This is a genomic window from Lysinibacillus sp. NPDC093692 (assembly GCF_050280125.1).
Taxonomy (GTDB): domain Bacteria; phylum Bacillota; class Bacilli; order Bacillales_A; family Planococcaceae; genus Lysinibacillus.
In genome coordinates, this window is sequence record NZ_JBNNUW010000028.1 from 1 (window position 1) to 57671 (window position 57671).

42 protein-coding genes and 1 pseudogene (1 of these 43 running past the window's edge) are annotated in these 57671 nt (G+C 37.9%); 17 read left to right on the forward strand and 26 right to left on the reverse strand.

The window, feature by feature from the left end; all coding sequences use genetic code 11:
* Nucleotides 1-538 precede the first annotated feature (538 nt).
* The 6 genes from ACQKN4_RS21995 to ACQKN4_RS22020 form a co-directional block, all read right to left on the reverse strand.
* On the reverse strand, nt 539-2728 hold the full coding sequence (locus tag ACQKN4_RS21995; RefSeq protein ID WP_427484806.1) for a DNA topoisomerase III: 2190 nt from the start codon (nt 2726-2728) through the stop codon (nt 539-541).
* A 389-nt stretch (nt 2729-3117) separates the two neighbouring features.
* Entirely contained in the window at nt 3118-4191 is a 1074-nt protein-coding gene (locus tag ACQKN4_RS22000; protein ID WP_427484808.1) for a glycosyltransferase, read from the reverse strand.
* Nucleotides 4192-4636: 445 nt separating this feature from the next.
* Nucleotides 4637-5395 carry a hypothetical protein gene (locus tag ACQKN4_RS22005; RefSeq protein ID WP_427484809.1) on the reverse strand — a complete coding sequence of 253 codons (759 nt, stop codon included), beginning with the start codon at nt 5393-5395 and terminating at the stop codon, nt 4637-4639.
* Nucleotide 5396: 1 nt separating this feature from the next.
* Entirely contained in the window at nt 5397-9179 is a 3783-nt protein-coding gene (locus ACQKN4_RS22010; protein ID WP_427484810.1) for an AAA domain-containing protein, read from the reverse strand.
* A 119-nt stretch (nt 9180-9298) separates the two neighbouring features.
* Nucleotides 9299-9853 (reverse strand): NADPH-dependent FMN reductase, encoded by a 555-nt coding sequence (locus tag ACQKN4_RS22015; protein ID WP_049667893.1) that lies wholly within the window; start codon nt 9851-9853, stop codon nt 9299-9301.
* Nucleotides 9854-10433: 580 nt separating this feature from the next.
* The gene (locus tag ACQKN4_RS22020; protein ID WP_427484811.1) at nt 10434-11279 is read right to left on the reverse strand and encodes an NAD(P)H-binding protein; all 846 of its coding nucleotides are present in this window, start codon (nt 11277-11279) and stop codon (nt 10434-10436) included.
* A 269-nt stretch (nt 11280-11548) separates the two neighbouring features.
* On the opposite strand from ACQKN4_RS22020, the gene ACQKN4_RS22025 reads away from it, so the two are divergent.
* From ACQKN4_RS22025 to ACQKN4_RS22035, 3 genes are all read left to right on the forward strand, one after another.
* Nucleotides 11549-12595, forward strand: coding sequence for a PseG/SpsG family protein (locus tag ACQKN4_RS22025; protein ID WP_079563722.1), 1047 nt, complete (start codon nt 11549-11551; stop codon nt 12593-12595).
* Between the two features lie 383 nt (nt 12596-12978).
* The gene (locus ACQKN4_RS22030) at nt 12979-13164 is read left to right on the forward strand and encodes an SE1832 family protein (RefSeq protein ID WP_079563723.1); all 186 of its coding nucleotides are present in this window, start codon (nt 12979-12981) and stop codon (nt 13162-13164) included.
* Between the two features lie 40 nt (nt 13165-13204).
* Nucleotides 13205-14770: an ABC-F family ATP-binding cassette domain-containing protein gene (locus ACQKN4_RS22035; RefSeq protein WP_079563724.1), complete on the forward strand. Its 1566-nt coding sequence runs from the start codon at nt 13205-13207 to the stop codon at nt 14768-14770.
* 95 nt (nt 14771-14865) lie between these two features.
* On the opposite strand, the gene ACQKN4_RS22040 is transcribed toward ACQKN4_RS22035, so the two are convergent.
* Both ACQKN4_RS22040 and ACQKN4_RS22045 read right to left on the reverse strand, forming a co-directional pair.
* Nucleotides 14866-15624, reverse strand: coding sequence for a hypothetical protein (locus ACQKN4_RS22040; RefSeq protein WP_427484812.1), 759 nt, complete (start codon nt 15622-15624; stop codon nt 14866-14868).
* Complete coding sequence (locus ACQKN4_RS22045) at nt 15617-16126, reverse strand: sigma-70 family RNA polymerase sigma factor (RefSeq protein WP_427484813.1); 510 nt, start codon at nt 16124-16126, stop codon at nt 15617-15619. The genes ACQKN4_RS22040 and ACQKN4_RS22045 overlap by 8 nt, the downstream gene beginning before the upstream one ends.
* A 527-nt stretch (nt 16127-16653) precedes the next feature.
* Here ACQKN4_RS22045 and spx point away from each other — a divergent pair.
* A complete protein-coding gene (gene spx, locus ACQKN4_RS22050; protein ID WP_079563727.1) occupies nt 16654-17058 on the forward strand; it encodes a transcriptional regulator Spx in 405 nt (134 codons plus the stop codon).
* 23 nt (nt 17059-17081) lie between these two features.
* Nucleotides 17082-17525 (forward strand): MarR family winged helix-turn-helix transcriptional regulator, encoded by a 444-nt coding sequence (locus ACQKN4_RS22055; protein ID WP_079563728.1) that lies wholly within the window; start codon nt 17082-17084, stop codon nt 17523-17525.
* Nucleotides 17526-17723: 198 nt separating this feature from the next.
* Here ACQKN4_RS22055 and ACQKN4_RS22060 read toward each other — a convergent pair whose 3' ends face one another.
* Together ACQKN4_RS22060 and ACQKN4_RS22065 are read right to left on the reverse strand one after the other, a co-directional pair.
* Complete coding sequence (locus ACQKN4_RS22060) at nt 17724-19130, reverse strand: amidohydrolase (RefSeq protein WP_427484814.1); 1407 nt, start codon at nt 19128-19130, stop codon at nt 17724-17726.
* Nucleotides 19127-20359, reverse strand: coding sequence for an MFS transporter (locus ACQKN4_RS22065; RefSeq protein ID WP_079563729.1), 1233 nt, complete (start codon nt 20357-20359; stop codon nt 19127-19129). The genes ACQKN4_RS22060 and ACQKN4_RS22065 overlap by 4 nt, the downstream gene beginning before the upstream one ends.
* A 130-nt stretch (nt 20360-20489) precedes the next feature.
* On the opposite strand from ACQKN4_RS22065, the gene ACQKN4_RS22070 reads away from it, so the two are divergent.
* Entirely contained in the window at nt 20490-22433 is a 1944-nt protein-coding gene (locus ACQKN4_RS22070; RefSeq protein WP_427484815.1) for a helix-turn-helix domain-containing protein, read from the forward strand.
* Nucleotides 22434-22571: 138 nt separating this feature from the next.
* On the opposite strand, the gene ACQKN4_RS22075 is transcribed toward ACQKN4_RS22070, so the two are convergent.
* Both ACQKN4_RS22075 and ACQKN4_RS22080 read right to left on the reverse strand, forming a co-directional pair.
* Nucleotides 22572-23120, reverse strand: coding sequence for an RNA polymerase sigma factor (locus ACQKN4_RS22075; RefSeq protein ID WP_079563731.1), 549 nt, complete (start codon nt 23118-23120; stop codon nt 22572-22574).
* Nucleotides 23121-23515: 395 nt separating this feature from the next.
* Nucleotides 23516-23686, reverse strand: coding sequence for a response regulator transcription factor (locus tag ACQKN4_RS22080; RefSeq protein WP_346427009.1), 171 nt, complete (start codon nt 23684-23686; stop codon nt 23516-23518).
* 313 nt (nt 23687-23999) lie between these two features.
* On the opposite strand from ACQKN4_RS22080, the gene ACQKN4_RS22085 reads away from it, so the two are divergent.
* From ACQKN4_RS22085 to ACQKN4_RS22110, 6 genes and pseudogenes are all read left to right on the forward strand, one after another.
* Nucleotides 24000-24302 carry a hypothetical protein gene (locus ACQKN4_RS22085; RefSeq protein WP_079563732.1) on the forward strand — a complete coding sequence of 101 codons (303 nt, stop codon included), beginning with the start codon at nt 24000-24002 and terminating at the stop codon, nt 24300-24302.
* A gap of 146 nt (nt 24303-24448) precedes the next feature.
* Nucleotides 24449-25153: a hypothetical protein gene (locus ACQKN4_RS22090; RefSeq protein ID WP_079563733.1), complete on the forward strand. Its 705-nt coding sequence runs from the start codon at nt 24449-24451 to the stop codon at nt 25151-25153.
* Nucleotides 25154-25222: 69 nt separating this feature from the next.
* A pseudogene (locus ACQKN4_RS22095) lies at nt 25223-25463 on the forward strand (SDR family oxidoreductase); the annotation flags it as partial.
* A 218-nt stretch (nt 25464-25681) separates the two neighbouring features.
* Nucleotides 25682-26551, forward strand: a complete 870-nt coding sequence (locus ACQKN4_RS22100) for a DMT family transporter (protein WP_079563734.1) — start codon at nt 25682-25684, stop codon at nt 26549-26551.
* 233 nt (nt 26552-26784) lie between these two features.
* Entirely contained in the window at nt 26785-27582 is a 798-nt protein-coding gene (locus ACQKN4_RS22105) for a MerR family transcriptional regulator (protein WP_427484816.1), read from the forward strand.
* Between the two features lie 20 nt (nt 27583-27602).
* Nucleotides 27603-28247, forward strand: coding sequence for a methyltransferase family protein (locus ACQKN4_RS22110; protein ID WP_427484817.1), 645 nt, complete (start codon nt 27603-27605; stop codon nt 28245-28247).
* Nucleotides 28248-28358: 111 nt separating this feature from the next.
* Here ACQKN4_RS22110 and ACQKN4_RS22115 read toward each other — a convergent pair whose 3' ends face one another.
* Both ACQKN4_RS22115 and ACQKN4_RS22120 read right to left on the reverse strand, forming a co-directional pair.
* Nucleotides 28359-28595, reverse strand: coding sequence for a hypothetical protein (locus tag ACQKN4_RS22115; protein WP_079563757.1), 237 nt, complete (start codon nt 28593-28595; stop codon nt 28359-28361).
* Between the two features lie 158 nt (nt 28596-28753).
* On the reverse strand, nt 28754-28897 hold the full coding sequence (locus ACQKN4_RS22120) for a hypothetical protein (RefSeq protein WP_170939066.1): 144 nt from the start codon (nt 28895-28897) through the stop codon (nt 28754-28756).
* Between the two features lie 466 nt (nt 28898-29363).
* Between ACQKN4_RS22120 and ACQKN4_RS22125 the strand changes: the two genes are divergently transcribed.
* Nucleotides 29364-30746, forward strand: a complete 1383-nt coding sequence (locus ACQKN4_RS22125) for a dipeptidase (protein ID WP_427484820.1) — start codon at nt 29364-29366, stop codon at nt 30744-30746.
* Nucleotides 30747-30792: 46 nt separating this feature from the next.
* On the opposite strand, the gene ACQKN4_RS22130 is transcribed toward ACQKN4_RS22125, so the two are convergent.
* On the reverse strand, nt 30793-31365 hold the full coding sequence (locus ACQKN4_RS22130; protein ID WP_427484822.1) for a nitroreductase family protein: 573 nt from the start codon (nt 31363-31365) through the stop codon (nt 30793-30795).
* Nucleotides 31366-31460: 95 nt separating this feature from the next.
* Complete coding sequence (locus tag ACQKN4_RS22135; protein WP_427484823.1) at nt 31461-31955, reverse strand: amidase domain-containing protein; 495 nt, start codon at nt 31953-31955, stop codon at nt 31461-31463.
* A gap of 171 nt (nt 31956-32126) precedes the next feature.
* Here ACQKN4_RS22135 and ACQKN4_RS22140 point away from each other — a divergent pair, with 171 nt between their 5' ends.
* Nucleotides 32127-33149 (forward strand): DUF2804 domain-containing protein, encoded by a 1023-nt coding sequence (locus tag ACQKN4_RS22140; RefSeq protein ID WP_079563740.1) that lies wholly within the window; start codon nt 32127-32129, stop codon nt 33147-33149.
* A 1064-nt stretch (nt 33150-34213) separates the two neighbouring features.
* On the opposite strand, the gene ACQKN4_RS22145 is transcribed toward ACQKN4_RS22140, so the two are convergent.
* Nucleotides 34214-34933: a glycerophosphodiester phosphodiesterase gene (locus ACQKN4_RS22145; RefSeq protein ID WP_427484824.1), complete on the reverse strand. Its 720-nt coding sequence runs from the start codon at nt 34931-34933 to the stop codon at nt 34214-34216.
* A gap of 249 nt (nt 34934-35182) precedes the next feature.
* Between ACQKN4_RS22145 and helD the strand changes: the two genes are divergently transcribed.
* Complete coding sequence (gene helD, locus ACQKN4_RS22150) at nt 35183-37420, forward strand: RNA polymerase recycling motor HelD (RefSeq protein WP_079563742.1); 2238 nt, start codon at nt 35183-35185, stop codon at nt 37418-37420.
* An 885-nt stretch (nt 37421-38305) separates the two neighbouring features.
* Here the strand turns inward: helD and ACQKN4_RS22155 are convergent.
* Nucleotides 38306-39283 carry a leucine-rich repeat domain-containing protein gene (locus ACQKN4_RS22155; RefSeq protein ID WP_427484825.1) on the reverse strand — a complete coding sequence of 326 codons (978 nt, stop codon included), beginning with the start codon at nt 39281-39283 and terminating at the stop codon, nt 38306-38308.
* Nucleotides 39284-39819: 536 nt separating this feature from the next.
* On the reverse strand, nt 39820-41289 hold the full coding sequence (locus tag ACQKN4_RS22160; RefSeq protein ID WP_079563744.1) for an MDR family MFS transporter: 1470 nt from the start codon (nt 41287-41289) through the stop codon (nt 39820-39822).
* A gap of 145 nt (nt 41290-41434) precedes the next feature.
* On the opposite strand from ACQKN4_RS22160, the gene ACQKN4_RS22165 reads away from it, so the two are divergent.
* The gene (locus ACQKN4_RS22165; protein ID WP_079563745.1) at nt 41435-42010 is read left to right on the forward strand and encodes a TetR/AcrR family transcriptional regulator; all 576 of its coding nucleotides are present in this window, start codon (nt 41435-41437) and stop codon (nt 42008-42010) included.
* A gap of 400 nt (nt 42011-42410) precedes the next feature.
* Here the strand turns inward: ACQKN4_RS22165 and ACQKN4_RS22170 are convergent, their stop codons facing one another.
* The 7 genes from ACQKN4_RS22170 to ACQKN4_RS22200 form a co-directional block, all read right to left on the reverse strand.
* On the reverse strand, nt 42411-45356 hold the full coding sequence (locus ACQKN4_RS22170; RefSeq protein ID WP_427484826.1) for a hypothetical protein: 2946 nt from the start codon (nt 45354-45356) through the stop codon (nt 42411-42413).
* Between the two features lie 400 nt (nt 45357-45756).
* Nucleotides 45757-46773: a DUF916 and DUF3324 domain-containing protein gene (locus ACQKN4_RS22175; RefSeq protein ID WP_427484827.1), complete on the reverse strand. Its 1017-nt coding sequence runs from the start codon at nt 46771-46773 to the stop codon at nt 45757-45759.
* A gap of 251 nt (nt 46774-47024) precedes the next feature.
* Complete coding sequence (locus ACQKN4_RS22180; RefSeq protein ID WP_427484828.1) at nt 47025-47831, reverse strand: WxL domain-containing protein; 807 nt, start codon at nt 47829-47831, stop codon at nt 47025-47027.
* A gap of 25 nt (nt 47832-47856) precedes the next feature.
* Nucleotides 47857-48663 (reverse strand): WxL domain-containing protein, encoded by an 807-nt coding sequence (locus ACQKN4_RS22185; protein WP_079563750.1) that lies wholly within the window; start codon nt 48661-48663, stop codon nt 47857-47859.
* 1487 nt (nt 48664-50150) lie between these two features.
* Nucleotides 50151-51020, reverse strand: coding sequence for a GNAT family N-acetyltransferase (locus ACQKN4_RS22190; RefSeq protein ID WP_240518377.1), 870 nt, complete (start codon nt 51018-51020; stop codon nt 50151-50153).
* A 467-nt stretch (nt 51021-51487) separates the two neighbouring features.
* A complete protein-coding gene (locus ACQKN4_RS22195) occupies nt 51488-53320 on the reverse strand; it encodes an ABC transporter ATP-binding protein (protein ID WP_427484829.1) in 1833 nt (610 codons plus the stop codon).
* A complete protein-coding gene (locus tag ACQKN4_RS22200) occupies nt 53320-55041 on the reverse strand; it encodes an ABC transporter ATP-binding protein (protein ID WP_079563753.1) in 1722 nt (573 codons plus the stop codon). Before ACQKN4_RS22200 ends, ACQKN4_RS22195 begins: the two co-directional genes overlap by 1 nt.
* Nucleotides 55042-55900: 859 nt before the next feature.
* On the opposite strand from ACQKN4_RS22200, the gene ACQKN4_RS22205 reads away from it, so the two are divergent.
* Nucleotides 55901-57671 carry the 5' portion of an EAL domain-containing protein gene (locus tag ACQKN4_RS22205; protein WP_079563754.1) on the forward strand. It continues 251 nt past the right edge of the window, so the window shows 1771 of its 2022 coding nt (coding positions 1-1771); its start codon is at nt 55901-55903; its stop codon lies beyond the right edge, outside the window.

Here is a 57671-nt window from a genome sequence, read left to right on the forward strand (position 1 = left end):
CTGAGCCAGGATCAAACTCTCCATAAAAGAAATTTGATTAGCTCAAATTGTTTTGCTGGCATCATGTTTGATGTCCAAAATTTTGTTTCGTTCACCAACTCAAGGTTAGCTATTAAAAACTTTATTGATTACGTTTTGCTTGTTCAGTTTTCAAGGTTCATTGTGTCGCTGTTTTCTCAGCAGCAACTTTTATATAATATCATGTCGCAAACTCGCTGTCAACAACTAATTTATTTAATGTAGATGTTGTTTTCAGTAGTTATCTTAACGACTTGTATAATATTACTCTCTTAATCTAAAAAGGTCAACACTTTTTCTCAAAAAAATTAAAAGTTTTTATTTCATTAAGAAACTTCCTATTTAATAGCACTTCAAAAAATTTAACAAGAAAAGCTAGAACTCAACCATTTTCCTTTCTTTTTATTGGTCCAAGTATATAAAGCCCAGAAAATTTTACTGTCCGTAAAACTTTCCGGGCTGCCTATTATTTAACTAAAGCTTTGTCTCAACCACTTAAATAACAATCTATCTTATACTGCTAATCAAACTTCATCCCTTTTAATAAATCTGCGAACGCATTATTAATCGGTTCAGCTTCTTTTTCTTGCTGCTTCATGTATTTTTGCACGCTACGTTTATCTACTTTGCCGCCACCTTCTTTTTTACGACGGGCTTCAAATGCAGATAATTTTTCACGATAACCACATTTACATACGAAGATTTGACCATCACCTTCACCACGAAGCTCTAGTTTTTTCTTACATTGCGGGCATCGTGCGTTTGTAACACGTGATACGTTTTTACGATGACCACATTCACGATCTTGGCAGACAAGCATTTTACCTTTTTTACCGTTGACTTCAAGCATTGGCTTGCCACAATCCGGACAGGACTTTGTTGAAATATTGTCATGCTTGTACTTTTTATCGCTCCCTTTAATTTCAGCAACTATTTCTTGCGTGTGCTTTTTCATTTCATTGATGAACACGTCTTTTTTCAACTTCCCTTTTGAAATGAGCTCAAGCTTTTGCTCCCACTCGGCTGTTGTCGCAGGAGAACGTAATTCTTCAGGCACTAAGTCAAGTAACTGACGACCTTTGGATGTAATGTAAATTTCTTTGCCGCCACGCTTTTCGATTAAGAATGAATTAAATAGCTTTTCAATAATGTCTGCACGTGTTGCGACTGTGCCTAATCCACCAGTCGATTTCAATGTATCCACAAGCTTCTTATCGTTCGTTTCCATATACTTCGTAGGATTTTCCATAGCCGACAGTAATGTTGCCTCTGTAAAACGTGCTGGTGGCTTTGTTTGACCAGATGTTTGGGCAATTAGCTTTGTCTTTAACACTTGGCCTTGTTCTAAACGAGGAAGTAATTGCTCTTTAACATCATCCGTCGATTCCTCATCATCAAAACGATTTTGATATACTTCTTTCCAGCCAACTTTTATAACTGTTTTCCCTTTGGCAATAAATTTCTCATGACCAATTTGAGCTTGTACAGTTAATTGCTCATATTCTTGTGCTGGGAATAATACAGCTAAAAATCGTTTTACTACTAAATCATAAATTTTACGCTCTTTATCATTGAACGCAGAAAAGTTCACATAGCCCTCAGTTGGAATAATGGCATGGTGATCAGATACTTTACTATCATCTACAAATGATTTATTCGCTTTAATCGGCTTTGTTAAGATTTTATTCGCGAATGTACGATATTCACCGATACCACATGCTTTTAGACGCTCAGGTAATGTGCCGACAATATCAGATGATAAGTAGCGAGAATCTGTACGAGGGTATGTCAACACTTTATGAGATTCATATAGCTTTTGCATAATATTTAATGTTTCTTTTGCAGAAAAACCAAATAATTTATTGGCATCTCGCTGTAATTCTGTTAGATCATAAAGACCTGGGGCAAATGATTTTTTAGGCTTGCGATCAACCGAAGCTATTTTTGCATCTTGATTGCCTAGTCCTTTAACAATAGCGTCAACTTTCTCTTTATTGAAGCTACGTGAATTACCATTTGCATCTTGCCATGTAAGCTTTAATGAATCTGTTTGCGCTTCAATACCGTAATACGTTTGTGGTTTGAAGTTTTTAATTTCATCTTCGCGTGCAGCAATAATTGCAACTGTTGGCGTTTGAACACGGCCACAATTTAGCTGCGCATTAAATCTTGTCGTTAAAGCACGTGTCGCGTTTAAACCGATATACCAATCCGCTTCAGAACGGGCAACTGCAGCAGCATATAAATTATCGTAGTTTTTACCCGGTTTTAAATTGGCAAATCCTTCTTTAATCGCTTTATCTGTGACAGATGAAATCCATAAACGTTTAATTGGCTTTTTCACATTTGCTTTGTCAATAATCCATCGAGCAACTAATTCACCTTCACGCCCAGCATCAGTAGCGACAATGATTTCATTTACATCATTACGAGTTAACTGTGATTTGACCGCATTATATTGCTTACCCGTTTGCTTCATAACGACTAGCTTCATTCGTTCTGGCAACATCGGAAGATCTTCTAAATTCCACGTTTTATATTTATTATCGTAGGCTTCTGGATCGGCTAATGTTACTAAATGCCCTAATGCCCAAGTAACTATATATTTGTCACCTTCTAAAAATCCATTCCCTTTTTTATTACATTTCAAGACATTTGCTATATCACGTGCAACTGAAGGTTTTTCAGCAATAACTACACTTTTAACCATATATTCGTACTCCTTTACTAACTATGTAATGTCTAATATACCATAAGTTCGGGGCAGCAATTGCTTTAGAGCCATCTACTCTTAATGTCAATCATAGTCGCTGGTGTTTGAACATTCGCTGAAAAAGTTAAAAAAGCAAATCCACGCTAATTGTGAGTTTGCTTTTTCTATGCTTCAAAAAAATGTTTACGACGAACTGCATACTCACACTCTCAAAACATATGTTGAGTTAACAGAATGTTCACAAAATCGAAAGGGGATGAATGAATGGATGCTCGAACTTTCAGACCTCGGAATGTGATTTTTATGACGATCGTTGTTTTTGTATCAATGTTAATTGGTTACGGTATATATATTAATTTTATTGATGTTCCCTTCCCATGACGCTCTTACTTCTTTAACTGTGTTAACAAGTATGTTCTATTATCTAGTATGCGCTGATCTTTTGGCTTATATTTACGTGCTACCTCATTATGCTGATGTGCATTTTCAAAGAGACGCAAGCGATTGTATAACAAGCTTAACTGGAAATGCGGAAGCCATGTGGAATAAGCATGCTTTTGAATGCCCATCGTTTGTTCTTTAGGCTGTTGTAATGCTTGTGAATACCAGTAAATAGCCTCTTTATTTTTCATTTGTTCCATAAAAAAATGACCGATTCGACAGCATGTTTCTGGTCTTGGTCGATCATATAATAATGATTGTAATACAGCTTGTGTTGCTTGTTTTGTATCATTTAGCTGTTGATAGCAATCCGCTAAATTTAAGCAAGCTTCGATATGTTCGTCAGCAGTACCTTTTGCAGAATCAAGGAAACTATTATAGTGATTGATCGCTTCTAAAAATCGTTGATGCAATTTTAGTTCATTTGCGTAATGAAATGTTTCTCTAGCTGAAAATGGGTGCCCGTCTTTCTTTAAACGCTCATAAATAGTAATATTGCGATGAATATCACTTTTTCTTGGTAAATGCGTAACGGCTATATCGCTATGATAGAGCTGGCCTGTTACATCTAAATACTCATGGACGGCACCCTGCCACTGAAAATTACGTGCACGTTTTACGAGACGCAATCTTTTTTCACTTGATTCTACACAACCATCTGCATCGAGCGTTACATAATAATCCATGGAAACAGCATCGACGTTAGGATGATAGAGCGATTGCTTAAGTTGTAGAAATTTTCGCTGATGCTCTGTTGTGATTACGTCATCTGCATCGAGCCATAAAATAAAATCTTTCGTAGCTTGCTGAAAGGAAAAGTTACGGGCTTTAGCAAAGTCATCACACCAGGTAAAGTCGAAAATTCGAGAGGTATAGCTTCGGACGATATCTTTTGTACGATCAGTTGAGCCTGTATCAATAATATTGATTTCATCCACTAGATGTTGAACGGAATCTAAGCATCTTTCAATAATACATTCTTCGTTTTTGACAATCATACATAAACTAATCGTAAACATCGTTCCCCTCCTTTTTTGTAATAATATATGCGAGCTTAAAAATTTATAGAGGTCTTTTACCATTTTATCGCCTTACTTTTTGAATTTATCGCCCAACTTATCCGTTTTATCGCCATTCACCTAAAAAGAGTATGACTTCTCGGCAAAACGAGGGGTTGATTTCCGTTCCGACTAGGCGCTTTGTAGCTTTCGCACAGAAAACATCCGCTTCGCTCCAGGGTCTCGGGCCAACACGAGGTTGGTCACTAAGGGGTTATCACAGGACGTGATGTTTTTAGCCTTCGTTCCTCTATATCGCTGATCCCCGAGGAGTCGCCCAGTCGTAACGAAGATCAACCACTTCACATAGCGTGGATCTTTTAGACAATATCACAAAGATATCCTTGACCATTTTTCCATCACTATGAAAAGCAAAAAACGAACGCTTTACACGTTCGTTTTTGTTTTATAAGTACTTCTTACGCCACTCTAGTTGTTCTTTTTCTGTGAGCTGTTGTTCTAGGTGTGGATCCCATTGATTTAACAACGCATTCCATACACGAACGAACATTATATCTTGTTCTTTATCGTGAAGGACAAATTCGAGGCATGGGCTATCATTAATTTGTTTAGCGTCGGTTTGCACAATTTTTGAAACTATTTTTTGTGAAGCTCCAACGTCAGCTTCTTCGCCATCCTCTTGCTGTAACGCTTCTATTAACATAGCTTCGTCGAATTGTTCCTGCTTCTCGGCCTCTTCATCCACATAACGATAGAGCTCTGGTAGATCATCATATTCTTCGATATTGCCCTCATCGACAGCAAGAAATGCAAGATGGCATGGGCTATAGTAAAGGTTAGCCATTTCTTCATCTAGCTCCTCCTCGAAGATGCCACGTTCCAGTTGCTGCTGTCCTTTAGATGTTAATCGATAGAAGCCTTCCTCTTGCTCAATCAGACTTACTCGAGACATTAATGATACTAAATCCTCAATAAATAATGGATCGACGAGCAATAACTCACTTAAATCTTGCGCACTTGCAAAATCTGCTTCCTGTATGCTGATTAACAGCATAGTCATCAAGACATCCATAGTGGAACGACGAACGGGCTCATAGGTTACTTCTACTGTTCGAATCGGGATGCACCATTCATCGGTTTTGACGATTTTAATATTTCGATTTTGCTGAAGTTCACGCATTAAGCGCTGCTGCAGTTTTGACAATCTACATCACCTGTCCTTCATGATTACGCATGCCGTTATAGGATTTCACTGTATCTAACAGATTGCTGTACATCTCTCGTGTATCTTGATGCTTCGCACGTTTAGTAAACATTTCAGCACTTCCGACAAGTAGTAATAGCTCACGGGCACGAGATAAGGCAACGTTTAAGCGTCGGTAATCTTTTGCAAAGCCAACGTCTCCCCCTTTAGGTGTATTACGCACCATACTTACTAATATGACGTCCATCTCCATACCTTGGAACTTATCGACTGTCCCGGTTCTAAAATGAAGGTGTGGTAGCTGTAATTCCTGTTGCAGAAGGCGATTAATTTTCTTTACTTGCTCCCCGTAGAAGCTAATAACTCCAACGCTTTTTTGTGCATCTTGAGGCATGCGTCCGGCTGCTTTAGCTTCGATAACAGCCTTATTCAAATCAGTTAAAATGCGTCGAATAGTTTGTAATTCACCTTCATTATAACGACTCGTTCCGCCCTTTACCTGCTCCTCTAAATAAGGTTTTTCGGTCGGAATATCGACCCATAGCAAATGATCATCTCGGCTAACAAATTGTCCCTCTAAGCAATGGTCTCGCGCTGCATCTGAATCTGGTAAACCACATTGCAAGCCATTTTCCTCTTTCGCGTAAAACGGTGTAATACTATGCATAATTTTCTCATGCATTCGGTACTGCAATGCCAGCATTTGCTTATGCGTTTGCGGTAAGTTATTAAATAAACGTTCAAACAGCGATTCACGCAGCAAATTTTTTAATTCTTGCGCGCCGTCAAAGTTTGGATTTTCATCGAGCATCGCCTTTAATGTTTCTTCCAACGTATCATCTCCAAGTAATGGAGGTAGCTGATGATGATCGCCCACTAATATAATTTTCTTACCTTTCAGCATTGGCAATAATAGCTCTGGTGGCGTGGCCTTTGATACTTCATCAATAATGACAACATCAAATGTCGGATAGTTCTCCATAAATTCCTTGCTTGCTGAAGCCACACATGTTGTACCGATCACATTCGCGTGACGCACATATAATTTTCGAATTTCATCTAAATCATATTCAGTAGCGTTTTGCAGCTTGTCACGCCATTGCTCTTGTAATTTTTTTCGAAGAGGAAGCTGCTTCTCCTTGCGCTGTAATTCCTCTATCGCTACTTCGGAGGATGCAATTGCTTCCTCTACCTCCTCAGAAGTGCGCTCCGGTGTTGACTGTAGGAGTTTCGTGCAAGCTGTGAGCTGCTTCTCTTTCTTTAACCCAGCTATATTAATTTCTTTTATATTTTCCTCTACTTGTGTGAGTTGCTGTTCAATCTCTTGTAAGCTAGTCTGCGCTGTTTGAAGTGCCGCTTTCTTTGGTAGGAGCTGTGTATTAGCCTGCTCGACTGCCTCCAGCTGTTGACGTGTTGTTTGAAGAGAAGATTTCTCTTGCGATACAAGTATTTTCAAATGCTCTACAGACTCTTTTGGTTCAGTATCCATTTGAAATGTCTCAGCTAGTTGCTGAAGTCGTTCTGTATGCTGTAAATACGGCTGCAATTGTCGCTGTATGCTTTGAACGTCAAAGCTTGTAATCGCACATTCTTGATGTATTAAGCCACCAATACCTTTACGTAAGGACTCAAATTCCTGATTTTTATGGTCTTGTTGTTGTTTCAGCGCTACACCTTTTTGCCAAACAAAATCTCGACGCATATATAAACCGAGCAAGAAACTCTCAAGTTGCTCGGTAGATGGTGTTTGATCATTTTGAAAGGCTGTATTAAGCTGGGCAAAAACACCTGTTAGATTTTGCAACGAAAACGATTGAACAGGCTGCAATTTGCTTTTAGCAAGGGCACGTTCTTTTTCTTCATCAGATACTAACGCCTCAAGCTTTGCGATCGCCTTTTGTAGACGTGAATTGATAGTTGCCCATGCGTCTAAATCTTTAGCATCCTCTAAATGCTGTAAACGACTTATTTGCTGTGACAGCACATAAGACGGGCGAATTTGATAGTGCTGTAAAAATCGTTCGATTCGCTCATAAGATGTTAAATTACTGATGTATTTTTCGGCTTCCTTCATTAATCGAAGGCGATTATTTTCCTCTTCATATTTCAATTGGATATCTTTGAACTGCACTGCTAGATGCTGCTTTTGCTCTTGTAGCTCCTTAAATTGAGCAGCTGCTTCCAATTGCTCCATCTTTTGAGTAGTTTCTTCTATAGTAAGCTTCAGTTGCTCGATAGACGGACTTTCTGCAAGAGTCTGCTCAAGCGTTTTTACAGCAGGTTCGATTTGCGCCAGCTGTTTTCCGTAATGCTCTTTATGTGCCTCGTTCTCCTGCTGCTCGGTTTTTGCAGCCTTTAACTCTTTTTTTAACGCTTGTATTTCTTGCTGTAAAATGGGCTCGTCAATTGCGGCCTGTTCTTTTGCAGCTATTTCCTTTGTAATCTCCTCAAGCCATGCCTCAAGCTTTTCTAGCTCTTCTTCAGCCTTGGTAATACTAGATTTTAGTTCCTGTTCACGTTCTGTAAAGGCTATGATTTCCTCTTCTATTGCTGCGAGAGTTTGCTCACGCCACTGAAGCGCAACATTTTCCTCAATAAATTTTTTACCTTCTTCTTCAATGCTTTCCGTTCTACCATAGCGTAAAATTCGAATTTCTTGATTGGAAAGAAGTCGTCCTAAGGCATTATCTACAGCTAAATTTGATTGTGAAGCTACAAGTGTTTTTAAACCAGCCTTCACATTTTGCTGACAAATTTCAGAAATAACGGTTGTTTTCCCTGTGCCAGGAGGTCCTTGAATGACAAACAAATCTTCTACAGACAACGCGCCTAAAACAGCTCGTCGCTGATATTCGTTTAAATTATTGTGAAAATCAACATCTTCTCGTAGCTTGGATGTTCGAACTGTGGGACGCTTTTCAAATAGTATAGTCTCTAAATTAGGGTTAACGGCCTCGCCTTTTTCTAGCTTTGTAAAACCATTGCGTAATCGTCTAATTTGACTCAATGTCGCAAAATTACTAAAGCTCGCTTGCTTCGTACGAAGGTTAAGCTGACCTTTACGTGCTAAATCTTGCACAAAAGGCTTTAAGTCAATTTCTATTGTCTGCTTCCCTGCATTAGACTTTAATACTTGTCCAATTTCACCGCGTACTCCTTGAATGTTCACACTTAACCCTTCAAGTTTCTTCCATTCCTTCGATTTTATATAAGGGCAGACTATAGTAAGCCTAGAAAAATCTTCATTAAAATAGCTTTGTTTAAATTCTGTATGAATGTCATCAACTGTCGCATCACGTTCTTGAATTTTTAAAAAGCCTTCCCAGCTCGAGATACGCTTTTTCACATATTCTGTGCGCTCCTCGGCTATAGGTAGTTGTCTTATTTTTGTATGAAGATCAAGCGGAATCCCTGCTCCATTATTAGGTCTTGTGACAAATTGTAATGCCGCTGGTAAGCGACGATTTGTATTGATGGGGCCTCGCATATGTACAAAGCGTAGATTTGTAGCTAGCAACCCTTCAGCCTTTAGCACACAATCCATAATGGCTGTTTTCTCAGCAAGGACGTCCGTTAACTTTTCATTTTGCTCTGCATTAAAATAAATCGATAAAAACGTCTCACCAATTGTTTTAGCTTTACGCTTTTCGATATAGACGGTAAATCCTTTTTGCAAGGCAAAAAAGGCATGCTCATTTGCTGAGCATTCCTCTACCGCTTCCTTCGCCTTATTCGTCAATATGAGATTACAGCGTTGTTTTTCTAGTACAGCGATGTCCTGCATGAGCAGCCCTCCCTTCCGATTCACTAAAATTATATTTTATCACATCGCAAGAGGATACTTGAAAAGAAAAATCCCCTGCACAGTGATTTCCTTCCACCGCACAAGGGATAAAGATCTTATTAATGTTGATCAATCGGTTCTTTCGGCAATGTTTTGCTCATTTCACAATATTGCACAAAAACACGAGCCAATTCACGTAAACGATTATGAACATCTTCGTCTACAATATTATTATCCGCATCAAAATGAGATGTGTGTGTGTATACATAGTTCGGAGTCACAAGTGCACGGAAGTAGTCTAAAATTGGCTTTAGCTGATTTTCCACTACTAAATGGTGTTGATATGTGCCACCATTAGCCACGATAGATACTGGCTTATAGCGCATTGTTTTTGGATGCAAGAAATCAAATGCATTTTTCAAAACGCCCGGAATCGATGCTTGGAAAATCGGTGTAGCGATAATATATGCATCCGCTTCCTCAAACTTTTGAATCATTTCCTTCATATCATCATTTAACGGTGAACCATCTACAATTTGATGCTTATATTGACTAAAATGCATAATTTCTAATTCGAAACTAGCATCTAATTCTTTAATATATTGCTCCACTTGCTCTAAAATAGCACCAGTTTTACGACCAAACATCGTGCCATCAACGAGTAAAATTTTCATTTTCTTTTTGCCTCCACATTCATCTTCTACAATAATATTGTAACAAATGAAAAGAGGCACGAAAAGATTTGTAGTAGTTAAAACCTTAAATTCAGTCTTTAGGCGGAATGTGGTCTACACAAGAAATATCGCTTCGGAATAAAGACAATGGTATGGCGATTACTTGTTATTAAAATAATATTTGGCTCATAACGTGGGGTTGATTTCCGCTCCGACCGGGCGCTTCGTAGCTGCCACTTTGCTTTCGCTGCAGAAAACATTTGTTGTTGCTGTCGCTTCGTTTTTGAACAGAGCAAAGCTTCCTTAGGGCGTCCGATGAGCCGCTTCGCTTCGCTACTGGCGGGTATTCGCTCTGCTTCCGCGGGTATTCGCCTTGCTCCCGCGGGTATTCGCCTTGCTCCCGCGGGTATTCGCTTTGCTTCCGCGGATATTCACCTCGCTTCCGCGGGTATTCACCTTGCTTCCGCGGGTATTCGCTTTGCTCCCGCGGATATTCACTGCTCCCGCGGGTATTCACCTTGCTTCCGCGGGTATTCACTGCTTCCGCGGGTATTCATCTCGCTCCCGCAGGTATTCACCTTTATTTATCCCTACGATGTTGGAAATTTACCTCTTTATCTACAACTGTTTCCTCTATTTTATATTTATCTCGATTAATCACGACTTCTTGATTTAGTTTATCTCCTCCATCGCTGATACTCGATAATTTGCGTTTCTCCCAATTAAATAAATTTTCTCTTGAAACGTCCTCATTCTGCGTTTCGGGAAAATCTAATTGAGCCAATTCCTGTGATGGATAAATGGTAACCGGCTGTTTATCGCCGTACAGTGCAATAACGATCATTGCCTTCGCAACTTGGGAAGCTTCTATAGCTCTTGAACGCTTCAATGGTCCCACTAATAGTGGTTTTGCTAACTTTAAAACCTTCTCTCCCGCCTTTTCACCTAAGCGAAACTCTTCTCTCTCTCCAACCAATAAAGATGGGCGGATAATAGAAAGTCTTTGTAAGCCTAGCTCCATAAGATCGTGTTCAAGCTTTCCTTTTACTCGATTATAGTAAAATGGAGATTTTTCATTTGCCCCCATTGCTGTAATAACTAGCATATGTGGGATTCCTCGTTTTTTGGCTAACGAGGCAATCGTTAGTGGATATTCAAAATCAACTTTCTCAAATTGCTCACGAGATCCTGCCTTTTTTTTTGTTGTTCCTAAACAACAATAAAGCTCATGTGCAAATTCGAGATCTTTTTCCTCTAAAGTATCTAAATTACGAATTTTCACTTCTAGCTTTGGATGCGTAAATGCCGGCGCTCTTCGTGCAATTACCATAACTGAAACATATTCATCATTTTCACATAATTGTTCTACAAGAGAGGTACCTGTTAATCCAGTAGCCCCTACAACAATTGCTGCGCGCATTCCCATTAGTTGTACCCCCTTCTAAGCTCAGTTGCTCCAGAAACCATATTGCCGGAACAAAGCTTCTATTTTTGCTAAAAAACTAAAACAATCCTATATGTATTTTCCCGCAAACTCTACTTTCTTTATCGGTCAAAAAAGGAGCTCTTACTCATTTAATTTGTAGAAGTTTGAAAAACTATTTAGAGCTATAATTTATCTAATCCTAATTTTTTACACATACTTGCCCATCATTCACCATAATTTAAATAGACGGATGAAAGGATGGGATACATTTGCAAAACGAAACTCAACCAATGGAACTAAAAAAGACGATTGTCTTCATTATTGAAAGCTGTATTGATAAAGGGCTGTATCCTTTTGAACGGGTTGCAACGCTGACAAAGCTACTTGCAAATGAACAAGTTTTCATATTTGTAAAGACCCCTTCAAATGATGGGATTCAGATTTTAATGAATGACAATCTCTCGCCTATCTTATTTGAACATTTTGATGAGCTACCCAAGCAAATGAAAGGTATTCAGCCTGATTTAATTGTAAGAGATGGCCGTAACTCTGAAAGCTGGCAAGTACAAAATTTACGACCGTTCTGCAAATCAATCATCCATTTTGATGATTTAGGTGAGGGTGGTCAAGCCTGTGACTGTGTATTGCTAGCACTCTATCAAGAAGTTAAAGATTATTTACCCTCTCATTATATTGGTGGAAGCTTCAATTTTGTATTACCAGAAGCTTATCAAAATTTTGAGGATCGACCAGACAATAAAATACCCGAAAATCCACCTCATATCGTTGTTGCTTTTGAGGATGGGGACGAGCATAACTTAACCTACCGTACTCTTCGACACTTAACGCAGCTACAAATCCCACTACAAATTACAGTGATGATAGATGATAGCTATCGACATGCAACAGATGATTTGCAAATGATGGTACTTAGTCGTCGTAACACTGCCATTCTTCGTGATAAAAACGCACTCCTAAAACTATTACCAAAAGCAGATGTTATTATTTGTAATGCTAACTATACACCTTATAAGATCGCCTCTTATGGAGTACCTTGTATTACACTTGCACAAACTGAGGCTGAATTATTACATGCCTTCCCTCGCGAACATAATGGCTTTATTCACCTTGGACTTGGTCGCAAAATGAAACAATCACAAATTCAAAACGCTGTCATGGAATTTTTATTACATGAGGCTCGAAGTGAACGGGCTGTTAAAAAACAACGACAGCTCAATCTTGCAAGTAACAATGAAGCACTACAGTCCTTACTTTTAGATTTCGCTTACGATCGACATAATATCGCTTCTACTTAGTGATTCTTTGAAGGTGGATATGATACAATATAGAAGAATTTTTCACTTTCGTTTTTCTTTCATTACAAGAAGTGGATTCAAGCATCATAAGTACCCGATTGATAGTAACTAATAAGCGGTGGGGGATAAAAAAACCTCCATCGCTTTAACTTCTTTCAGCGGGTGTTTGGACACCCAAGAAGTTAAAGCCTCCGGCGGATGTCACGGAATCGAAAAGGAGTTCTTAGGGGATGTTAGCCTAAAACCATCGCATCCATGCGATAACGGCTAACTGACCTGCATCGTGCAGGCCTAAGCATAAAGCCGATTCCGGACGCAATTATGCCGAGGCATAATTGATACGCATTCTCTATACAAAATATACACAAAAAGGAGCAATCATCATGCCATCAAAAAGTGATATTGAATATCAAATTAGAGAGCTAAAAATGGATTATATGAATTTACAAGGTGACATTGAGAAGCTTGAATCTACAGGTCATAATGATCAAGTGGCAAAAGCAGAGCAACGCCTTGCAAATATGGAAGCAACACTTGCAGAGTTAAATAAACAATTAGCAGCACTTTAATATCTAGCGGTCATGAGCCGCTACCCTCGGAGGAACATATATGGCTATATTAACAGTTGAAAATTTAGGTCATTCATTCGGTGACCGCACGCTTTTTAAAGATGTCTCTTTTCGTCTAGTTGAAGGAGATCATATTGGTCTAGTAGGTGCAAACGGTGTTGGTAAGTCAACATTAATGGGCATCATTACGGGTCAAGCAATCCACGATACTGGTAAAGTTGAATGGCTTCCAGGAACACATTACGGCTATTTAGATCAGCACACTGTATTGACAGCTGGCCGCACTATGCGTGATGCATTACGTGACGCTTTCCTTCCTTTATACAAAAAAGAAGAAGAGCTTAATGAAATTACAGGGAAAATGGCTGAAGCAACACCTGAAGAATTGGAAGAATTACTAGAGCAAATGGCTGAGGTGCAAGATGCTCTGGATGCAGGTGATTTCTATTCTCTTGATATGAAGATTGATGAGGTTGCGCGTGGTCTTGGTCTTGACGCAATCGGCTTGGACCGTGATGTCGCTGCTCTTTCCGGTGGTCAACGTACAAAAGTTTTACTAGCTAAGCTGTTACTTGAAAAACCAAAAGTATTATTACTAGATGAGCCGACGAACTATCTTGATGAAGAGCATATTACATGGTTGAAAAACTATTTAAAGAACTATCCACACGCTTTCTTATTAATTTCGCATGATACAGAGTTTATGAATGAAACGGTGGATGTTATCTTCCAACTAGAATTTTCAAAATTAACTCGCTATACTGCGACTTATGAAAAGTTTTTAGAGCTTGCTGAAATCAATAAACGTCAGCATATCGATGCTTATGAAAAACAACAGGAATTCATTAAAAAACAAGAAGATTTTATTGCGAAAAACAAAGCTCGCTACTCAACTACTGGTCGTGCAAAATCTCGCTCCAAGCAGCTTGACCGCTTGGAGCGCATAGACCGTCCTGAAACAGCTGTAAAGCCTGAATTTGGTTTTAAAGAGGCACGTTCTTCTGGTCGTTATGTAGTAGAGGCTGAAAACTTAGTCATTGGATACGACAAGGACAAGCCGTTACTTCCTCCACTTACATTCGCTATTGAACGTGGGGAAAAAATCGCTCTAGTCGGTATGAATGGTGTCGGTAAATCAACATTATTAAAAACGATGTTAGGCAAAATAAATCCGCTCGATGGAAAAGTGTTTCGCGGTGACTATCTTTACCCATCTTACTTCGAACAAGAAGTAAAAGCTGAAAAAATTACACCTATTGATGATGTGTGGAATGCCTTCCCTTCTATGGAGCAGGCACAAGTACGTGCAGCATTAGCACGCGCAGGACTAAAAACGGATCATATTACTCGCCCACTTAATTCTTTATCTGGTGGTGAACAAGCAAAGGTACGTTTATGTAAGCTTATGATGGATGAAGCAAACTGGCTATTATTTGACGAACCGACAAACCACTTGGATGTCGATGCAAAAGACGAACTAAAGCGTGCCATGAAAGAGTTTAAAGGCACAATCGTATTAGTAAGCCATGAACCTGATTTCTATGAAGGTTTAGCGACAAAAGTTTGGAATGTCCAAGACTGGTTTACTTCAGGACAACAAAACTAAAAATATTATTAATGAGGGCCGCTTCCGGTATGATTTTTTTGATCATTGGGAGCTGCCTTCTTTTTTTGCTTGAAACTCATACTGGGCTTAGTGGATTATTTCACGTTGAATTTTAATAGAATATCTTTCTTCAGCCTTTCTTTGAACGCTTTCTCTTCTGTGTTTGTTGGAATGTCCTGTGCATCGCCGCCATCTAGGTTGAACTTACCGTTGTTCATATTGATAATGCTATAGCCGCCCATGCCGTTGTTCTTCAGGAACATGATATAGCGTCTGCCTTGCTTCATCTCACGATATCCACCTACCGTAACTTTTGTTTGTTGTTTGTCAGCTTCCGTGATAATACTAATCGGTTCAATCACTTCCATTTGTGAGCCAATGTTTATTCCTTCAGGTTGCTTAATTATACGCTCGATGTGTAATTTTGTTAGTGTATAGAAGTCTTGGAGCGTGCCGTCTTCGTACTTCGTCGATTGATGATCACGGTTAGTAAAATCATCTATAGGAGATGCGACGAGAATAATATCTGCACCTTGGCTGAGCTTATCCGCCGTTTCATACCCAATATAATTAGCTTGAATATCAACCGTATGCATACTGTCCGTTGCTGATTCGGTGACATCAACCGTATGTCGATCAGAATCAGGTGTTGTACTATTTTGAACAAAATCATGATTAACCAAAGATAATATTCCAATAGATACAAGTAAACCAGCAGCTACAACGATACCTTTTACATTTTTTCTTTTTCTTTGCCTTTCGTTTTTCGCTTTTAAAACGCCCATTGCACTCCTCTTTTGAAGTTCTTTTGGGATATCAATTTTTTCAACCTCTTGTTTTATTTTATTACTCATTACCTCTATCTCCTTCAAAGTATTTATTTCTAAGTTTCTTTATAGCTCTATATAAAACCGATTTTGCGGTTCCTAACGGCATATCTAACAACTCGGCAATTTCTTTAAAGGTATGATTTTGATAAAACCTTAAAAGTACGACACTTTTTTCTTCCACCTCCAAACCATCTATCAAGTCTTGTAATGATAAAGTAAGAGGAAGATCTTCTTCTTCGGCTTCAATATACTCCTCGTATTCTGGTCTTATTAAAACAACCTTACTATTTTTTTTAATTAAATTGATTGCACAGTTCATCGTAATTTTCATCAGCCAGGTTTTAAAATATTCTGGGTTGTTCAATGTATCTATCTTTTTAAATGATTGATATGCTACTTCTTGAACTACGTCTAAAGCATCTTCTTTGTTTTTGACATATACATAAGCCACTCGATAAATTTCTACCTCATATTGCTGAAAAAGCGTTAAAAAGGCTTCGTCATTCCCTTTTTGAGCTTTTTTCACTAATCGTATAATTGTAGTTTCCCCTCTCTCCTTTTTGTCCTACCTTTATAGACAATCGAAAGTTCAAATTGGCTTAAGCTTTTTTGATTTTTTTACAAAATAGCCTGAATCGCTTTTCGAGCTGTTACTACTTGAGCAATCCGCCCCTACCCAAAGAACAAAAAAATTTATTAATCTATGCATAAAAACCTGCATCCAATCATAATAATAATGAGTGGATAAACAATATATCTATTATCTATAAGTCTGACTATTTCTCTCTCTATTAAACTGCTCTCTTCATTCTATGAGCATCTATTATTAAGGCTTAGCAAAACTTACATCATTGTAAGCTTAATTTGCGAAACTTTTCGCTCTTTTGCGCGTATATTTTAGTGTAATAAAAAAAATGTTAGTTCTAGTTAAATTTTTAAAAATAAATATTGATTTATATATAGCTTACTAGTAAGATATATGTACAACCTATTTAACTTACTAATAAGATATATATTAAATATAATCCTAAAAAAGAAAGCGGGGAATGAAGAATGACAGTTACAATTTATACACAAGCGAGCTGTTCTTCATCCAGAAAAGCATTAAAATGGTTAAAAGATCACAACATCGAATATAAAGAAAAACGTATTACATCACATCCACTAACACTTGCTGAATTTAAAGAGATTTTAAGCATGACAGAAGATGGAACAGATGAAATTATTGCAACTAACTCAAATGATTTTAAAAATTTAAATATTGATATTGATCAGCTCTCTATCCAAGAGTTGTTTGCCATCATCCAAGCTCATCCAAGAATGTTACGAAGCCCTATCTTAATTGATGAAAAACGTATTCAAGTTGGGTACAATGAGATGGACATTCGCCGTTTTATTCCACGCAAAGTACGTGCCTATGAGTTAAACGCGATGACAAGATTAGCACAAGAAAGTTAAAACAGTTTTGGAGTTGACCTTATATGGATCAAGAAAAACAAATAGCCATTACCTCGTTGTTTGAAGTAGTATCTTCCATTGAGCGTAAGTGGGCAAACGAGTGGAATAATCATAATGTACTCGGCTTTTCAAAATCCCATATTTTAATTTTAGACTACTTATCGCAGGAGGGACCAAAGCGCCCTTCTGCCATTGCTGATCGGTTAAAAGTGACAACAGGTGGTGTCACTGTTTTAACAACTAAGCTTATTAATGCTGGATTTATTGAAAAAACACAGCATGCAACAGATCGACGAGCTTCTCAATTGAAAATTACAGCTGATGGCGAAGATATTTTAGAAGAATCCCGTCAGCAAGTTAACGAACTTATACACAATATGTTTGGTATGCTGTCAGCTGAGGAAGTCCAAACATTACGTAATATTTTTTCGAAATTACTCAACGCTGAACCTAATCGATATGAGTAAACACTTCATTTTCACACCGTAAAAAGTTAGACAAGCATCTAACTTTTTACGGTGTTTTTCTGTTAGCTCAATTTTTTGGTAACCTCCCCTTCCCCTCTGTTTGTACATCATTAAAAAGGATGAAGATTTCTCCTCACCCTAAAGTTTATATTCATTTATACCTCGGCATAATTGCGTCCAAAATCCGCATTCATCTCACTAAACTGGATTTGGCGCTTTTACTTCTTCTGGAATACCACATTCATACTGTTTCCCAGCTTTTAAATTTTCAAATTCCTCCTTCGCCTTTTTAAGTACATCAGGATTTAGTAAGGAATCAAGTGCAGCTCCTGCCATTGCTTTTGCCGCATAATGCATTCCTTTCATGCCGAGTGAAGATCCAAAAGCAGCGGTTGCTTGCCAAGTATGCACTTGGATCCCATACGGAGCACAAGTTGTAAATACCTGACCAAGGGGCGCTATCCACGAAACATCCCCTAAATCGCTAGAACCTTGCATGGATTGGCGAAAAGTTTGTGGCAAATGAAATACTTGCTCCACCAATACCTCCTTACTTATTTCATTTGATACAAATGATTGCTGGGCGGTACCTGCAAGAACAGAAGGATCCAATGAAGCCTGTAGCGCCTTTGCAAAAATAAGCTCAGCCTCTGTAAAGGATAATGGCGGTAGCTCGTTCCACTGCGCCAACATTTGCTCATTTAATGTGAGATTCGGTAATGTATCGTAACACCCTGCCTTCAGCTCCCAATGCACTTCTGTTTCTGTCATCATCGCTGCCCCTTTTGCCACCTTAATGAGTCTGCGTTCTAAATCTTTGACAGCATCACGATTTGCTCCGCGTAGGTAATAATAGACACTCGCTTTATCTGGAACAATATTCGGTGCTAAGCCACCATTTGTAATTTGATAATGAATCCGAGATCCGTCTGGCACATGTTCGCGTAAATAATTGGCTCCGACATTCGTGATTTCAACAGCATCAAGCGCACTTCTCCCTAAATGTGGCGCACCAGCAGCATGTGCTGTTCGACCTGAAAAATAAAATTCAATAGCAGTGAGTGCTTGCATAGAGAAGTTCGCTGTCACGTTAAACGTCCATGGATGCCACGTATAAACAACATCTAAATCATCAAAAACACCAGCACGTGCCATATACGATTTTCCAGATAACAATTCCTCTGCCGGACAACCATAATAGCGGATCTTTCCTTGTATATTGTGAAGCGTCATCACTTCTTTTAAGGCAACTACAGCTTCTACCCCAGCCGTTCCTAATAAATTGTGACCGCAGCCATGCCCAGGTGCCCCCTCCTCCACTGGAGAATATACCGAACTGACTTGCTGCGATAACCCTGGAAGTGCATCAAACTCTCCTAAAAATCCGATGATTGGACTCCCTGAACCCCACTGTGCATAAAAGGCAGTTTGTACATCGCCAATCGGCGTAACAATTTCAAACCCTTCTTTTTTTAGAACATCTTGTTGCAGTGAAGACGCAAATGTCTCTTCATAGCCTAACTGAGGATTTTCCCAAATTTGCTTTGCCATATGACTAAACGTTTCTTCATTTTCTTGCATCCACTCAAATAGTTGTTGTTTCACAGTTCGTATCCCTCCACAGATTTTATAGTTGTTTGTTGCTGATGGTTAACTGGTAAAGTAATAGCGATTATAGCCGCAATGACACACATGATGGCTAAAAATATAAACGATGTTTTAAAGGAACCACCCGATGCATTAATTAAATACCCCATAATTGTTGGCGAAATAATACCTGCTGCTTGTCCACCAAAATTGACGATGCCAAAAGCTGTCCCAACATTTTGCTGATTGACAACACGATGTGGCGTTGTAAATATGAAAGAGGCCATAAAAGCTACAAATATAAAGGCGATTGACTGATACGTAATAGCTATTGCTGCAGAGCCGGCTGTAGCCATGAGATATAAACAAACAGCCAGCACGGCTGCTCCGAAAATCACGCCATATTTCGAACGCCCTCCTAGCTTTGAGATGATACGCCCACTTACAATCATACCAACCATTCCAAAAATCGCTGGTATGGCCGCGATGAAGCCGACATTTTTTAAATCAAGACCATGCACTTTCATTAAATAGGTTGGCATCCAAGTATTTAAGCCCCAGTTTGCAATATTAATAAAGAAGAAAATAAGAAGTACACGCATTAAATAAGTATTTCTTAATACTTTGCCAAAAGAGCCCTTCTCTTCTTTTTCCACTTTCTCCTCTGCCGTAAAAGTTTGTGCATTTTTAGTACTCCATAAAAGAGCGATCACAAAAATAAGTCCTAGACCAGAAATTAAGAAAAATACATTGCGCCAATCCATTACTAATAATAGAGGCGCACAAATAATAGGAGCGACAGCACCACCGATCATATTGGATGACATCATCGTCGTTTGAGCATTTGTACGTTGTTCTTTATGAAAATAAATAGAAATTGCTTTTGTACTTGCTGCAGGATATCCGCCTTCCCCAATACCAAATAAAAATCGAATGAAGAGTAGTGAAGTGAGTGACCAAGCTAATCCCGTAAATGCAGTAAAAACGGACCAAAAAATAACAGCGCCAATTAATAATTTAATCGTTCCGTATTTATCCGTTAACCACCCACCAGGAATTTGCATAGCAGCATAGCCAAAGAAGAAGGCACTTAAAACAAATCCTAGTTCCGTAGCTGTTAAAGATAGGTCATTTCCAATATTGATTAAAGCTAGGCTAATAGCAGTTCTGTCAATGTATGAAACCATCCATCCAAAGAATAAAACGCCTAAAATTAAATGACTGCGGTTTTTTAGTTCGACATTCATACCTCCACCTCCCTAATAATTATCTAAATATTAAGAAAAATAAAGGACGAAATCATTAGAATATCTTACAATGTTTATAAAGTTCCATTAGAATAAATTCCGAAATTATAGGAAAGGAGTCGAAATAACAATGTTTCTAGAGGAGCATACAGAACTTATATTGAGCGACGACAATTGTAGCTTTTACATTTATGGTGCAACAAAGGAATGGTCTTTATTTTATGGGCGACCTTGTGAAATACAACCTGATTTAAAAGGAGTATATTGGGATAAAAAACAGCAACGCTTCAGTGCAAGGTTATACATACCGGAGCCAAATGAGTGTATTGTCCAAGGTATCATCTTTGGAGACTTTACAGATTATGATGAGAAATTTTTAGTTTGGCAGCTAGAAAAGACCTTTTATCAGAAAACCCTTATACGGCAACATGAGCAAAAATTAGCCATTTTACAGCTCATGGGCGCTATGAACTCAACGTTGAAAATAAAGACGCTGTTACAAACGATCATAGATTTTGCCATTTTAGCTATTCCAGTCATTGACCGAGGATTTTTAATGTTATTCAATCCTGAAATGAAGTGTTTATATACAGTAGCTAGTGCGGGTGTAACAGCGCGTATTTTTGATTATGCACCTCAATTGGGCGAGGGAATGGCAGGCTATACATTTCAAACAGGTGTATCGGGCATTTACAACTACCAAGAAACATTAGAGATTATGGGCAATGTCACAAAGCTGAATCTAGACGCATTAACGGAAGCAGCACATTTAGGAAGAATCGAGAATAATACATCGATGGCTGTTCCGATAACCTTTCATGAAAGAAAATTAGGTATTATGATTGTCCATCAATATACGAATAAACGTGCTTTTCAACAAAGTGATTTAAGACTCCTAGAAAGCTTCGCATCACAGGCTGCCGTTGCTATAAGAAATGCGGAAGCTTATGAAGAAATAGAACGGTTAAATGCTTACTTTATAAAGCAACATGACATTCATCAAATCTTTCTTAAACTTTCCTTGCAAAATGTGCAAGAAATGAAAATCATCCAAACGACGAAGGAATTATTACAATTAGATGTTCAATATATAAATTTAGCAGATCGTAAAACATTTTTACATCTAGCAGAAATGGACAAGCTCTCTGCCATTAAAAAGGACCAGTTAATTGATATCGGCTATGTCTTCCCTATTGGAAATGAAACAGAAACATTCGGGTATTTAATTATTCGGCAATTGGAGGAATTAACGAGTCAGCAACGTATGATTATAGAAAATGCGGCGATGAGCTTAACGTTAAAATCGTTACAAATACAGGCAGCTGGACAAACGATTTTTAAAGAACGTTTTGAGCTTTTCCAACAACTTATCTCTGAACGCGCCCCACTCGTTGATTCTCGTTTTGATGAATTAGGACTTGATATTAAGAAACCAACATTCGTCGTAAAATTTAAGCTAAAACAATTTTCCCATAAAAATAGTATGCAATTTATTCAACATGTGCAGCAGTATTTCAAAGATCAACATTTTATATTTACAAAACGTGAAACGGTCGTTTGGATACTACAAGGAGATACAGCTTTTCGCAAAAAAATAAAACAACAATTAACACAGGCCATCATTAGTTGGGTCCAGTTTTATCATCAACAGGTGGCAATAGGCATTGGCGATGTACATGATCATTTACTAAAGGTCGCTCAAAGTGCAGAAGAAAGTAAACAAGCACTCCGACAAGCTCTGCGCCACACACAAAAAGAAGAGGCAGTAACCATTTTTGGTTATGAAGATCTAGGTATTAATCGACTGTTCAGCAAGCAAAGCGAAGAAGAGATTGGACAATTTGTCCATGATATACTCGCTCCGTTATACAAGCTAAAGGATGAAACTTTACTGGCAACACTTCGTTGTTACACTCATCAAAATCGTTCCATTTCGAAAACGGCTTCCACCTTACACATTCACCAAAACACGCTATACCACCGACTCGAAAAAATCGAACAATTGTTAAATCGAGATTTACACAATCCAGCGCATTATTTAGAAATTCATGTAGCCTTGCATTTAAGTGAGTGACTTTAACTTCTTCCAGCGATCAAAATCCCCATCAAAAAAAGATGCATCGCAAAGTAATTTTGCAATGCATCTTTTTTGGGATTGGCCGAACGAATACTTCCGTCTAAGTAATACTGCTAGTGCGACCAATGCATTTCATCATGCTGGTAGCACTGACTCTACGATGGCTACATCGGCCATTAGCATTTCTTTCAAACGAGCTTTCGCACGGAATAAACGAGATTTCACAGTACCAATTGAAACTTTCATAATTGTAGAGATTTCTGCAAGTGAATATTGGTCTATGTAGAAATACCATAAAGTTTTACGATAGATTCCATCTAGTTGGCCCATTTTATCCTGTACTAATTGAGTAACAATATCTTTTTCAATTTTTTCTTCAGTTGAAATGTCATTATTGGGAACCAAATCTAATATCGGTACGTCTAATGTTTCAGGTTGGTTCATCATGTATTTACTACGTCGTGTTGTTTTACGATAGCGATCTCTAAATGTATTCATTGTAATTGTTGTAAGCCAAGCTTTAATATGCTCCACTTCGGCAACGCTATTCTCATAACGTACAACCTTTACCCATACTTCTTGCATTAAATCTTCAGCTTCTACAGTATTGCGAGTAAGTTTTAAACATAAGTGGTATATGTAACGATTAAATTCCTCATATACGCCTTCTAATTTTTCATTCATTTTGTATTCCTCCGCTTCTTGTTCTTGCTTCTATATACATTCTCGCAAAATAATGTATTACACTCTATCGTATTGGCTTTCAATTACATTACAATCGTGTAAGCTAAGATCCTTTCACTTGTAATATTCGTAAATAATGTTTTATTACAATACTTCCTTTGCGGAGGAAAGCTTCATAACACGTCCCTTCTACTTCGTTTTTATTGTACTCCCAATAGCATTCTCTTATATTTCCTAAAGCACAGTACTCCTTATTTAAGATCATCGCCAAAACGTGTGGATGATTGATCCCCAAGGAGTCGCTCAGCAGGAACGAAGATCAACGTATTTACAAAGTAGACATTTTAACAAAAGTCATTCATAACTTTTGGTGATGAGCCTTAAATAATTCAGAGTTAACTCAACAAACCTAATCGAAGGACAGAAGCGACAACCTGTGTACGATTTTTTGCTCTTAGCTCAGTCATTAAATTACTGGCATAACCCCTTACTGTATGTTCACTTAAAAACAGTAGGCTACCTATTTTTTTATTGTCATACCCTTCTGCTAATCCAAAATCATAGATTCCCTTTACGTTAAGTGGAGTTCAGAGGCGTTCTCCACTCTTTCCCCTTTTCTTGATAAAAATAAACCTAAGCGTTCCCCCATCTTGTTCAGTGAGCAGCCCCTTCATGCTCTGAACTTTTGAAAGCTCTGAACTTTTGAAAGCTCTGAAAAGAAGTTACAAGTTGTTTTCATAATACTTAGAATAGTATAGTATATTTAGACAGGATCAATCGATAAAACAGTTATCTGCTCAATTTCTTAGGTTTGAATAAATTTGTATAGCAAAAAAATATAAGTTAATCAGTTATGAAAGATACAGAGAGGTGATTCTGATGGAAGGTGATCTTCAAGTTATTCGCAAAGAATCGAGGCCAATAATCTTTACGCTTATATTAGTCATAGCTACTTTTGCAGTTTTCTTTATTAGTCGTTTCGTGAATGAACCATACCTAACTATTTTTTTAGGGCTCTTTGCATTAATAGATATTGGATTTATTGTTTCAATAGTGATGGGGATTAGAACAAAAAAAACAAATATTATTATTTTAAGTGTCATTGTCAATGGTCTATGTTTTGTACTTTTGACTATATTTTTATTACTAGTTGGCTTTGGGATAGGATTTTCTGAAGCATAATTAAAAAGCCGAATATCTCGGTTATTTAGAAATATATCTCAAATATTTTTTTGAAGATTGGTTTAAAATACGACTCTTTCACTCACTTTTTTAAGATGTAAACCAATAGAGGGTTTACGAATTCTTGAAAAAGGAGCGATTTGACTATGGTAAGAGGTCGGGTAGTAGAGAAAGAGCTTTCAACTCAAACTTTAGGGATTACGGAAAATCCTTTAGTAGAGCAAGCAATTAAACATTTAAAGGAACACAAATCTCGTGTAAATGATGATTTTGTTCAAACTGTTTTCAATGTAGAATATTTTGAAGACGAAAAGGAATCAGAGGAAATTTTAGTTGAACAAACGCAAACTTATGTACAACTAAGTGACGAAGCTCAACTTCGTATTATTGCTACAAAAACAAATGAAAAAGAATCACTTAATGTATCTGCTATTCGCTTAGGTGAAAAAGACGGTGTTCCTCGCGTTTTCGTAACAGCTTTTGAAAACGGCCAAATTATTTATGAAGTAGATCATTCGTATGACGAAAGTCAATTCAAAATCCCAGAAGATAAAGAGGCAGAGATTGAACCATATATTGCTTATCTTGATTGTGTATGGGGTAGTTCTTGTTGTACATTAGCTGGTAAGAAATATAACTGGTGTGGAGCTGGTTGTGGGTCAGGTACTCCAATAAATGACTTGGATACTTGCTGCAAATGGCACGATAATTGTTATGTAACTAATACAAGCTACCCTGGTCGTTGTGGATGTGACAAAGTTCTTAATGCTTGTGCTGATCAGACAAATGTAGATGGTGCAGGTGTTCTGATTTCTGCATTTATTGCGAAAATGGCTTGGTACGGTTGCTAAATTAAATAGTGAGAATTCCCTGGATTTCAGTCAGGGAATTTTCACTATTTATTTGTTATGTTTTATTATCAAAACTTATGTACTGCTTATACCAAAGAAGACATTCGTGTAAATACAGTATGCCCGAGATCCATCGACACACCCCTACTCTCTGAAGTAGATGCTCAAAAAAAAAGAATATTTAGCTGCCCTTCATCCACAAGGCCGACTTGGTAAACTAGCAAAAGCTGTGCTAGTTTTAGCAAGCGATGATGCAAGCTTTGTCAACGGCACTACCCCACTTGTTGATGGTAGGTATACAGCTCAATAGTGTTGTAGCATTTAAATATGGTCTGAATTTAGATCATTTTTTCTCTCAAATTCAAAAAAATGTTATATGATAAATGAAATATAATAGAAGGAGTTGGCTAATGATGATCTTCTCACCATTATTTGAACATGATGTACCTGAAGTGATTCTCCCTTAACGGAGAATCTTCATATCTCCGTTAAGGACAAAAATTGTCTAGAGATAACGGAGGGGAAAACATGAAAAAAACCTTAGTAGGTTCCTTATATTTATCACTTGCTGCTAGTATTTGGGGCGGCATGTATGTAGTCGTTAAAGTAGTTGTCGATACTATACCACCTTTAGAATTAGTATGGCTACGCTATATGATTGCCATCATCGCGTTGTTCATCATCGGCACTATGACAAAACAATCTTGGCGAATCGAAAAACGGGACTGGCTGTTAATCTTTATGATTGGGCTCATCGGAAATACAATTTCTATCGTCGCCCAAGAAATAGGTACTATGCTATCTACTGCTCAAATGGGCGCCATCATTACAGCAACGACACCAGCATTTATGGTTGTATTTGCGAGATTCATTTTAAAAGAAAAAATTACGTTAAAAAAAGCTGTTTCTATTATTCTAGCGACATTCGGAGTCTACATGATCGTAGGTCGAGCACATATCGATTCCTCCTATCAATTAGGGGGTGTTGCTCTGCTAATCGCTGCCCTCACCTGGTCATTAATGTCCGTTCTTATTAAACGTATACCGGAGCATTATTCACAAATCGTTGTCACAAGCTACGGAACACTTGTCGCTATCATTGTTTTAACACCTTTAGCCATACCACGACTACTAAAGTTAGACTTCCATGCTATGGTAGAACCATCCATCTGGGGTGGCCTACTCTACTTAGGCGTCATCTCTACAGCGTGCGGCTTCTTACTGTGGAACCGTGGATTACAGATGCTCAATGCCGCAAGTGGCGGTCTATTTTTCTTCTTTCAACCAATCGTCGGCACCTTCCTAGGATGGCTATTACTAGGCGAACAAATCGGCGTATCCTTTTGGGTTGGCACTGTATTAATCTTTAGTGGCGTACTATTGGTTATTCGCGAATAAGCATACGGAAAGCTGAATGATTTCTATCATTCAGCTTTTTATTAGAATTTATTTACTTAATGAGGTTCAATTCAAACGATTGGGCGACTCCGTCGTGACCAACACACTTTGGCTCGCTTCGTTTTCGAACATAAAACATCTATTGCCCCAAGCCCCCCTATAAAAAAATTTAGCTACATTGATTGACCCTCCCCTTACAGGAAGCATTATAGTTAAAACAGGAGGTGATTATTATGCTTACAATTGGTGAGTTTTCGAAAATATCCCATCTCAAATTGAAGACTCTTCGCTACTATGATGAAATCGGACTTTTAAAACCTGCTTTCATAGACGCCAAAAACAACTATCGCTATTATAATATTTCTCAATTGGAAACAGCTTTATTGATTGCACGCTTAAAAGGCTATTTATTTTCATTGGAAGAAATTAAGGTTATTTTTGCTAATTTGGAGGATGCCGAACTTCTTAACTCTAAAATGAAAGCCAAACAAGAAAGTCTGACACAACAGATTACATTTTATTCTTCGTTGTCCAAAAAGTTAAAACATGATATTCAACTATTAGAGGAAGAGAAAAATATTATGGGTTATTTAGATCAGATTGAGATTAAACTTGTTGATCACTTAACCTATCCTATCTTTTCTCAACGAAAACAAATAAATACCGCTGATTTTCTAAAACACTTTAATGAGTTGTTTAGTAAAATTTTGTTTGAAAATCTATCACCTATTGCCAAGCCACTTGCTATTTTCCATAGTTCAGAATATGAACCTGAAAATTATGATGTAGAAATTGCGATTCCCCTTGCAATAGCCACCAATAATACGAAAGTGTTTAATCCTGGTCTTTGCGCAATGGCTACGCTTATTGGCTCTTACGATGAATTACCTTCTATTCATACAAAGCTGCATGTTTGGATTGATGAAAATAACTATAAACTGAACGGTGCTCCGTTTGAAATTTACAAAACGAACCCCTATAGCACACCAGAGGAGAATCATATTACAGAAGTATATTTCCCCATCAAATAAAAAATGAAGGAGGATCTTACATGTATGGTATTAACAAGTCAACGATAAAAGAAAAGATTTTAATTTTAGTTGCTGAGATTATCTATTTAATCATTGCCTATTATTTACTTTTCATTACATATGACAAATCAGGCATTTCACTAGGGCTTTTTATTGCTTTAATTATTACAGCTTTACGATTAACAGCTATGATGTTTATATGGTTGCCTAGGGGTATTGCATGGCAAGAAGCCATCATGAATAGTCTAGCATTTGGGATTTATTATTTAGGTTTCCCCATTTTAATGATTACTAGTAACCAGGATCCAAACTTAACACTACTTATTATAGGCTGGATATTATTTTTAGGGGGCAGTATGTTAAACACAGTTTCAGAGTTACTTAGAAAACCGTTTAAAGACAATCCTAAAAACAAAGGTAAACTATATACAGGCGGTTTATTTAAATATGCGATTCATATTAATTATCTCGGAGATTGCCTTTGGGTACTAGGCTTAGCGCTAATCTCTAACAATATGTACAGTTTGCTAATTCCTCTAGGTTTATTCTTAGTATTTATTTTTGGCTATATCCCAAAATCTGATGATTACCTACAAAACAAGTACGGAGAACCATTTACATTATATAAACAGACAACTAAAAAACTAATCCCTTTCATTTGGTAAGTAGTAACAAGACCGTCTATTTATAGGTGGTCTTTTTCAACTTCTTTCAACACGTTTTCTTATCGATAAAAGAAAAAGCCTTCCCCTGCTAGGAGTAAGGCATATATGCCTTCATATTTGTTTATTGAAGTTCTTTTTAATTAATTTTTTATTGGTGTTAGCAACTTCTATTAAATAAATCATACATAATGCTAAAAATAATAGAGACCACTCGATTTTTCCATATAAGAAAAGCGAATAGATAACAGCAATTACACAGTAACATAATATAATGCTAGCAATAACTATTCCTTTTTTAATCACGTTATTATCATGAACTGGACGTTTTTTATGTGGGGTTTCTTCCATAATAAATCCTTCCTTCTTATGTTTTATGTATTCTTCAACTTTGCTGAAACACAATTTCCAATTTATTCCTCAGACATAAAATAATACTTACCTTTATCTGTTAACGTTACATTCACATACCCAAGTTTATCTTCATCTGAATAGTCTTCCCCATGTATCTACCCGAAGCTTTTCAACATAAATGTCCCATGTATTTCTTCTTTCGATATATCTTTAGTTTTCTTAGGAAAAAGAATTTCTTTTCTTCCATTTTTAACTTCTTCCAAAATTTCCACTTCTACATCATTCATCTCAAAAATCATTAACACCTCCAAAATACCTATATATATAATAGTGCAACTGGAATGTATTGTCATTACCAATTCAGCACTCGAATACTATCATCACAATATATAATTCATTTGCTGTTTCTGTAGGTTGATGATAACTGAATACTATATTGTTAACTTCGTGACTTTTTGCATTTTTAATGGCATCATTCACTTTCTTTTCTAATCCCAAGAGATCATCTGATTCATAAAATTTAACCTCCAATAATCCACCTCATCTTTCAAGTTTACTAAAATGATATGTGCGGATGATTTACTAAATTCATGATCATGTTTTAAAAGAGTTAGAGGAAAAATCTGTTTCGGTATTCAACCAAACTTTACAGGCTAGTGGGGCTAATCATCAAAAACGTTAGAAACCATTGCTATAGCAAGATTCCCCAACCACATTATGCTATACTATTTCTATTATCGAAATATTTGAAAAGAGGGATGCTAAATGATAAATGTACAGCAGTTAGATGCGTATTTCACAGAACATCGCGAGGCACACTTAAATGAATTAAATGAATTTTTACGTATTCCAAGTATTAGTTCTTTATCTGAGCATAAGGGCGATATACAAAATGCCGCAGAGTGGCTAGCGAACGCTTTTAAAAAGCTAAATCTTGAGAATATCTCTATTACGCAAACTGCAGGTCACCCTGTTGTTTATGCTGATTGGTTACACGCCGAGGGTAAACCAACTATTCTATTTTATGGTCATTACGATGTACAACCTGTTGACCCATTAAATTTATGGGAAACAGAGCCATTCAACCCTACGATTCGTGACAACAAATTGTTTGCTCGCGGTGCTAGTGACGATAAAGGACAAGTGTTTATGCACCTGAAAATGATTGAAGCATTATTTGCGACAACTGGCATTTTACCAGTGAACGTGAAGTTCATCTATGAAGGTGAAGAAGAGATTGGTAGCCCTAACCTTCCTGCTTATGTTGAAGAACATAAAGAGAAACTAGCTGCAGACTTAATTTTGATCTCTGATACAGGTTTATATGGTCCTGGTAAGCCTGCTGTATGCTATGGATTACGTGGCTTAACAGGGGTTCAAATTGATGTTCGTGGTGCTAAAGGTGACCTTCACTCTGGTCTTTACGGTGGCGGTGTACAAAACGCTATTCATGCATTAGCTGACATTTTAGCCTCTTTCCGTGATGAGCATGGAACAATTCAAGTAGAGGGCTTCTACGACAACGTTTTACCATTAACGGAAGAAGAACGTGAAGCTTACCGTGCACTTGGTTTTGATGAAGAATCCGTGAAAGAAGAAGTTGGCGTGAAAGAATTATTCGGTGAAGCTGGTTATTCTTATTTAGAACGCACTTGGGCGCGCCCAACATTAGAGGTCAATGGTGTATTTGGAGGCTTCTCTGGCGAAGGCATTAAAACAGTGCTTCCTGCTGAGGCTAGCGCAAAAATCACATGCCGTCTTGTGCCAAATCAAGAGCCAGATGCAATTGTAGCACTTTTAAAAGCGCATATTGAAAAACATAAACCAACTGGCGTTGAAGTGACGATTTCTGAATTTGATAAAGGACGTCCATTCTTAACACCATTTGATCATCCATTTATCCAAGCTGCCGGTCGCTCATATGAAAAAGTATATAATGTACCAACTGCTTACACACGTGGCGGAGGATCCATCCCTATCGTCGCTGCCTTTGATGAAATTTTAGAATTACCAGTAGTGCTAATGGGCTTCGGCTTATCAAGTGAAAACTTCCATGCACCAAATGAGCACTTCCATTTAGAAAACTTCGATAAAGGCTTACGTGTTTTAAGTGATTATTTATTTGAGGTTGCTGAATTACAAAAATAAAGCAAAGAAATCCCCTCGTCTATTTTAACGAGGGGATTTTGCTATGTTATTCTCCAAAAACCGTAACGATTTCTGCTGATTTTTTACGTTCTTTCCCTTTTGGTGCTTCATCAAAATAACCAACTTGTAGCATCGCAATCACACGCTCACCCGGCTGAACCTTTAGGGCTTCACGGAATTTCGGATTATCAAGGAAACCAGGAGTTTTCCAGCATGAACCGATTCCTTTATCCCAAGCTAGCAATTGAATATTTTGAATAAAAATACTTGCCGCTCCGTAATCTTCTAATCGCTCTTTTTGTCGTGCATCCTCTGGAACGATTACAAATGCATAACCGCCTGGTAATGTGAATTTCGTCATTTGCTTCGCTAAATCTTCACTTGAAAGTTCCTGCCATTTTGGTATCGCTATATCACGCAATAAATTATGAAGAGCCGATAACTCCTCACCACAAGCAACGACTAAACGCCAAGGCTCACGATTACCGTGATTCGGTGCCCATACCGCATCGTCAATAATAGCCATTAAATCTTCACGCTCTACTGGCTGGCCATTAAATTTTTTAATAGAACGACGCTCAATAATCGCATCCCTTACAGATAAAACTTGTTCACTCATATACTCATATCTCCTTCTATAACACTGCTAGTATTAAATTTATATATCCTCCTTCACATTATCATAAAATGATGGGCTTTAAAACTACTATCACTTTAAGCAAAACTATCATCAATATGAATATAATAATAAGTCATGCTTGGCGTATAGGCTGTGGAATCTTCATAAAAATAAGATCGATTAATACTATCTGAAGTGTGTGCATTAACATAAGGAATACCATTTTGAATACTAGTCACAATGACAGAATGGTCAACTCTCCCATCCCCTTGAAAATCATAAAAAATAATATCTCCAAGCTCTAATTCTTCGGCAGACTGAACCCGCCTTCCCTTTAACCCAGTCGTTGAGCCTTCCAAATACCATCTAAGGGAATGTGCCACCGACCAGCTAAAGCTCCAATTCCCATGCTGAAGCCACCAACCTTTCCCTCTGTTTGGAGCCCCCCGCATAGGCGCTCCCCCCGCAAGTAAACATTGAGATATATAGTTCGTACAATCAACAGTAAAATTCGGAAACGCTGGATTACGCCTGTTCCACCACAAGTTCGCATACTGCACAGCGGCCTGTCTGTTATACATTTTTGCCACACTCACCCTCCTTATGTTCAACATATGTATAAAGGGATCTTTCTATTAGCTAGGTCCTTATTCATAAAAATGTCGAAAGTGGTCTTATTTGGCACTATCTTTGCTAGTTTTTGCTACAATAAGGGTAAGGAATTATAGATATTTATTTTATGATCAGAAGGGATGTTGAATGTGAAGCAGCATGCTGAGAAAGAAATTATACAACCTACTCTTTTATGCGATAAAAAAGGCAATTTAAATCCAGCTGCCATCGGATTTGCACGCAAACCTCTTATAAACAGCAATTTAAGTGGCCATATCATGCGCAAAAAGAAATGGAATTATTGGTGTGTCTACGGTGATGAGATTATCTTCTCTGCTACTATTAGCCATCTAGACTACGCAGCGGTCTGCTTCGTCTATTTCCTCGAATATGAAACACAGCGCTACTTTGAAAAAACAATTATAGTTCCATTGGGCGGAAAATTAAAAATGCCAACACAGGTGCTAGATTCAGTAACCTTCAAAAATAGTGAAATGATGATCGATATGACATATGTACAAAATGAAACCCAGCTATCCGTTTCGATCCCAGACTTTGATGGAGATACTTTATGTGCAAAGCTTATCATTCAACATCCGCCTACAGACGAGTCATTGAATGTAGTCATCCCTTGGAACCGTAAAACATTCCAATTTACAGGGAAGCATCACACACTTCCTACTTCTGGTTTTGTGTCAATTGGTGCTCGCCGCTTTACATTTTCTCCTGAGGAAAACTTCTCTGTACTAGAATACAGTCGTGGCGTTTGGCCGCGTCAATCCACATGGACTTGGGGAATGGCCTCACAGCGAGTTCGAGGCAGACGAATCGGACTCAACTTAGGAGGTAAATGGACAGACGGCACTGGAATGACCGAAAATGCTGTTTTCGTTGAAGGCAAAATGACAAAAATACATGAAGATGTACTGTTCAATTATAATCAAGAGGATTTAATGCAACGGTGGAAAATTAAAACTAAATTCACGAACCAAGTTTCATTAACATTCTCCCCATTCTACGAGCGTGTTGCCGTCACAAAAGCTGGCCTCGTAAAATCTGAAGTACACCAAATGTTTGGCTACTACGACGGCACCGTATTACTAGACAATGGCGAAACACTTGTCATCAAGCAAATGCTAGGCAGTATCGAAGAGAATCGCGTTAAGTGGTAATAACTTAATTGCTTACTATACTCTTTTCATACTGGGATTTAACGCACTGAATTGCGCACCCTCAGCGCGTTAAATCCGAAAAGTCTATGAATAACGGCTTTCTGCGGATTTTCGTGGGGCTATCCGTTGATTTTGTGGTCCTATCCACGATTCGGGCGGGGCTTTCCACGTCTTTGATGGTTCTATCCACGATTTCGGCGGGGCTATCCACGACTTGATGGCTCTATCCACGATTTCGGCAAGTCTATCCACGATTTCGGCAAGTCTATCCACGATTTTGATGGTTCTATCCACGATTTCGGCGGGGCTATCCACGTCTTTGATGGTTCTATCCACGATTTCAGAGAGTCTATCCACGACTTGATGGTTCCATTCACGATTTGGGCACAGCTATCCATATCTTTTGATTCTCTATCCGCCGATTCGCTTCTTCCTTCCGTCGCTCTGATTTCTATACGTCACCTTGGCTTTTCTTTCCGTCGCTCTGATTTCTATACGTCGCTCTGGCTCTTCTTTCCGTCGCTCTCGTCTTTTTATCCGTCGATTCGCTTCTTCTTTCCGTCGCTCTGATTTCTATCCGTCACCTTGGCTTTTCTTTCCGTCGCTCTCGTCTTTTTATCCGTCGATTCGGCTCTTCTTTCCGTCGCTCTGATTTCTATCAATCGCCTTGGCTCTTCTTTCCGTCGCTCTCGTCTTTTTATCCGTCGATTCGGCTCTTCCCTCCGTCGCTCTGATTTCTATCCGTCGATTCGCTTCTTCTTTCCGTCGCTCTGACGACTCTATCCACGATTTGGGCGGTTCTATCCACGACTTCGACGAGTCTATCCACGTTTTGAGCAGTTCTATCCACGACTTCGACGAGTCTATCCACGTTTTGAGCGGTTCTATCCACGACTTCGACGACTCTATCCACGTTTTGAGCGGTTCTATCCACGACTTCGACGGTTCTATCCATCACTTTGCCGGTTCTAATACTTTAGCTTCTCTATCCATCACTTCGCCGATTCTTTCCTTCACCTTAGCTCTTCATTCCGCCACTCCACCCCAGCCACGTTCCAGCCATTCTACCCTATCAACGTAGCTAAGATCTTCTCCGGGTCATCTGTAAATATCCCCTGTACGCCGAGCTGCTGTAATTGTTTTGCGTTATCGACGTCATTTACTGTATATACACGGACAGTCGTTCCTTCATTTAGGGCTTCTTGGACCGATCTTCGAAGCGCTGTAGGTAGGTTGACGTGTATAGCGTTTGCTGGGATTTGGGCTGTATAGCCGGTAAAGTCTACTAAGATTTCTGCAAATAGGGCCGCTTTTTCGATATATGGCGCTCTTTGCGAGATGATTTGAATTGATTCATGATTGAAGGAGGATATAATCACTCTTTCTGTCATTTGATAGGCAGCAATCTCTCTAATCACAAGGGCTTCTATCCCGTCATATGGGAATACATCGGTTTTGAGCTCGATGTTAATGCGATGATTTGTGCCTGCAAACAGTTCTAATACGTCTCCTAGAGTTGGAATGCTTTCGTCTTCAAATTCAGCTGAAAACCATGAGCCAAAATCAAATGCACGCAGCTCTTGTAGCGTGTAGTCTTTTACGTAGCCAGAGCCGTTTGATGTGCGGTCGATTTTTTCGTCATGAATAACGACTAACTCCCTATCTGCTGTTAAATGAACATCTAGCTCAATGCCTGTAATCGGAAGCTTTGATGCGGCTGTAAAAGCAGCCATTGTATTTTCAGGGTAATGTGCCGAGACGCCTCTATGAGCAAAAATTTCCAATCTAATAACCTCCTAGTTCGCTCACCTTTAGTTGATGGAGCGATTTTCTATCATTCAAGTTCTCTTGTTCTTCCTTAAATAAGCCTATTACAATTTCACTTGCTGGTAAATATTATATATAGTAGTATGAGAATCTACATTAATTATACCTAGGCGTCATTGTGTCCGGATTCGGCTTTGAGCTAGGGTCTACTTTTCTCTTTAAAAAGTTTTATTAAAACATCGTAAGTAATTAGGAGGTGCTAAAAAATGACTGCACAACATCCAGATTTTCAGGCTGAAGTGGAGCGGCTTGCTTACACTAAAAATTACATGCAGCAAATTTTAAATGAATCGCAAAGAGGTTTGCAATCTGCTCAGGAGAATATTCGTAAGTCGATGGCGGATCTTGATTATTTAGATTCAAGTTTGGGCTACAATAATATTTTGGCAAATGCTCGTTTTTTTGAAATGGCTCGGAACCAAAAGGAAGGCTTAGAGGCTATTCAAAAAAAGCCATACTTTGCCCGAATTCATTTTCAAAAGACTGGAGATCCTGAAGAGTTTCTTTATATCGGAAAAACGTCTTTGTTTCATCGAGAAACGCATGAGCCGATTATCGTCGATTGGCGTTCACCGGTAGCAAACGTTTATTATGATGGTCGCCTCGGGGATATGGAATATGATGTTCGTGGAGAAATCCATAAGGGACACCTATTTGCCAAACGACAATATAAAATCCAAGATGGTGAATTGCTTGATATTCGGGATATTGATTTAACAACAAACGATGAATTACTGCAGGAAGCGTTAGCTGGAAAAGCCGATGTGCGTTTGACAGAAATCGTCTCCACTATTCAAAAAGAACAAAATGAAATTATACGAGCACATCTTCGTCAGCCGATTATCGTACAGGGTGCTGCTGGTAGTGGAAAAACAACCATCGCTCTACACCGAATATCGTACTTCCTCTATACAATGGGCGAGCATTTTAACCCTGAGCAGCTCATGATTTTAGCACCGAATAAGTTATTTATCGATTATATTGGAGATGTTTTGCCAGAGCTTGGTGTCGATAAAATTTGTCAAACAACCTTTAGCGATTACGTTCTAGCTGCGACTAAGCTAAAACTGAAACTCCAAAACCCTAACGAGCAGTTAGAATCGCTTGTTGCAGGTGAACCCCAACAGGTAGCTTCTTGGATATCTGAAATGAAGGGCTCTCTTTATTATCGTGATGTCATCGAGCGCTACGTTCAAAAGATTGAGCAGGAAATTGCCAATCAATTTGAGGATGTGTTCATTGAAAAATATTGCATTATGCGCGCCTCCCATTTAAAGAAGCTATTTTTATATGAATTTTCTTATATGCCGATTGAAAAACGACTGGCACATATTAAAAAAGTGCTAGCAAGCCATGCGCGTCAAAAGAAACAAGCTATTTTAATTACGCTCCATAAAAAATATGATGAAGCACTTGGCAGAGCACTTGATGGATTCCGTGATGATGAAAAACGTCGTCGGGTTGTCACGAAGTTTATTGATGAGCGTGATGAGCGCATTCCTGCCATTGAAAAAGAGGCAAAGTCAACAGCAACTGTTTATATGCGACGCTTTTCTAAATATAACATCAAGACTCTCTATCGCTCCCTTCTAACAAATGCTGAGCTGTTAGCAGAGCTTGCACCGGAATGGCATTATCTTGAGCAACAGCAATTTTTACAGGCACACGCTAAAGAGCGATGGGCGCTTGAAGATTTAGCTGCCCTTTATTATTTACAAGCTCGCTTAAAGGGCATTCCTGATGAATGGAAAATGCGAGTCGTCTTTATAGATGAAGTACAGGACTATAGTTTATTTCAACTTGCTGCTTTAAAAGCTGGGCTGGAGACAGATATGTTTACGATGGTCGGTGATTTAGCGCAAGGGATTCACAGCTATCGTTCCCTTACTGCCTGGGAACCTGTCCAAGATCTATTTCCTAGAGCAAGCTTTAGAACACTTCAAAAAAGCTATCGAACAACCATTGAAATTATGGAGGTAGCGAACAAGGTTTTAGCGCAAATGGATGAACAGCTTCCATTAGTAGAGCCGGTAGTTCGTCATGGCAATGTCCCTACCTATATAGAGGCTCCATCATTTGATGCCCTGCAAATTAAAGAGATTTTTGATGCCATTCGAGCTAATGGACATCATTCCATTGCTTTAATTTGTAAAACGACTGCAGAGGCGATTTCAATGCAGCAAGCCTTAAAAGACAAGAAAATTGCTTCTCAGCTTTTAACTGAAAATGAATCCATTAATCAGGAATTATTGCTCGTTGTTCCGAGTCATTTAGCAAAGGGGCTTGAATTTGATGCTGTCATCGTAGCTGCCTTCGATACACCTTTCTACGATACGAAGGTTGATCGAAAACTACTGTATGTGGCACTCACTCGAGCTATGCATGAGCTGTATTTAATTGGTCCAACAAAAAATACTTTTCTATTAGAAAATGAACAGATCTAACTCAATTTCGCCTTGGCGTAATTGCCGCTGACGCGCAGATAAACAATGCGTCCGGATTTTGAATTGTGCTCAGGCCTGCACGATGCAGGTCAGTTAGCCGTTTTTGCAGGATGCAAAGGTTTTAGGCTAACATCCTTTTTTCATTCCTTTGAAAATCCGTGACATCCGCCGGAGGCTTAGGCCAACAAATGTTTTCTGTGCGAAAGCGCAGTGCTAACGTAGCATCAGCAATATGAAGTTGGTCACTCAGTCGTTGCCACAGGACGTGGCATTCTTAGACTGGGTTCCTCTAATTCAGTAGGTGTTTGGACACCCACTAAAAGGAAACACATCTATATTCATCTCACACTGTCAGAGGTGGGAATCTTCTAACTGAATGAAGATAAAAAAAGTCGCTATGAAGGCGACTTTTTTTTGCATCGAACATTCAATGCCCATCTATCATTTCCGAGGCGGTATGCGGTAAAACCTTCCTCTGGATAAATACGCTTTTACAACTTTCCACCATGACCTTGGTGCTTCCCTTGGAGGAGACTTCTTTTTAGGTAGTGCCGGCATGCGCATCATAACGACTCCTTTCATAGGCTTGCTGTTACTATATGAAGATAGTTACAAATTTATGATAAAAGGTTTCTTAATAATAGCTTACACAATTAAGTCTGGGACTTCTAGTATTATTTACCAATAAATAGCATACAAGCCATTTTCTTTACACTAAAAGAGAGATGTACCAAGCATACGATACATCTCTCTTGAAATTAACATTTCCATCACCTAGCACAATGTCATGGCCTGCTAGTGCGACGGAACGGCATCTTCGCCTCATGGCGCTAAGTCAAAAGTAAGGACCTTCATTTGAGTAGTCGCGTAGCTTTTCGGTACATCCTAAAATGATGCATCTTCTGTTAGTTGTAATACACAATCAATCATAAGCGCTAGCTGCTGACGTTGAAGGAAATCATATACGCCTTGAGAAGTTACAAAATCTAATGGGTTCAAATCAAACATACGCCATCCTATTGTTGTCACGCTTGAGAGAATTTCTATACTTGCTAATTGATTATTGGCAAACGCATAGCTTCCTATCTTTGTCTCACTTGAAGGTATTTTTATACTTGTTAATTGATTATCGGAAAATGCATAGCTTCCTATCGCTGTAACGCTTGAGGGTATATGTAAGCTTGTTAAGTGATTACTCCGAAATGCAGACAAGCCTATTGTTGTCACGCTTGAAGGTATTTCTACACTTGTTAATTGATTATCGGAAAATGCATAGTTTCCTATTGTTGTCACAGTTGAGGGTATTGCTATATTCCTTAATTGATTCGTTGAAAATACATACGATTCTATTGTTGTCACGCTTGGGGGTATTTCTATATTTGTTAATTGATTATTAGAAAATGCACCCATTTCTATTGTAGTCACACTTGAGGGTATTGCTATACTTGTTAATTGATTGTTGGAAAATGCATGTCCTCCTATGATTGTCACGCTTGACGGAATCGTTACACTTGTAAGCTGTTTGTCAGAAAATGCTTCATAGCCTATTTCTATAACTGGTTTACCATTGATTTCACTTGGAATAACAACATCCTTTGTTTGATCATCATCATATCCTATAATGATCACACCAAGGCCAATATCTCTAATGTCAAAATCATTATCACTATTGTTCAGTGATCCACTATCCACCTCATCATCATTCAAAGAAATCTTTTCATTGTCCAGATTCATCCGTTTAGCTTCCGTGTTGGCATGACTTCTGCTTTCACTATTGCTTATCGCATGAACAGATTGAAAGCTTAAAGATAATTGAGAAAAGGCTAAGAAGAAGATCGTTAACAGTAAGCTTATTTTTTTCATTTAGTAACTCCCTTTCTATTCCTCAACAGATAGGTTCCCATAAAATAGATACCCTTTATTGAGAAGTTTAAACGTTGTTAACATCCATCTTTACTTGTGATCGAGTTAGGTCAACCCGAGGTTATTCTTTAGACATCGTAAGACCTTTAATAGAAGGATGCAAATCAACTTTTGCACACTTTCATGAAAATTTTGATAATCGATAAATCGATGCGTTTTCAGCACATGCTCTGATAGCGAAAGCGTCATTTCCTAAATAGCAACTCATTTCTCAATTTCAGCAATTATTATTTCGAAATAAATAGATACCCATTAATTGGATACTCTTTTTTGTGCGTTATAAACTAGTAAAATCAATTTCTACTTGTTTTAGAGCATTTATTGACAATAGGATTTACCTGATTTCCCTACATAAATCCCCGTTAAATAGAAAAAGAGATGTATCAGATTAACGATACATCCCCTCTTTCAATACGGCCTACATTTTCACAAATTTTGGTCACGGACCTGTTTGATTAGTAGCTCATACAAATCTTTTAATTTTCTAAAATCTGAGTGGCTTTTACTTTCTTTTTCTGTCCTTTTAAGAAAAATGATACTACGAGGGCAACAATTATAAAGACTAACCCAAGCGTAAATGCACCCTGGAAACCGGTTGTTAAACCATTTACCTTTTCAACTGGGTCCATTGGATTTGCCGAGCTTTCCATATATTTAGTTGTGCCGGTCGTCATTTTAGATATAAATATAGCTGTTCCTATTGCACCAGCTACTTGCGATAACGTATTAAAGATCGCTGTACCGTGTGGATAAAACTCTGGTGTCAATTGATTTAATCCATATGTTTGTACTGTCATGACAAACATGAGGCCAACCATTAATAGGCTGTGCATCAAAATAATTTGCGTTAATGTTGTTTCTGGGTTAATGCCACTGAACAACCAAATCGCAAAGGCTACTAACCCAATACCTGGGATGATAATAATCTTTGGACTTAATTTATCAAATAGCATACCTGCAACCGGTCCCATGATGCCGCTAATAATACTTCCTGGTAGCATGATGAGCCCTGATTTAAAGGCTGTCACAAGTAACACCATTTGTAAAAACATCGGTAATAATGTCATCGTTGAGAACATGGACATCATAACGATGAATATTAACCCAACTGATAAAGTAAACATTGGAAATTTAAAGGCGCGTAGTTCTAAAATTGGATGATCTATTTTTAATTGACGGACAACAAAAATGACTAACGCTATAACCCCAATCATTAAAGTGACATAAACTTTCGGATCTGACCATCCTAAATCTCCTGAAGAACTAAAGCTATACACAAAACCACCGAAACCTAATGTTGATAAAAGAATCGATACATAATCCACTTTTGGTCGTGTTATCTCAGAGACATTTTGAAGATACTTCATTCCAATTAAAGTCGAAATGATGGCTATCGGTATAACAAGGTAGAATAACCAGCGCCAGCCAAGAGAATCAACGATGATTCCCGATAATGTCGGGCCAATTGCTGGAGCAGACATCATAACAAGTGCCATTAAGCCCATTGTGGCACCACGTTTTTCAGGTGGACAAATTATTAAAATTGTATTCATTAGTAATGGCGAAATTAATCCAGTGGCGATTGCTTGGACAATACGGCCGATTAATAAAATAGCAAACGTCGGTGCACCCCCGGCAATCAATGTACCGACTAAAAATGTAATCATGGCGGTTAAGAACATTTGTCTTGTTGTGAACCATTGTTGAAGTAATGCTGTAATCGGTACTAAAACGCCCACAACTAACATGTAGGCTGTAGAAAGCCATTGAATGGTTGGAGCTGTTACATCAAACTCTCTCATTAGTACAGTTAAAGCATTACCAAGTAATGTTTCGTTTAAAAGCGCGACCATTGCACCTAACATTAATGCGATGATTATTGGCTTATGTCTAATAGTAGAATGATCAACTTTGCTACTTGTAGAACTCGTAGTCGTCATATTCATTTACTAACTTTCCTCCTGTCGTCTTGACTATTAATACATGTGTATACAAAAGTTCACACGTAATATAATATACATTTGTAGAATAAATAGGCAGAATCAATTTTCAACAGTTGTATAAATAAACTACAGAATAGGAGAAGTGTAGATGAAAAGTAATGAGAGGCAGCTAGATTTACGTATTAGACGTACACATAAATTATTGTGGGAAGCGTTATTTGAATTAATGACCCAACCAAAACAAAAATATAGTGCCATTACTATTAATCAAATTTGTGATCGCGCAATGGTACACCGTACAACATTTTATCAACATTTTGAGGATAAAAATGCATTATTGGAATTTGGTCTTAAACAAACTCTAGAAGAAGCATTGACCATACCACTTTTAGATCGATTAACGAAGCCATTTCAAGCAACAGAACAATTCTTACGTCATAAAGAGATTGGTAAAATAATAGAGTCGCAAATGGATGATGAACAATTTATTAACTTTATGGCTTATCAAGCTCGTGAAATGAAGAAACAAGAAAATGAAGAATTACAACGCATTTGTAAAAATCATACGATACCATCTGAGTTGATTATTGAATTCCACTCAGGTGTCCTTACAACGTTAAGTGCATGGTGGTTACAAAATAGAAAAGAAGTTTCAGCAAAAGAAATGGATCAATACTTTCACGCAATGATCAATCAAGATATTTTTCAATTTGAAAAGGAATAAATCGTTAGTAAGGAATGATAACACATCGCTCCTCATCCCCCATTGGCCATTCCGATATTTTTATTAGTTTTAACATTATTTATAATCGTGCTAATAATACTAGCTGTAAGAAACCCAAATAAAAGGAAAAATAATTACTGCAAGGACTGTCAAAATTCATTGATTAAAGCTTCTAGGACGCCATGAGGTTAGTTGTTTTTGTTTCGTTCTTCAAATCCCACCCTATTAAATTCCATCAACACATATCCTTCAAGTATTTTCACAAATCAATTCCGTTCCATTGTCTCCACCAGTTCATCCTAAAACACAAAAACATGGGACTGTTAAAAATACAATCCCATGCTTTTGAATTATTTAATTTTCTTTTTGATATAGCTTAAATTATCAAAATATGACTGGTTTATTCTTCATTTATAGGTACATTCTGCAGTACCCACTTTATCGATCCTGTATAAGCATCAGCCCTCGCGGTTCCTGCTGCTACTTCTAAATAAAGTCCGTCCCCGTCTGGTTGCCATGTTTCAGAAATATTGACTACTTCACGGTTTTCTGTTTTCTTTTTATAAATTTGTACGGAAGCATCCTCAGTAAGAATCGAAATATTTCCATCATAGCTGTAACGCAAGCTATCTAATTTAGAGCCTGTCGTACTCCCTGTTAACGGCGTATCTAATTTTGCTGTCATTGTCCAAGACGGGTTGCTCGTCAGTGGACGATTATCTTTTACTGCTAAAGGCGTGTCAGGATTGATGGGATGATACGTTTTATTTTTAGGTGAAATCGCCAGTTTTTTGCCAAAGTCAATCACTTGAGGCGCAGAAACGAATTCCAATACGCCAATGCTACCAATAATGGTGATTCTCACTTCATTTGATGTCTTATTGACTTCATCGCCAGTACTGTATTTCCCTGATACTGTTGCTTGACCTACAATAAACTCTCCTTCTGCCGCATCGTCTTTTACTTCAGCTTTAAACGTAACGTTTACTTTCTTAGAGCGTGGCGTACCAGCATCTAGTTTTGCTTCAATCACTTTTGTAGAAGCATTATAGGTGGCCGTGCCAATTTTTTGACCATTTTCATCGATTACGTTAAGGTCTGTTGGTGGTTTTAAATGTGTATCATATGTTTGTGTAATCGTAACTTGTCCATATGTGCCTTTATCTTTCGCGATATAACCGGAATCTACTAAAATCTCATAGTTTAATGTTTCATTCGGTGCGATTTCTGTAGGCACTTGACCATCTTTACCAAAAACTCTTTCTGTAATGGTTAATGTTGGGCGGATTTTCATCGATTCAAAATTAGACAGGTTGGAATCATCATCCACCGCATATACCATAATCTCGTGATCTAGCCCCTTTTCTACCTGCTTAATTGGAACTGTGTACTCCCACGGAACATCAGTATTTAGATTCGAATTTTTAAATTCTCCGATTTGATGATAACTACTGCCACTAATTATATAAAATAGACTGACATACTCACTATCTGGATCTTTCCATGTCCCTGTCATACGATAACCATTATCTGAATATTCACTATCTTTATCTAATTGAATCACTGGCGGACCTTTCTCTGGTGCAACACCCGATCCGTCAGTTACCGCAAGCTCTAGATTTACTTCTCTAACATCGCCAGGCTTTTGATTTATATGATCCCACCTTACTGCCCATCCTGGATCAGGTTTAAGATCGTACATAGCATCCTTACCAGGATCATACACAGGTCTGTTTGAAGAACTCAATGTCTGAAAATACATATGGAATGGTTTGTTACTCGGGCTTCTTTGAATTGTACTAAATGCCGTTGGATGATTCGTATAACCATCACGGAAGAAAGTAAGACGATAGTTGTCACCGTCTCCCATGTTCTCCTCATTAAAGTAGAATCCCTCATGATTCCCTAGAGAATATAGCTTAGTATTCTCATGCCGCATGCCAACATCCATATGCACTGAATAAGCAAGAGTTGTAAGGGGATACGTATCGCTTTTTTTCAAATATTTCATACTAACATTAATACGCCCTTCTGTACCTCTCACCGGACTCATTTTAATTTTTACATAGCCATCTACGTCCATACCATTCATTACAACTGTATAGCCAATCAATTCATGTGTCTTTTCATTTTTATATAGTTTTAAAAGTGGCATGGCTCCAGATTGAAACGTTGCTATATGGCTTTTAGTACTTGCGTGAGCAATCACAAGTCCATTACCATCAGGGTGTTTACTAGCTATCCCATTTCCAAAATAATATGATACGATACCATTTGGTAAAGTTGGATTTTGGGCTAGAGCTGTCGCTACTGAAAAATTTTGTGCTTGTACATAATAAGTATTTCCTATACTGTTAAGTGCTTGATCCATGGCAGGCAATGGACGTGACCAGTCATCATCATAATCACGATAAGTTTCACCTACCAATGAGTTCACCGGCCGCTTATTGTTAAGATCCCCAAAGTACATGTAATAAGTTCTGCCGTTTTTCTCACCTGATGGAAATTCAAGCCCCGTATTTGTAAATACTTGTGTAAATTCATCTAATTCATTCTTAGAATCATCCAAAGCTGAAAAATCAATATCGCGGATTTTAGTAGACCATATTCTTGGTCTTTTACAATTAGGTGCCAGCTTTTCTTTGCTGTTAAACTTTGGCTGTTCCTCATCTTCAGTTACTAGTTTTTCTTCGCTGTCTAACCCTAGCGGTTCTTCACTTTCAGTTACTAGGCCTTCTCCACTGTAAAACTCTTCCGTACATTCAATTTCTAAATTTTCTTCACTTTCAGGCTCTTCTTGTTCCTCACAATCTATTTCTGGATTGTCTTCACTGCCAAACTCTAGCTGCTCCTCTCCTTCAATTGCCAGATTTTCCTTACTTTCAGACTCTGGCTGGCTCTCACATGCATTTGCTAGATTTTCTTCACTCTCGGATTCTTCCTGTTCCTCTCCTTCAGTTGTTAGATCTTTCCCACTTTCAGACTCTGGCTGTTTCTCCTCTTCAGTTAGATCTTCCCCACTTTCAGACTCTGGCTGTTTCTCCTCTTCAGTTGTTAGATCTGCCTCACTTTCAGACTCTGGCTGTTCCTCTTCTTCAGTTGTTAGATTTGCCTCACTTTCAGGCTCTGGCTGTTTATCTTCTACAGTTGCTGAATTCCCCTCACTATCAGGCTCTAACTGTTCCTCACATTGAGTTGGTAGATTTTCTTCGCTGTCAGTCTCTAGTTGTTCCTCACATTCGATTTCCGACTCTGTAGGATCAATAATAGACATTTCCGCCACTGATACATTCAGTTCAGAGAAGACTAGAAGGATGACCAACATCGAAATTATTATTTTCCTCATTTTTCCTTCACCTACTTTTTTTACGTTTCAGGTAGTTTCGTTCCATCGTTCACCATAATGCTACGAGAAATAATAAGTAAAACAATGAAGTTAATTACATATTGATAACTTTGCGTACCCTCTCATTTCGTCAAATTAACGTTTTCCTTTTAATTTTTAACAAGTGATTCATCTGATTTTTTATTGATTCACTTGTTAAAAAACCAATCGCAATAAAGCATTTTTCTATAAGTCATCAGCGTCAAGCGAGCGATAATCGCCTTTATCCTGCATCTTAGAAACTTAAATTGGTGTGTAATTTTCCAAAACGAAAGGAGCAAAGTAAAATGATAGAAAACAAGAGATAATCATAAGCTACTTCCAGTACAAAGGCGTATTTTTTCAATTAATTATTCATTTTTTATTGTTTTTTCTGTTTTTTCCTACTATAAAATATAAATATCAGTAATCCTACTACTATCAAAGTTAGCAACCCTACCATATAAGCTAGATAATTCGGGCCTTCAATCGATACATCTGTTGCATTGAATTGCTGTGCTTCTTCTCCTTTAATGGTAAAGTCCTTCTTGAATTCCCAAGACTCTTTGCTAGACTTCGCCTTTAAATGTAACGTATATTCTCCAGTTTTGAATTTTTCCCCATTCAATTCAATTGGATAATCAAAGTTGGAATTCGGCGCCACTTGCATGTCTTGTTTTTTCGATTCATAAAGCACTTCTGTTTGACCTTTTTTCGTCACTTCTGCATCGACTTCAAAACGGTTTAAATACGTTGCCGTTGGATTTTGAAGCGTAGCATTAATGACATTACGTGCATTCAATTGTCCTGCTTTCACATCATGTAATTTTAAATCTTGTGTCACTTGTTCAACCGTTTCTTGTAAAGTAATACCTACTACATAAGCATATTTATTCTCAATACTTAAGCCTTTATTGGCTTCCTCCGTATTTGTTGACGATGCCTCCTTCTCTTCTATCGTAATACCACCCGCTAAAATGCCATCAAATTCCTCTTCAGGCATCTTTACATGTAAAAATAAATCTTTACTCCCTTTAGCTGGAATCGTAATCTCTTTTTCTGTTGTAATTAAATCCCCTAACTCATACCGCAATGTAGGATCCGGTTCAGCGTTTGTAGGGCCATACTCTACAACACCATTAAGGTTTGTTGTAGCTGAATGGATTTTAGGCTCAATGATGACATCCTCTCCCGTATCATTTTTTAATTGAATCGTTAATGTCTGCTCTTGATTCGGCTTCATCATTAAATTGAAATAAGATTTTTGTTTATCAATTTGGTTATCCGGAATAACGGTATATACACCAAAGTTAAATTCAGATGCTAAAGCAAATGGTGTAAACGATACTAGACTTACAATTAATAGTCCAATTAAGGTCCATAAAGTATTTTTTCTCATAATCTGTACCATCCTTACATTAAAGAGTCTTTCTAAAAAATCTTCTAAGTTATTAATGTTGGTAAAAAACCCGCTATACTTTCCTCTAGCAATGGAGCAACAGGTGTCACGAAGACGTGGTACTCCTGTCGCTTTATTGCCGATAGAATTAGTATGATTTAATGCGGGTTTTCACCCTGTATATCAACATATTGACTGAAATGATAGGTTCCTATTTTTGTTTTTCTGATAGTCCCCCATCATGATTATGTTTATTCTCCTGTTCCTTCTCCTACATCTTGTCCAGGTGCTTCTGTTAACGTCCAAGTTAATGTTGTAGAATATTGTTTGGCATATTTTGTAGATGAACCTGGGACTTCAAGTTGAATACTCTTTGCCGCTGTATTGTTATCACCAAATGCTAAAACGAACGTACCAGCACCTGCTCCTTTTACAGCAGTCATAACAGTTTCAGCAACAGGATTTCCATCTGTATCAAATTTCAAATCAAATGAGTCAGGACTTGTCGCGTGTGTTGATTGAGCAGCTGAATTCACCCCAACATTACTAAAAATAATTTTAGCCCCCTGTAGTTCTTCCTTTTCCGCAGTTTCGAATTGACCACTTTGCTTCACTTGCAGAATCCAACCTGCTTGTGTCCCACGACTATCAGTAACTTGGACATAGTTCGGACCTTCAGCAGGGGTACGGTTGCCAAATTTTTGTGGATTTACATCGTATCTTTTAGTGAAAGAAGAAATTTCCGGATCACCAAAGCTTAAGCTAGAAGCATAGTCAATACTTAATGGACCATTTGTTCCTCCCTCTGGTGTACTACCATCTGGATTTTCTGGTTCTGGGTTAATTTCGTTACCTGGGTCAGTTGGATCTACCGGTGGTGTTACGGAACCTTCGCCTCCAGATGGTTTAAATTTGATAGTTGTAGTAGATGTATATGCGCCGCCATGTCCTTTGTTTTCTTCACCTTCTGCAAACGCAGTTGCACTTCCTCCTAATACGAAACCTGTTAACATTGTTGCTGCAACGCCTAGCGCTTTTAAATTAGTATTAATTTTCATTTTTTATCATCCTTTATTATTTTTATTATTTGTCAATTGGAACATCCGATAATTTCCATGTTAATTTTGTCCTGTATTGCACAGCATCCTTTGCCGTACCCCCTGGAATAGTAAGGGTAATCGCTTTGTTTTTTTGAACTTTATTACCTTTGCCATCCGTCATTTCTTCTACTGTCCCCCAAAGGTTCACCCAAAGGCCAGCCCCTTCAGTTGGTTTTGCTGACATGACAAGTGACTCGGCTCCCTGTGGTTCTAATTTAATTTCTTTAGCTGTTGGCGGTGTCACTTGTGTTTTACCTGAGACAATTGGATTTTTAAATTCGATTACCGCGCCTTCTAATGTTTTATTTTGTGTGGTAGCATCCTCATTAGAAAACTGCCCTTCTTGTTTAACGGTTAATGTCCATCCGGCATTTTTTCCGCGATTATCTGAGATTTGGGCATAGTTTGGTACATATTTACTTTCCCCACCAATACGTAACTCCTGTGCATTCGCATAGTAAGTAACCTTACCGCTCTTGATTTCATTAACACCAAAATCGAGACTTGATACAAAATCAATACCTAGTGGACCGCCAGTTCCTGGCCCTGGACCCGATGGATCTGTCGGATCTACTGGATCTACTGGCTTCTCTGGATCTGGATCAGTTGGATCTACCGGACCTGTTGAACCTGAATTCTCAACAAATTTCACTATTCCATTTGTTTGATACGTTTTTGCTCCTTCTTCTTTTTCTTCCTCTGTTCCATTTGCTAAAGCAAATAATGGCGAAATGGCCATACTACTTAATACCGTAGCGATCGCTGCAACTTGCATTGTCTTTTTCTTCAATGGTTAAATCTCCTTTCATCTTGTATTTTTTTATATTTACGTACCAGTTCAAATGCTAATACGGTAAATAACACTACTAAAATTTCCCATTTCTACATAAGGTTCTTCCACCGTTTTGTGGAGTACTTACAAATAAGCGATAATACAATTTCTTTATTTTATGTAATAAAATTACAATCATTAAGCAGAAAAAGACCTTTCGAGGTTCAACCATCCTCTCACTTCATTTGTTTTGCATTTTATTTATACTTACGATCGAATAAAATCCGATACGGTAATTGACTCTCTTTAAATTATGATTTTTCATAACTCTCATCTGTAAGCTTTCTCTATGCATTTAAATTATTGGTATCCCTTATTTCGCAAAAACCTAACTTCCTCTTAATTTGATAATTTTGTGATTTAGAATTATAGATGAAAAAGAAATACTAAGAAACTTTCTCTACTTTTCACACTAAACCTACGCCTTATCCTGAACTCCTTTAAACATCTTTTTTCTTTTTTTATGTTTGTTTTTACTTTTTCAATCTTTTACAGTTACCTACTGTAACGCATTTTGCAAGAAAATAAAAATCAACTTTTGTTGCTTTTCCGGAAAAACTTGATAACGGGGAATTTGGAATCTTAAAAACATCATTTCCATTACCCAAATACAAGTTTGTTTACTTTTTACACTTAACTTATACCTCTAATTGACTTTCTTTAAACATATTTTTTCTTTTATTACGTTTGTTTTTTTCTTCCATATTTACGGTTGCCAACTGTAACGCATTTTTCAATATAATAAAGATCAACTTTCGTTGCTTTTCCAAAAAAATTTGATAATAAGAAATCTGGAATCTTAGTAACATCATTTCTATTACTACAAACACAAGATTTGTATACTTTTACACTTAACCTATACCTCTAGTTGACTCTCTTTAAACATATTTTTTCTTTTTTATGTTTAATTTTCCTTTCCACCTTTTACAGTTACCCGCTGTAGCGCATTTTTCAATATAATATAAATCAATTTTGTTGCTTTCCCAAAAAAACTTGATAATAAGGAAGTCGGAATCAATGAGTTAAAACTTAAAGATTATTTTCGGAATAGCGTGAAAATAACTGCGTTATTTGAACCTCGTGTAATGACATGGCCTCAGGTTCACAAATAACCATTATTCAACTTTATTTATATAATTATCCCATTTGTAAAACGAATAAAGGAATTCTTTTATTTTTAATGCTCTGACTCATTCAGCGTATATCCTTCCTGGAAAAGATGCAAATCAACTTTTGTTGATTTTTGAACATATTTTGATAAACTGATTATTTGCCATCATTATAAGTATTCTTTTCACCCTTATATTCCAGATTCGAATGATGTTTCCTTTGAAAGAAAGACTTATCTATCCTTTTATGTAGTTCGGTCTATCTCATTTGGAGACTCCGTGGACACAAAAAAAAGTGAGAAGCGATGCATAAAGCATACTCCTCACTCTTTATATTTACTGTTTTACAAAATAGTCTATTTGCTGAGCCTTCATAAAACCGGCCCTCTCATAAACTGAAAGTGCCTTTCGATTGTCGATTTCTACATCGAGCATGACGAATTTCACGCCAATTTTGCTCGCATAATCTTTGGAAAATGAAAGCATTGCCGTACCAATCCCTTGCCCCTCGCAAGTTGGATGAACTGCTAACGCCGTGACCCATTGAATTTCATTTTCTTGGGCAGTCGTCACGGTTCCAACAACTTTTCCGTCTTTACGTGCTACCCATAGTTTTCTTCCAGTCGTTGACGTATTAAAAGCGATTAGCTCCTCAGACTCTTCAGGTAGATCTCCAAACGCTGCACTATAAATAGCAATCAGCTCTGCCTGTTCATCTGTATAAGGATTAATTTCGATATCATTCTTTAATTCTACTGCCTCTGCTTTTGTTTCTAAAGTGGCTTCTGAAAAGCTATATGCAAAGCCCATCTTTTCAATAAATGTGTGTCCGAAAGGCGCCCCATCGATCAATACCGCCAATTGACCTTCTGCTCCACGCTCTTCGAGGCCTGCCTGTAAAACTTCTACTAAAGCAGTTCCAATTCCTTTTTGACGGTACGTAGGTGTTACAACTAAAGACCATTCATATGTATGCAGCCCCATTAGATCGATTGCACTAGCCGCACCCACTAAGACATCTTTGTCATCTTCGTAAGCAAGTACCATAAAGCCCTTCGATTCAAAGGAACTCGCCATAGGCAAACCCATAGCTGTTTCATAAACACGATAGTCATGTGTAGTCGCTTCTTCACACAATAATTTTAATTCATTTAATGTTTCCCCATCTAACGGAAAAGACACTGTCATCACTGAAATATTCATCATTTACTCCGTTCCTGTATCAAACTATTGCCCTATTGTAGCAAGAAAGAAAATAAGCTGGCAACAAATAATGTTTGACACTTCTAATTATTAACAATTCTTTTCAAATTTAGTGAAATTAAAAAGTTACTATGATTATTGACGGTTATAATGACTGAAAGTTACTATAATCACGTGTGCACTTATACACGCCCCATTTATCTGAAAGTCCGATTTCCACTGCGAATGGATGTCTAGTCGCTCCCTTACCTAAGTAAAATATCATTAATAAATCCTCTATCGTTCAATAATAAAACTCTATTTTTCATTTTATTATTATCCATAATTATACTATTTTTATAGATGAATTACAGTTAAAATTTGAATTGATATACTATACCCCAACTAAAAAAGAGCAACCCAAAAAATTTCGGAATTACTCTTTCTTATGCTTAAGGAATGAGATTTATACCTATATCGTTTCGTTCACCCTACTCATCAAGATGATGGGATGAAGATTGTAGCATTTGCGCATAAATGCCACCGGATTCCATTAACGCTTGTTGAGAGCCCGCTTCTACTAACTCACCTTTGTGCAGAACAAGCACCATATCGGCATTATGCACAGTATTCAAACGGTGAGCAATAACAAAGCTTGTGCGTCCCTGCATTAACAGATCAAGAGCTTCTTGAATCGCAAGCTCCGTAACGGTATCAATACTACTTGTCGCCTCATCCAATAATAAAACTTTCGGGTCGGCAATCAATGCTCGTGCAATGGACAACAACTGTTTTTGGCCTTGCGAAATGCCACTGCCATCTGCGGCAAGTACTGTGTCATAGCCATCCTTTAGCGACATGATAAAGTCATGTGCATTTGCACGCTTTGCCGCTTCCTCTATCTCCTCATCACTAGCATCTAATCGACCATAACGAATATTTTCACGTACAGTTGCTTCAAATAAAAACGGATCCTGCAACACAAAGGCCATTTGTGAGCGCAATGCCTGTCGTTCGATTTGCTGAACATTGACACCATCAAATAAAACCTCACCTTTGGATACTTCATAAAATCTTGCAATTAGCTGCAAAATCGTTGTTTTGCCTGCTCCAGTTGCGCCCACAAGAGCTACCGTTTGCCCAGGCTCCACGTTAAAATGAATGTCCTTTAATGTGTAAGCTTCTTCTTTTTGCTCATATTTAAAGTACACATGTTGAAAACTTACCTGTCCTTCTAGTTTATGCTTTTGCGCTGAAGCTGCTTCCTCTTCAGGCTGTTCATCCAGTAGTGCAAATACACGCTCAGCACCAGCAATTGCTGACAGCACGGTATTAAATTGATTGGCCAAATCATTTAACGGTCGTGTAAATTGCCTTGCGTATTCTGTAAAAATAACAATGACGCCGATGGATACATGCCCATAAAGAGCAAGTACACCGCCAATACCAGCTACAATTGTAAAGCTCATATTGTTTAAAAAGTTCATGACCTTTGGAATATAGCCAGAGTATGTCTGTGCCCAAAAGCCCGTTCTTTTTAATCTTATACTTTTTTCGCGAAACTCCTCTTTCATTCGTTCTTCTTGCGAGAAAGCTTTCACAATTCTCTGGCCCGAAATCGTTTCTTCAATCATGCCATTTAGAGCTCCTATGGCTGCTTGCTGTTCCTTAAATAATGGTGCAGTTCTCCGTGTAATCCAACGTATCGCCCAAAACATAATCGGTATAATCGTCATTGTTAATACCGTTAGTAAAGGGCTTAAACTTAGCATGATGATGACTGTTCCCGTCAGTGTTAATACACTCGAAAACACTTGAATAAAGGAGCTATTTAATGTGGAGCTAACAGCTTCAATATCATTCGTCATCCGACTCATTATTTCTCCATGCTGACGACGATCAAAAAAAGCAATCGGCAGTCTTTGGAAATGCTCAAATACACTCGTTCGTAATCTATAAATGGTTTGCTGGGCAATACCAATCATCCAATAGTTTTGTAAAAATAACGATACGGCTAATAAAGCATATATGCCGATTAACAGCATAATCCCCTTCTCTAATCCTGCCAGCTCCCCGTGCGTTACGTACATGTCAATCATTTTACCAATTACATATGGCCCAAGAAGAGCCAACACGGAACTCACCAAAACAAGTAACAGTACGGTCAGTAGTAGTACACGTTGTTCATCAACTATTTTCCATAAACGTAGCAGTGTACTTTTCCAATTTGTCGCACGAGGTCCCTTCTTTTTCTTAACCGTTTGCTTCACATCATCCTTCGTCAAAATCGGCTCATAGCCAAAAGGTTTTTGGAAAAATCCCATTATTCCTCCACCTCCTGTTGGGAGATTGCGATTTTTTTATAGAGCGCTGACGTTTGCAGAAGCTCTTCATGCGTCCCATATGCGACTACTTTTCCGGCATCGATGAGTAAAATACGATGTGCGCCTTTCGCTGTGCGAATTTTTTGAGTGACGACTAACATTGTTGCTTGTTCTTCACTCAACGCCTCCCATAATGCCTGCTCCGTTTTCACATCAAGCGCACTCGTACTATCATCAAGCATCAATATATGTCCTTTTCTTAATAACGCTCTTGCAATCGACAATCTTTGTTTTTGACCACCCGAAAGATTGACACCCTTCTGACCGACTCTTGTTTCGTAACCATTTGGGAAATCTTCCACAGAAGCATGGATTTGTGCTTGCATGGTAGCGTGTAACACTGCATCCATGTCAGCCTCTGCATCGCCCCAACGAACATTATCAGCAATGCTTCCTGTAAATAATAAAGACTGTTGCGGAACATAGCCGATCGTTTCGCGCAGCTCTTGTAAATCCCATTGCTGCACATCTTTCCCCTCTACTACGATTTTACCTTCTGTCACATCGTAGAAACGTGGGATAAGCTGTAATAGCGTTGATTTCCCTGCACCTGTTACCCCCATAATGGCCAGCTTTTCACCCGATTTCACTCGGAAGCTTACATCGGAAAGTACAGGCGTGTCTCCCCCAGGATACGTAAAGCTTACATGCTCAAAAGCTAATTCTCCGAAGTTTAAATCATTCGATGTTTTCTCTGAAAATGATGGTAGTTCAATCTCATTTTCAGTCGAAAGGACTTCTGCCATTCGCTCTGCTGAAGCTTTTGCACGCGCATAAAAAATAATAATAAAGGCAAACATCGAAAACGCGCCTGTCATACGCATTGCATAATTGACAATGGCCACTACATCTCCAAGTGGTGTTGTACCGGACCCTATTTGTTTTGTCCCAAACCACAGCACTGCAAGTAGACTCATATTCATAATGAATAACAATACAGGCATAATATATTCCATTGTGCGTAGAGCTTTTACTGTATCTATTTTTAAGCGTGAGGCCACTTCATCAAAACGCGAGGCTTCATAGGCACCTCGTAAATAAGCTTTCACCAATCGAATAGCCTGTAAATTTTCCTGTAGTACTCGATTCAAACGATCGACTCTCTTTTGCACACGTCCAAAATAAGACACACCTTTTGCCACCATAACAATAAGAAAAATAAAAATAATCGGTGCGCCAATAACTAAAAACAGCGCTAGTTTAGCGTTTACAACAAAAGCCATAATGATGCTACCAATAACAGCAAGTGGTGCACGAAGCATAATACGCAAACTCATAAATAGCACAGTCTGAACTTGCGTTACATCATTCGTTAATCTTGTAATAAGAGACGCCGTTGAGAATTTTTGATAAGTAGCTAATGTAAAGGATTGTATTTTTTCAAACAACGCATTACGTAAATCATAAGAGAAACTCTGTGCTGTATGTGATGAAAAATATGAATTAACGACACCAGCTATAAAAGCTACGAAAGATAAGGTCAGTAACACCATTCCCCATTGCCAAATCATCCCTTGATTTTGAGCACGTACTCCATCATCTATAATTTTCGCCATAATCAGTGGCTGCGCGAGCTCCACAAACAATTCCAACAGCATTAAACTAAATGCGATTAATGCTGTCCATTTATAAGGCTTTACATAGGAAAAAACTTCTTTCATATTCTTCCCCCTCGTTCTTTATAAAGGCGTTCCATAAACTTAACTATAACAAGGAACCCCATACTGTATTTTTTACTTTTCCTTCACCTATAGAAAGCCATGTTGCACAAGCAAGTTAACGATGGACTAAACACAATAACTGCAATCACCATCGCTGTTAGCCGGTGCAATAATAGATAGGATGCGTATTAACTAAAACATATTAAAGCGGTCATAAAGCATGTAACCTTAAAATCTATGAAAACGAGCCACAAGTTATATAAGCTTCCCCAACTGATAACAAGTAGAAGCGCCCTGAATACAATGTGTAGTAGGAAAACCGCTACTCCCCATAATAAGACTTTGCTACTAACCCTGAAAGCATCAAATGAAGCATTCGTTAGTAGGAGAAAAAAACCTATTCGTGTATCCATAATCCCTATTACTTGATATTTTGGTAACCCTTTCTTTAAACTAAAAGAGACATAAGCAATATAAGTACCAAAAATTGTAACGAGATAACGAATACAGCAATACTTCAGTTGGTTGCTGGCAAATGACGAAATACCTTTTTTAGTAAAATATCAATATGTAAATAATATAATACCTGCAACCGATAAAACATTAAAAAGGTCCATCGCTACCTATAACATGAACCAGAGCTAATAAATACCATTTCTTTTAAATGTCACATATACTACTCACTTCCTATATATATACTAAAAAATGTTATTTTTCTTCAAATCTTTCCATGTTTTTCGTTAAAAAAGTCCTTATATTTTTTATTATCAAATATTTACAATCATATTCATAATGACTAATTCCTGATAATTAACTATAATAATAGTATATATAGATTACTCAAGGAGATCGAATAATCATGAGTCATATGCATAAATTATTTACCATTGATGAACATTATTTAAATTCACTTCCTTTTCCTGCAATTGTCATGAATCAAGATGGACAAGTTATACATTTGGGAAAGCTTGCTGAACAGCTATTTGGTTTTTCAGCTACTACTATTAAAGAACATACCGCTTCATTCATTCACGAAAATTTACTACGTCAGCTTTCATTAGAAAAATTTCAAACCATTTTACAAAATGATGACAGTACGTATATCAATCAAATCCAACTGAAAACGTATACAAACGAAGAAATTAACTCAGCGCTGCTAGCTAAACCATTTACTGAACAAGGAGAGCGTTTCATCCTTATGATGTTTATGCTACCAGAATTAATGATTAATTCTGTCTCAAACTGCGGTACTCTCGCAAAATTAAAACAAGGTTTAGACTCAACATTTATGACCGTAGCACTAGATCATGATGGGTTCATTTTAGAATGTAATGCTGAATTTCTAAAAACGAGTCAGTGGACACCAAAACGTGTGATTGGTAAAACGTTCTGGCAGCTATTCCCTGATAATAAAGAAAGCGAAAAGATTACAACTACCATTTGGCGTAATTTAAACAATGGCCAAACGTGGCAAGGCGAAATCGAAAAAGTTACAAAAACAGGTCAATCTTATTGGGTACTACTCACGGCTATCCCAACATTTGATATCGAAATAAATGAGCAACAATTTTTATTGATTGAAAAGGATATCACGAAGTCTAAGTCCATACAGCATCAGCTTGAGAAAATCGCTTATATCGATACAGAAACAGGTCTTATGAATGCACATCGTCTCGAAAAAGTGATTTCCAACATGATTGAGGATGAAAGACACTTCTCTTTCGTCTATTTAAGTATTGATAAATTTTATACATTAAAAGAATTACATGATCAGCAAATTGACCAAAGTCTTATTGTAGAGTTTACAAATCGTATAAAAATGTACTTCCAAGATAGCACGATGGCACGTATTAACGAAAATGATTTTGTCGTAATTACACCATTAAGTGAATGGTTTATTCAAGGCTTCCTGTCTTACTTACAACAACATCCAATTTATAACAGTAATGTAGCTGTCCCTATTTCTATTAGCGGCGGAATTACACGTTATCCAGAGGATCAAACTACATTCTCCCAACTAATGAAGGCATCTATTGCTACTATTACAACTGTCCGTGAGGCCGGTGGCGATAAAATCGTCTCCCTATCCAAAGCAACACATAAAGCATTAAATCGTAAAGCTTTAATTGAAAAACGTTTACTTCAGGCTCTTGACCAAAAAAATCTAAAAGTCCTTTATCAGCCGCAAATTGATGTTACTTCAGGTAAAATCACAGCTGTAGAAGCACTAGTTCGTTGGGAAGATGAAGTAATAGGCGTTGTCTCACCAGATGAGCTCATTCCAATTGCGGAGGAAACGGGTCTTATTAATAATATCGGTTCCTTTATGATAGAAAAAGCTTGTGAACAGGCTCTCATCTGGAAAAAAGCTGGTCTAAATTTAAAAGTATCTATTAACTCTTCTGTACGCGAATTCCGTGATAAAAACATGGCGCAGTCTATTCTTGAAACATTAGCGAAAACGGGCTGTCCTGCAAATCTTATTCAAATCGAAATTACAGAGAAGTTTGCTCTTGAAGCAGAGGCTGCTACCTCTATTACAAAGCAAATGCGTAAGCTTGAAAATGAGGGAGTCTCCTTTATACTAGATGATTTCGGTACCGGATATGGCTCATTCAGATATATGCAAA

Coding starts and splice junctions, on each gene's coding strand:
- ACQKN4_RS22100 (WP_079563734.1), top strand. CDS start 25,682: ATGAAAAAAACCTTAGTAGGTTCCTTATATTTATCACTTGCTGCTAGT.
- spx (WP_079563727.1), top strand. CDS start 16,654: ATGACAGTTACAATTTATACACAAGCGAGCTGTTCTTCATCCAGAAAA.
- ACQKN4_RS22180 (WP_427484828.1), bottom strand. CDS start 47,831: ATGAAAATTAATACTAATTTAAAAGCGCTAGGCGTTGCAGCAACAATG.
- ACQKN4_RS22090 (WP_079563733.1), top strand. CDS start 24,449: ATGGTAAGAGGTCGGGTAGTAGAGAAAGAGCTTTCAACTCAAACTTTA.
- ACQKN4_RS21995 (WP_427484806.1), bottom strand. CDS start 2,728: ATGGTTAAAAGTGTAGTTATTGCTGAAAAACCTTCAGTTGCACGTGAT.
- ACQKN4_RS22165 (WP_079563745.1), top strand. CDS start 41,435: ATGAAAAGTAATGAGAGGCAGCTAGATTTACGTATTAGACGTACACAT.
- ACQKN4_RS22040 (WP_427484812.1), bottom strand. CDS start 15,624: ATGAGTAATAAAATAAAACAAGAGGTTGAAAAAATTGATATCCCAAAA.
- ACQKN4_RS22010 (WP_427484810.1), bottom strand. CDS start 9,179: ATGCAGGACATCGCTGTACTAGAAAAACAACGCTGTAATCTCATATTG.
- ACQKN4_RS22020 (WP_427484811.1), bottom strand. CDS start 11,279: ATGGGAATGCGCGCAGCAATTGTTGTAGGGGCTACTGGATTAACAGGT.
- ACQKN4_RS22075 (WP_079563731.1), bottom strand. CDS start 23,120: ATGAATGAAAAATTAGAAGGCGTATATGAGGAATTTAATCGTTACATA.
- ACQKN4_RS22035 (WP_079563724.1), top strand. CDS start 13,205: ATGGCTATATTAACAGTTGAAAATTTAGGTCATTCATTCGGTGACCGC.
- ACQKN4_RS22195 (WP_427484829.1), bottom strand. CDS start 53,320: ATGGGATTTTTCCAAAAACCTTTTGGCTATGAGCCGATTTTGACGAAG.
- ACQKN4_RS22030 (WP_079563723.1), top strand. CDS start 12,979: ATGCCATCAAAAAGTGATATTGAATATCAAATTAGAGAGCTAAAAATG.
- ACQKN4_RS22190 (WP_240518377.1), bottom strand. CDS start 51,020: ATGATGAATATTTCAGTGATGACAGTGTCTTTTCCGTTAGATGGGGAA.
- ACQKN4_RS22000 (WP_427484808.1), bottom strand. CDS start 4,191: ATGTTTACGATTAGTTTATGTATGATTGTCAAAAACGAAGAATGTATT.
- ACQKN4_RS22130 (WP_427484822.1), bottom strand. CDS start 31,365: ATGAGTGAACAAGTTTTATCTGTAAGGGATGCGATTATTGAGCGTCGT.
- ACQKN4_RS22085 (WP_079563732.1), top strand. CDS start 24,000: ATGGAAGGTGATCTTCAAGTTATTCGCAAAGAATCGAGGCCAATAATC.
- ACQKN4_RS22120 (WP_170939066.1), bottom strand. CDS start 28,897: ATGATTTTTGAGATGAATGATGTAGAAGTGGAAATTTTGGAAGAAGTT.
- ACQKN4_RS22055 (WP_079563728.1), top strand. CDS start 17,082: ATGGATCAAGAAAAACAAATAGCCATTACCTCGTTGTTTGAAGTAGTA.
- ACQKN4_RS22110 (WP_427484817.1), top strand. CDS start 27,603: ATGTATGGTATTAACAAGTCAACGATAAAAGAAAAGATTTTAATTTTA.
- ACQKN4_RS22170 (WP_427484826.1), bottom strand. CDS start 45,356: ATGAGGAAAATAATAATTTCGATGTTGGTCATCCTTCTAGTCTTCTCT.
- helD (WP_079563742.1), top strand. CDS start 35,183: ATGACTGCACAACATCCAGATTTTCAGGCTGAAGTGGAGCGGCTTGCT.
- ACQKN4_RS22125 (WP_427484820.1), top strand. CDS start 29,364: ATGATAAATGTACAGCAGTTAGATGCGTATTTCACAGAACATCGCGAG.
- ACQKN4_RS22200 (WP_079563753.1), bottom strand. CDS start 55,041: ATGAAAGAAGTTTTTTCCTATGTAAAGCCTTATAAATGGACAGCATTA.
- ACQKN4_RS22105 (WP_427484816.1), top strand. CDS start 26,785: ATGCTTACAATTGGTGAGTTTTCGAAAATATCCCATCTCAAATTGAAG.
- ACQKN4_RS22175 (WP_427484827.1), bottom strand. CDS start 46,773: ATGAGAAAAAATACTTTATGGACCTTAATTGGACTATTAATTGTAAGT.
- ACQKN4_RS22065 (WP_079563729.1), bottom strand. CDS start 20,359: ATGAATGTCGAACTAAAAAACCGCAGTCATTTAATTTTAGGCGTTTTA.
- ACQKN4_RS22155 (WP_427484825.1), bottom strand. CDS start 39,283: ATGAAAAAAATAAGCTTACTGTTAACGATCTTCTTCTTAGCCTTTTCT.
- ACQKN4_RS22070 (WP_427484815.1), top strand. CDS start 20,490: ATGTTTCTAGAGGAGCATACAGAACTTATATTGAGCGACGACAATTGT.
- ACQKN4_RS22160 (WP_079563744.1), bottom strand. CDS start 41,289: ATGAATATGACGACTACGAGTTCTACAAGTAGCAAAGTTGATCATTCT.
- ACQKN4_RS22115 (WP_079563757.1), bottom strand. CDS start 28,595: ATGGAAGAAACCCCACATAAAAAACGTCCAGTTCATGATAATAACGTG.
- ACQKN4_RS22015 (WP_049667893.1), bottom strand. CDS start 9,853: ATGAAAATTTTACTCGTTGATGGCACGATGTTTGGTCGTAAAACTGGT.